Annotated in this window: 52 protein-coding genes and 1 tRNA gene (2 of these 53 running past the window's edge); 34 read left to right on the forward strand and 19 right to left on the reverse strand. The window is 63.3% G+C overall.

The annotated features are described in order from the left end of the window. Positions 1–378: the 3' end of an isocitrate lyase/PEP mutase family protein gene (locus ABIC75_RS14555; RefSeq protein WP_354014598.1), read on the forward strand. 501 nt of this gene lie to the left of the window's left edge; only the last 378 of its 879 coding nucleotides appear in the window; its start codon lies beyond the left edge, outside the window; it ends in the stop codon at positions 376–378. Between the two features lie 111 nt (positions 379–489). Here the strand turns inward: ABIC75_RS14555 and ABIC75_RS14560 are convergent, their stop codons facing one another. Continuing rightward, positions 490–777, reverse strand: coding sequence for a hypothetical protein (locus ABIC75_RS14560; RefSeq protein ID WP_354014599.1), 288 nt, complete (start codon positions 775–777; stop codon positions 490–492). Between the two features lie 230 nt (positions 778–1,007). Between ABIC75_RS14560 and ABIC75_RS14565 the strand changes: the two genes are divergently transcribed. After that, positions 1,008–2,282, forward strand: coding sequence for an MFS transporter (locus ABIC75_RS14565; RefSeq protein ID WP_354014600.1), 1,275 nt, complete (start codon positions 1,008–1,010; stop codon positions 2,280–2,282). A gap of 172 nt (positions 2,283–2,454) precedes the next feature. Here ABIC75_RS14565 and ABIC75_RS14570 read toward each other — a convergent pair whose 3' ends face one another. Then, positions 2,455–5,346: a TonB-dependent receptor plug domain-containing protein gene (locus ABIC75_RS14570; protein WP_354014601.1), complete on the reverse strand. Its 2,892-nt coding sequence runs from the start codon at positions 5,344–5,346 to the stop codon at positions 2,455–2,457. A 603-nt stretch (positions 5,347–5,949) separates the two neighbouring features. On the opposite strand from ABIC75_RS14570, the gene ABIC75_RS14575 reads away from it, so the two are divergent. From ABIC75_RS14575 to ABIC75_RS14585, 3 genes are all read left to right on the forward strand, one after another. Further along, on the forward strand, positions 5,950–7,908 hold the full coding sequence (locus ABIC75_RS14575) for a M61 family metallopeptidase (RefSeq protein ID WP_354014602.1): 1,959 nt from the start codon (positions 5,950–5,952) through the stop codon (positions 7,906–7,908). A 174-nt stretch (positions 7,909–8,082) separates the two neighbouring features. Next, positions 8,083–9,063: a fatty acid desaturase gene (locus tag ABIC75_RS14580; RefSeq protein ID WP_354014603.1), complete on the forward strand. Its 981-nt coding sequence runs from the start codon at positions 8,083–8,085 to the stop codon at positions 9,061–9,063. A gap of 616 nt (positions 9,064–9,679) precedes the next feature. Next, complete coding sequence (locus tag ABIC75_RS14585; protein ID WP_354014604.1) at positions 9,680–10,297, forward strand: TlpA family protein disulfide reductase; 618 nt, start codon at positions 9,680–9,682, stop codon at positions 10,295–10,297. Positions 10,298–10,407: 110 nt separating this feature from the next. On the opposite strand, the gene ABIC75_RS14590 is transcribed toward ABIC75_RS14585, so the two are convergent. Next, a complete protein-coding gene (locus tag ABIC75_RS14590) occupies positions 10,408–10,830 on the reverse strand; it encodes a cupin domain-containing protein (RefSeq protein WP_354014605.1) in 423 nt (140 codons plus the stop codon). A gap of 448 nt (positions 10,831–11,278) precedes the next feature. Between ABIC75_RS14590 and ABIC75_RS14595 the strand changes: the two genes are divergently transcribed. Further along, complete coding sequence (locus tag ABIC75_RS14595; protein ID WP_354014606.1) at positions 11,279–12,055, forward strand: SDR family oxidoreductase; 777 nt, start codon at positions 11,279–11,281, stop codon at positions 12,053–12,055. An 87-nt stretch (positions 12,056–12,142) separates the two neighbouring features. On the opposite strand, the gene ABIC75_RS14600 is transcribed toward ABIC75_RS14595, so the two are convergent. From ABIC75_RS14600 to ABIC75_RS14620, 5 genes are all read right to left on the reverse strand, one after another. Continuing rightward, entirely contained in the window at positions 12,143–13,369 is a 1,227-nt protein-coding gene (locus ABIC75_RS14600; protein ID WP_354014607.1) for an MFS transporter, read from the reverse strand. Between the two features lie 302 nt (positions 13,370–13,671). Continuing rightward, positions 13,672–14,442 (reverse strand): SDR family oxidoreductase, encoded by a 771-nt coding sequence (locus ABIC75_RS14605; protein ID WP_354014608.1) that lies wholly within the window; start codon positions 14,440–14,442, stop codon positions 13,672–13,674. Between the two features lie 34 nt (positions 14,443–14,476). Further along, positions 14,477–15,331: an alpha/beta fold hydrolase gene (locus ABIC75_RS14610; protein ID WP_354014609.1), complete on the reverse strand. Its 855-nt coding sequence runs from the start codon at positions 15,329–15,331 to the stop codon at positions 14,477–14,479. A 36-nt stretch (positions 15,332–15,367) separates the two neighbouring features. Beyond that, positions 15,368–15,982, reverse strand: a complete 615-nt coding sequence (locus ABIC75_RS14615; protein WP_354014610.1) for a TMEM175 family protein — start codon at positions 15,980–15,982, stop codon at positions 15,368–15,370. 41 nt (positions 15,983–16,023) lie between these two features. Continuing rightward, positions 16,024–16,713 (reverse strand): alpha/beta fold hydrolase, encoded by a 690-nt coding sequence (locus tag ABIC75_RS14620; protein WP_354014611.1) that lies wholly within the window; start codon positions 16,711–16,713, stop codon positions 16,024–16,026. A gap of 156 nt (positions 16,714–16,869) precedes the next feature. Between ABIC75_RS14620 and ABIC75_RS14625 the strand changes: the two genes are divergently transcribed. The 3 genes from ABIC75_RS14625 to ABIC75_RS14635 all read left to right on the forward strand — a co-directional run bounded on the left by ABIC75_RS14625 (position 16,870) and on the right by ABIC75_RS14635 (position 18,230). Further along, positions 16,870–17,502, forward strand: coding sequence for a CGNR zinc finger domain-containing protein (locus ABIC75_RS14625; protein WP_354014612.1), 633 nt, complete (start codon positions 16,870–16,872; stop codon positions 17,500–17,502). A 93-nt stretch (positions 17,503–17,595) separates the two neighbouring features. Beyond that, entirely contained in the window at positions 17,596–18,018 is a 423-nt protein-coding gene (locus ABIC75_RS14630; protein WP_354014613.1) for a VOC family protein, read from the forward strand. After that, complete coding sequence (locus ABIC75_RS14635; RefSeq protein WP_102303598.1) at positions 18,015–18,230, forward strand: DUF3820 family protein; 216 nt, start codon at positions 18,015–18,017, stop codon at positions 18,228–18,230. The genes ABIC75_RS14630 and ABIC75_RS14635 overlap by 4 nt, the downstream gene beginning before the upstream one ends. Before the next feature lie 8 nt (positions 18,231–18,238). Here the strand turns inward: ABIC75_RS14635 and ABIC75_RS14640 are convergent, their stop codons facing one another. Then, entirely contained in the window at positions 18,239–18,553 is a 315-nt protein-coding gene (locus ABIC75_RS14640; RefSeq protein WP_354014614.1) for an antibiotic biosynthesis monooxygenase family protein, read from the reverse strand. A gap of 111 nt (positions 18,554–18,664) precedes the next feature. Between ABIC75_RS14640 and ABIC75_RS14645 the strand changes: the two genes are divergently transcribed. From ABIC75_RS14645 to ABIC75_RS14655, 3 genes are all read left to right on the forward strand, one after another. Then, a complete protein-coding gene (locus ABIC75_RS14645; protein ID WP_354014615.1) occupies positions 18,665–18,916 on the forward strand; it encodes a hypothetical protein in 252 nt (83 codons plus the stop codon). Between the two features lie 377 nt (positions 18,917–19,293). Further along, on the forward strand, positions 19,294–20,136 hold the full coding sequence (locus ABIC75_RS14650; protein WP_354014616.1) for a class I SAM-dependent methyltransferase: 843 nt from the start codon (positions 19,294–19,296) through the stop codon (positions 20,134–20,136). 123 nt (positions 20,137–20,259) lie between these two features. Beyond that, positions 20,260–20,595 carry a GFA family protein gene (locus ABIC75_RS14655; protein WP_354014617.1) on the forward strand — a complete coding sequence of 112 codons (336 nt, stop codon included), beginning with the start codon at positions 20,260–20,262 and terminating at the stop codon, positions 20,593–20,595. A 25-nt stretch (positions 20,596–20,620) separates the two neighbouring features. Here the strand turns inward: ABIC75_RS14655 and ABIC75_RS14660 are convergent, their stop codons facing one another. Continuing rightward, positions 20,621–21,166: an ester cyclase gene (locus ABIC75_RS14660; protein WP_354014618.1), complete on the reverse strand. Its 546-nt coding sequence runs from the start codon at positions 21,164–21,166 to the stop codon at positions 20,621–20,623. 336 nt (positions 21,167–21,502) lie between these two features. On the opposite strand from ABIC75_RS14660, the gene ABIC75_RS14665 reads away from it, so the two are divergent. Both ABIC75_RS14665 and ABIC75_RS14670 read left to right on the forward strand, forming a co-directional pair. Continuing rightward, entirely contained in the window at positions 21,503–21,967 is a 465-nt protein-coding gene (locus ABIC75_RS14665; RefSeq protein ID WP_354014619.1) for an Hsp20 family protein, read from the forward strand. A 124-nt stretch (positions 21,968–22,091) separates the two neighbouring features. Continuing rightward, positions 22,092–22,634 (forward strand): lipocalin family protein, encoded by a 543-nt coding sequence (locus ABIC75_RS14670; RefSeq protein ID WP_354014620.1) that lies wholly within the window; start codon positions 22,092–22,094, stop codon positions 22,632–22,634. A gap of 16 nt (positions 22,635–22,650) precedes the next feature. Here the strand turns inward: ABIC75_RS14670 and ABIC75_RS14675 are convergent, their stop codons facing one another. After that, complete coding sequence (locus ABIC75_RS14675) at positions 22,651–23,103, reverse strand: MarR family winged helix-turn-helix transcriptional regulator (protein WP_354014621.1); 453 nt, start codon at positions 23,101–23,103, stop codon at positions 22,651–22,653. Between the two features lie 77 nt (positions 23,104–23,180). Here ABIC75_RS14675 and ABIC75_RS14680 point away from each other — a divergent pair, with 77 nt between their 5' ends. Together ABIC75_RS14680 and ABIC75_RS14685 are read left to right on the forward strand one after the other, a co-directional pair. Then, positions 23,181–23,978: a siderophore-interacting protein gene (locus ABIC75_RS14680; RefSeq protein WP_354014622.1), complete on the forward strand. Its 798-nt coding sequence runs from the start codon at positions 23,181–23,183 to the stop codon at positions 23,976–23,978. 126 nt (positions 23,979–24,104) lie between these two features. Next, positions 24,105–25,577, forward strand: a complete 1,473-nt coding sequence (locus ABIC75_RS14685) for a DUF2252 domain-containing protein (RefSeq protein ID WP_354014623.1) — start codon at positions 24,105–24,107, stop codon at positions 25,575–25,577. Here ABIC75_RS14685 and ABIC75_RS14690 read toward each other — a convergent pair. Together ABIC75_RS14690 and ABIC75_RS14695 are read right to left on the reverse strand one after the other, a co-directional pair. Further along, on the reverse strand, positions 25,574–26,617 hold the full coding sequence (locus ABIC75_RS14690; protein WP_354014624.1) for a PHB depolymerase family esterase: 1,044 nt from the start codon (positions 26,615–26,617) through the stop codon (positions 25,574–25,576). The genes ABIC75_RS14685 and ABIC75_RS14690 overlap by 4 nt on opposite strands. 35 nt (positions 26,618–26,652) lie before the next feature. After that, positions 26,653–27,972, reverse strand: a complete 1,320-nt coding sequence (locus ABIC75_RS14695) for an alpha/beta hydrolase family protein (RefSeq protein WP_354014625.1) — start codon at positions 27,970–27,972, stop codon at positions 26,653–26,655. Between the two features lie 242 nt (positions 27,973–28,214). Here ABIC75_RS14695 and ABIC75_RS14700 point away from each other — a divergent pair, with 242 nt between their 5' ends. From ABIC75_RS14700 to ABIC75_RS14715, 4 genes are all read left to right on the forward strand, one after another. Continuing rightward, positions 28,215–29,282 carry a glycerophosphodiester phosphodiesterase gene (locus ABIC75_RS14700; RefSeq protein WP_436407934.1) on the forward strand — a complete coding sequence of 356 codons (1,068 nt, stop codon included), beginning with the start codon at positions 28,215–28,217 and terminating at the stop codon, positions 29,280–29,282. Positions 29,283–29,665: 383 nt separating this feature from the next. After that, positions 29,666–31,969 (forward strand): TonB-dependent receptor, encoded by a 2,304-nt coding sequence (locus tag ABIC75_RS14705; RefSeq protein WP_354014626.1) that lies wholly within the window; start codon positions 29,666–29,668, stop codon positions 31,967–31,969. Between the two features lie 225 nt (positions 31,970–32,194). Further along, the gene (locus tag ABIC75_RS14710) at positions 32,195–32,905 is read left to right on the forward strand and encodes a lysoplasmalogenase (protein WP_354014627.1); all 711 of its coding nucleotides are present in this window, start codon (positions 32,195–32,197) and stop codon (positions 32,903–32,905) included. Between the two features lie 6 nt (positions 32,906–32,911). Further along, positions 32,912–34,171, forward strand: a complete 1,260-nt coding sequence (locus ABIC75_RS14715; RefSeq protein WP_354014628.1) for a sterol desaturase family protein — start codon at positions 32,912–32,914, stop codon at positions 34,169–34,171. A gap of 101 nt (positions 34,172–34,272) precedes the next feature. Here the strand turns inward: ABIC75_RS14715 and ABIC75_RS14720 are convergent, their stop codons facing one another. After that, complete coding sequence (locus ABIC75_RS14720) at positions 34,273–34,692, reverse strand: hypothetical protein (protein ID WP_354014629.1); 420 nt, start codon at positions 34,690–34,692, stop codon at positions 34,273–34,275. A gap of 343 nt (positions 34,693–35,035) precedes the next feature. On the opposite strand from ABIC75_RS14720, the gene ABIC75_RS14725 reads away from it, so the two are divergent. Then, complete coding sequence (locus tag ABIC75_RS14725) at positions 35,036–36,469, forward strand: amino acid permease (protein ID WP_354014630.1); 1,434 nt, start codon at positions 35,036–35,038, stop codon at positions 36,467–36,469. An 85-nt stretch (positions 36,470–36,554) separates the two neighbouring features. Here the strand turns inward: ABIC75_RS14725 and ABIC75_RS14730 are convergent, their stop codons facing one another. Next, positions 36,555–37,142 carry an outer membrane protein gene (locus tag ABIC75_RS14730; RefSeq protein WP_354014631.1) on the reverse strand — a complete coding sequence of 196 codons (588 nt, stop codon included), beginning with the start codon at positions 37,140–37,142 and terminating at the stop codon, positions 36,555–36,557. 263 nt (positions 37,143–37,405) lie between these two features. On the opposite strand from ABIC75_RS14730, the gene ABIC75_RS14735 reads away from it, so the two are divergent. The 3 genes from ABIC75_RS14735 (at position 37,406) to ABIC75_RS14745 (ending at position 41,686) form a co-directional block, all read left to right on the forward strand. Further along, positions 37,406–39,304 (forward strand): M61 family metallopeptidase, encoded by a 1,899-nt coding sequence (locus tag ABIC75_RS14735; protein WP_354014632.1) that lies wholly within the window; start codon positions 37,406–37,408, stop codon positions 39,302–39,304. 1,330 nt (positions 39,305–40,634) lie between these two features. Beyond that, positions 40,635–40,711 (forward strand) — tRNA-Arg (locus tag ABIC75_RS14740). 108 nt (positions 40,712–40,819) lie between these two features. Continuing rightward, positions 40,820–41,686 carry an MBL fold metallo-hydrolase gene (locus ABIC75_RS14745; protein WP_354014633.1) on the forward strand — a complete coding sequence of 289 codons (867 nt, stop codon included), beginning with the start codon at positions 40,820–40,822 and terminating at the stop codon, positions 41,684–41,686. Between the two features lie 57 nt (positions 41,687–41,743). Here the strand turns inward: ABIC75_RS14745 and ABIC75_RS14750 are convergent, their stop codons facing one another. Further along, a complete protein-coding gene (locus ABIC75_RS14750; protein ID WP_354014634.1) occupies positions 41,744–41,950 on the reverse strand; it encodes a CsbD family protein in 207 nt (68 codons plus the stop codon). 297 nt (positions 41,951–42,247) lie between these two features. On the opposite strand from ABIC75_RS14750, the gene ABIC75_RS14755 reads away from it, so the two are divergent. Next, positions 42,248–42,799: an HdeD family acid-resistance protein gene (locus ABIC75_RS14755; protein WP_354014635.1), complete on the forward strand. Its 552-nt coding sequence runs from the start codon at positions 42,248–42,250 to the stop codon at positions 42,797–42,799. A 69-nt stretch (positions 42,800–42,868) separates the two neighbouring features. Here ABIC75_RS14755 and ABIC75_RS14760 read toward each other — a convergent pair whose 3' ends face one another. Continuing rightward, positions 42,869–43,465 (reverse strand): hypothetical protein, encoded by a 597-nt coding sequence (locus ABIC75_RS14760; protein ID WP_354014636.1) that lies wholly within the window; start codon positions 43,463–43,465, stop codon positions 42,869–42,871. A 150-nt stretch (positions 43,466–43,615) separates the two neighbouring features. Then, positions 43,616–44,440 carry an NADPH-dependent 7-cyano-7-deazaguanine reductase QueF gene (gene queF / locus ABIC75_RS14765; RefSeq protein ID WP_354014637.1) on the reverse strand — a complete coding sequence of 275 codons (825 nt, stop codon included), beginning with the start codon at positions 44,438–44,440 and terminating at the stop codon, positions 43,616–43,618. 157 nt (positions 44,441–44,597) lie between these two features. On the opposite strand from queF, the gene ABIC75_RS14770 reads away from it, so the two are divergent. The 9 genes from ABIC75_RS14770 (at position 44,598) to ABIC75_RS14810 (ending at position 55,566) form a co-directional block, all read left to right on the forward strand. Then, the gene (locus ABIC75_RS14770; protein ID WP_354014638.1) at positions 44,598–46,568 is read left to right on the forward strand and encodes a M1 family metallopeptidase; all 1,971 of its coding nucleotides are present in this window, start codon (positions 44,598–44,600) and stop codon (positions 46,566–46,568) included. A 166-nt stretch (positions 46,569–46,734) separates the two neighbouring features. Next, on the forward strand, positions 46,735–48,921 hold the full coding sequence (locus tag ABIC75_RS14775; protein ID WP_354014639.1) for a penicillin acylase family protein: 2,187 nt from the start codon (positions 46,735–46,737) through the stop codon (positions 48,919–48,921). A gap of 1,007 nt (positions 48,922–49,928) precedes the next feature. Next, on the forward strand, positions 49,929–51,533 hold the full coding sequence (locus ABIC75_RS14780; protein ID WP_354014640.1) for a S8 family serine peptidase: 1,605 nt from the start codon (positions 49,929–49,931) through the stop codon (positions 51,531–51,533). A 191-nt stretch (positions 51,534–51,724) separates the two neighbouring features. Beyond that, positions 51,725–53,041 carry a Xaa-Pro dipeptidase gene (locus ABIC75_RS14785; RefSeq protein ID WP_354014641.1) on the forward strand — a complete coding sequence of 439 codons (1,317 nt, stop codon included), beginning with the start codon at positions 51,725–51,727 and terminating at the stop codon, positions 53,039–53,041. A gap of 99 nt (positions 53,042–53,140) precedes the next feature. Then, complete coding sequence (locus ABIC75_RS14790) at positions 53,141–53,608, forward strand: nuclear transport factor 2 family protein (RefSeq protein WP_354014642.1); 468 nt, start codon at positions 53,141–53,143, stop codon at positions 53,606–53,608. Between the two features lie 67 nt (positions 53,609–53,675). Continuing rightward, complete coding sequence (locus tag ABIC75_RS14795; protein ID WP_354014643.1) at positions 53,676–54,026, forward strand: UBP-type zinc finger domain-containing protein; 351 nt, start codon at positions 53,676–53,678, stop codon at positions 54,024–54,026. A 57-nt stretch (positions 54,027–54,083) separates the two neighbouring features. After that, complete coding sequence (locus ABIC75_RS14800; protein WP_354014644.1) at positions 54,084–54,500, forward strand: VOC family protein; 417 nt, start codon at positions 54,084–54,086, stop codon at positions 54,498–54,500. A 91-nt stretch (positions 54,501–54,591) separates the two neighbouring features. Next, positions 54,592–54,933 carry a ribonuclease E inhibitor RraB gene (locus ABIC75_RS14805; RefSeq protein ID WP_354014645.1) on the forward strand — a complete coding sequence of 114 codons (342 nt, stop codon included), beginning with the start codon at positions 54,592–54,594 and terminating at the stop codon, positions 54,931–54,933. Positions 54,934–54,975: 42 nt separating this feature from the next. Continuing rightward, on the forward strand, positions 54,976–55,566 hold the full coding sequence (locus ABIC75_RS14810; protein WP_354014646.1) for a hypothetical protein: 591 nt from the start codon (positions 54,976–54,978) through the stop codon (positions 55,564–55,566). A 13-nt stretch (positions 55,567–55,579) separates the two neighbouring features. Here ABIC75_RS14810 and ABIC75_RS14815 read toward each other — a convergent pair whose 3' ends face one another. After that, positions 55,580–56,965, reverse strand: partial view of a hypothetical protein gene (locus tag ABIC75_RS14815; protein WP_354014647.1) — the 3' portion only. The gene runs 297 nt beyond the window's last position; only the last 1,386 of its 1,683 coding nucleotides appear in the window; the start codon falls outside the window, past its right edge — the gene reads right to left on this strand; its stop codon occupies positions 55,580–55,582.

Consider the following 56,965-nt stretch of genomic DNA (forward strand, 5'->3'; position numbering starts at 1 on the left):
CCGCGTTTCGAGGAAACACGCAAGCGCGCCCTGGCCTATGTGGAAGCCGGTGCGAATGGCATCTTTGTTCCCGGCCTTGCGGACGCCGATGAAATCCGGCGTCTCGCTGCGTTGCTGCCGGTGCCGCTGAACATCTACGTGGGCTATCCGGGCGCACCGGATGCGGCGACCTTGCGTGACCTGGGCGTGCGTCGCATCAGCCTGGGCTGCGGCACCATGCAGGCGGTGCTCGCGCATCTCGCACGCATCGCCAACGAAGCACTGAACGAAGGCCGCTTCGACACCATGGGCGATCACATGCTGTCGGTGGGCGAGGCAAATGGATTGTTCGCGCCTTCCTCGCCGCGCGTGTTTCGCGAGGCGCGTCGCTCGGCGTGAACCCCGCTTCATCCCGGTGCATTGCTCGCTCGCGGCGCCCGCTTCAACACTCGTTCAAGGCAGACACCCGCTGTCGACCAGCGGGTGTCTTACTTTGCGCCGTCCATCGATTTACCAGCGGTTGCGATTGGCAGCATCGGCGGCCAGGCGAAGTTCCTCGTCGGCCTGGGTCAGCAGTGCCTTGGCGCGGGCGGCGTGGCCGCCGAGACGGTCATCGTTGTCGATCTGCGCGTCGCTCACCAGCTGCCAGGCCTGCACGATGTTCTGCTGTGCATTGCGCAGGTTGCCGTGGCGATAGCCGATGTCCACGACCGGTCCGCCGTCTTGCGCCATGGTGGCGAAGGGCAGGGCGACCGCGGCGGCCAGAACGATACCCGTGATGATGGCTTTGATGTTCATGACATGTCTCCGGAAAGCGTGGGTTGGTGTCGTCATGCAGAGAGGTTCAGTGCATGGGAGACATCGTCCTCCGATGGCGGCGCGGCTTCTTTCCGATATGCATGGCCTTTTCCAAATGCCACGACGGGTCGCGGCGGACGGCTTGCTGATATGGTTCCCGCCATGGGTCGGTGCGGGATGGGGCTGCGCGAGCACCGCAGGGGATGTGATGACGCGGGCGTGGAGGCTTGATGAAGGCGGTTGAACAACGCGTTGTACCGATGACCCGTGCCTCGATGGTGATTGCCGGTCTTTCCACGGTGGTGGAGTGGTACGACTTCACGCTCTATCTCTACTTCGCCACCGTACTGTCGCGCGTGTTCTTCGGCGGTGGCGGCAACTCGCTGCTCGCCACGCTTGCGGGCTTCGCCATCTCCTATGCGATGCGCCCGTTGGGTGCGCTGGTGTTTGGCATCATTGGCGACAAGCTGGGCCGACGCCACACTTTGCTGCTGTCCATGGCATTGATGACGGCGGCCATGCTGATCACTGCGTTGCTGCCCGACTATCAGCGCATCGGTACGGCAGCCGGCTACCTGTTGCTGGTGATGCGCTGCCTGATGGCGTTCTCCGTGGGCGGCGAATACACCGGCGTCGTTGCCTATCTGCTCGAAGGCGCCGCCAAGAACCATCGCGGCCTAGTGACGTCGCTGGCCTCCGCCGCGAGCGAAATCGGCGCACTGTTGGCGGTAGGCGTGTCGGCGCTCACGGTGGGATTGCTGAGTCATCAAAGCCTTGATGCCTGGGGCTGGCGCATTCCGTTCTTCGTCGGTGCCGCGCTCGCAGCAAGCATCTGGGTTGCGCGCTCGACCATGCAGGAGTCGCCCGATTTTCGACGACAGCAGGCGCGCGGCACGGTGCCCGCATCGCCGGTGCGCAACACCCTTGCGCATCATCGCGTGGCGATATGGCGTACTTTTGCGATCTCGGCGCTGGGTTCCATCACGTACTACGTGGGCATTACCTATGTGCCGGTGTTTCTCAGTTCCACCGGAACGATGGGCGAGGGTGAATCGCTCACGTTGTCCACCATCGCGGCCTTGGCCGTCATCCTCGTCACGCCGTGGGTGGGAACCTTGTCCGATCGTGTCGGACGCAAACCGGTGCTGGCGGTGCTCGCCGTGCTGTGCGCCGTGTTGCCATCGACCATGTTTGCGCTGATGGCGCACGGTTCGTTGGCACAGATCGTCGCCGGTGCCGTGGTGCTTGCCTGCGTGGCGGGCGGCGTGAGTGCCGTGGGTGCACCCGCAACGGCCGAACAGTTTCCTGGCGAGGGCAGGTTGAGCGGGTTGGCGTTGGGTGTGACGGTGGCCACGGCGATCTTCGGTGGTGTGAGTCCGTTTCTCGCCGAGCTCTTGATCAAGGTGACCGGTTGGGCCGCCGTGCCCGGCGTGATGATCGCGGTGATCGCGCTGGCGGTGCTGCCCGTGTTCCTGACGATGCCGGAGACGCGCCCGAAGGCGTGACGCGCGGTTCGTGTCTCATCATCGCGTCTCGTTGGCCTCTTGACGCACGCTCGCAGCATTTTCGGCATGACGGGATCGCTTCATCCCAATAAAAAAGCCGGAGCCCCTTGCGGAGCCCCGGCAACGTGTTGCGGGGAGGGTGTTGCCTCTTACGTGTTGCTGCTTGGAACGCTTAGAACTGCTGGTTGTACTGCAGGTAGATGTAACGACCCAGGTCCAGCGTCGGATCGACCGAGCCCGACGAGTTGTAGCCCAGCACGTAGGCGTTGACAGTGTTCGGCGGATGCTTGTCGAAGATGTCACGCATACCGAAGGCGATGGTGCCCTTCCACGGCAGGGTGTAACGGACCTGCGCGTCGTTGAACACGGTGGCGCCCATGCGGTTGGCACCGGTGCCGTAGCCCCAGTTCACGCTGGTGTAGTTGGGCATGTTGCAGTGGATGGTGTCGCTGAAGCACTGGTCCAGGAACGCGCCGTAGTAGCGGATGCCCCAGGTAGCGCCCCAGTTGCCGAGGCTCCAATCCAGGCCCAGGTTGGCGCGCCAGTGGTTGTAGCCGTACTGGCCGGCGTAGTTGATGACCGGCGCGTCGTTGGTGCTGGCCTGGTTCCAGTCGTCCAGGTAGTTCACGTTGGCGTTGAACACGAACTTGCCGAACGAGAAGGCAGGCAGACGGTAGTTCACGCCCAGGTTGTAGCCGGTGGTTTCGATCCAGCCCAGGTTGGCGTTACCGCGGTGCAGGTTGATCACCTGGCCGTTGGCATCACGCTGGAACGCCGAGCAGAACTCCTGCACCGAGTACTGATAGCACTGGTCCAGCACGTAGTTGGCATCGATCGCCGTGATGACGTTGGTGATCTTGATGTCGTAGTAGTCCAGCGTCATGTCCAGGCCGTCAACGTAGTGCGGGCTGTACACGAGGCCGAGCGTGCGGGTGGTGCTGTGTTCCGGCTGCAGGAACTGGTTGCCGGCGCCGGTGACGAACGGCGTGGTGCCCTGCTGGTTCGGGCCCTTGATGGGGGCGCCGGCGGTGTCGAGCTGGCGGAAGTTGGTGGGCGACAGGCCCGCAGCCGCACAGTTCTTCGCCACCGTCGGGTTGCTGAGGCTGCCGAACTGGACGTCGCAGGGGTCGGTGTACTGGTCGAAGGTCTGCGAACCGCCACCGAACAAGTCACCCAGCGTCGGCGCGCGGAAGCCCTTGGCGAACGTGCCGCGCACCATCATGTCGTCGAACGGCGACCAGGTGAAGCTGTACTTGTTGTTGGTGGTGCTGCCGAAGTTGCTGTAGTGCGAGTAGCGGCTGGCGACGTCCAGGGCCAGCGACTTGGCACCCGGCAGATCCTTCAACAGCGGCGCATTGAGCTCGAGGTACGCTTCGTTGGTCGTGTACGAGCCCGTGGTCGGACCGGCGGCAAGGTCGGTGGTGTAACCGGCACTGGCCATTTCATCCGGCTGGTCGTAACCGCTGACGTTGCGGTGTTCGATACCGGCTGCAATGCTGAAGGTACCGGCCGGCAGCTCGAACAAGCCGCCCGTGATGTTGGCGGTGAAGTCCTTGTTGATGCTCTGGTCGGTCGCGTGCTCGCGCGCCATGATGTAGTTCAGCGCTTCCTTGGTCGACGCGCTCGGGCCGCCAAGAATGTTGAACGGCACGCACTGGTTCAGCGCGATCGGGTTGGCGGCGGTACCGCACTGCACGATGCCCTGGCCGTTGAGGAACGACGGTCCCAGCGCCTGCTGCAGGTTCAGCAGGTTGATGTTGCCGGTGTTGGTGGTGTCGACGTCGTACTTGTTGTAGCCGAAGCCAGCATCCCAGTTCCACGGATGGCTAAGGAAGTCGAAGCTACCTTCAAAGCCGGCATCGAAATGCAGCGACTTGGCGCTCTCGCTGCTCACGCGCGGCAGCTCGGTGATGCGGCGAGCGAACGACAGGTCGTTACCCGGCAGCGGGTTGTAGTAGCTCTCGCCGCTCAGGTAGACCGGGAAGTTCGGCTGGCTGGTGCTGGTGAGCGGATAGCCGGCGACTTGGGTCGAGGAGTTGCGCTCGGCGTACATGCCGGTGGCCTTGAAGGTCACGTTGTCGCTGAGGTTGTAGCTGCCTTCAGTGAAGATGGACTTCAGCTCGGTCGGCAGCTGTTCCATCATCTGGTTGGTGGCGTTGAAGTAATCGTTGTCCTGAACGCCGACATGGTAGTTGTTGATGTCGCGCGAATCGGCGCCCACGCCAATGTTGTTCGGGTCGCCCGTGTGGTTGAGCACATAGGTCTTGCCGCCATTGGTGAAGCGGCCCCAGGGACCGGTACCGCTATAGCCGGCAGTGTTGTCGAAATCACCGTAGGTGTACTTGGTGAAGTCGCGATCCTTCGCCCAGATGGCGCTGGTCTTGTTGTAGGTCGCGGCAAACACCAGCGAGGCCTTGTCCGTGGTGGTGCCCACCGTGAACGAGTAGGCCTGCTGCGTGCCGTCGTTGTTTCCGCCTTCGTTCTGGCCGACCGAACCGCTCACGGCAGCGCCGTTGAAGCGATCCTTGAGGATGATGTTGACCACGCCCGCGATGGCGTCGGAGCCATAGATCGACGACGCACCGTCCTTGAGGATTTCGATACGGTCGATCAGCGCCACCGGAATGGTGGAAACGTCGGTGTAGCCATTGAGGCTGGTCATCCAGCGCTTGCCGTTCACCAGCACCAGCGTGCGGTTCTCGCCGAGGTTGTACAGGTTGACGTACTGGCCGCCTTCCTCGGTGTTGCTGGTCAGCACGGCCGCCTTGGAGAAGGTCGGCTGGCCGGTGATGGTGAGGTTCTGCAGGATGTCACCGACGTTGGTCAGGCCGGTCTTCTGGATATCGGCCTGCGACAGGGTGATGACGGGCTGTGCCGTTTCCACGTCCACGCTGCGGATGCGCGAACCGGTCACGGTGATGGTTTCGAGCTTCTTGGCCGAATCCGGATTGGCAGCGGTGCTGCTGTTGTCCTGGGCGAAAGCGGTACCTGCGGCGGCCAGTGCACCCACGGCCAGACCCAACCGGATAGCGGTCGCCAGTTTGCTGTTTCCAAAATACTTCACGTTTGACTCCCCTTACGACGTGTAGATGAAGTGGCAAGCCAGGCGTCGTCCTGGCTTTGCTTAGGCGCGCAGGTCCCCGCGGCGCTGTCCGTAGACAGTTCCGTAAGCCTCTGAAAGGAGCAGGAAATTGCGGGTCCCCCCTGCCGCCCGTCATCGAACTTAGACAACGACATCACAGAAAGTCAACATTTTTTGTAAGTCACGTGTAAGTTTCAGGAAAAACAAATGCTTGGGCATTTGCTGCCTTGACGGCTTACCCGGCAGGAGCCGTGGAAAGCGTCTTTCCAATCGTTCCGTGACCACTGATTGACAGCAAAAAAAGGTTGTTGGGGACGATCGAATCGAAAGAAGGCGCGATCGGCAGCCCTGCCAATGGCTCGAAGAGTCCATGCAACGGCTGCAGCAAGCCCGTGCCTCTAAAGGCCGTGATGTCGACGAACCGAGTGGACGAACGTCGCTCCCTTATCCCTTCGTGGCGGCGAGGGTCGGACGAGCATCCGGGGATCTCGTTGCGGGACGCCGAACCAACGCATGGCCCTGGTGGCGCGGTGCGTGGGTGGTGCTAAGTTGCGCCATCTTCCACTCGCTCAATCGGAGCCCTACATGTCCCGCGCCTTCCCCGTTGTGTCCGCGGTTGCTTCGCGTCTCGGTTTTTCGCGTCTTGCCCTGGCCGTCGCGATGGCGCTCGGTGCGGGTACGGCGCTGGCCGAGCAGACGCGCACCGACGATGTACCTGCACCGCAGGACACGAAGTACCCGGGCACCGTGACCATCCACGTCGATGCGAGCGACACGACGCAGGGCATTTTCCGCGTGCACGAAACAATGCCGGTCAAGGCAGGCGCGTTGACGCTGCTTTATCCGCAATGGATTCCCGGTGACCACTCGCCGACAGGCCCCATCAATATGCTCGCGGGTCTCAAGGTCACCGCCAACGGCAAGCCCATTGCGTGGAAGCGTGACAAATACAACGTGTTTGCCTTCCACCTCGACGTGCCCGAGGGCGTGTCGTCGGTCGACGTGGATTTCCAGTACCTCTCCGGCCGCACCGACAGCGAAGGTTTCGACATCACCGACCGCATGATGGACATGGAATGGAGCAAGGTGTCGCTCTATCCCGCCGGCTACTTCACGCGTGGCATCACCTATGCGGCCAGCGTGACGCTGCCGCGCGGCTGGGAATTGGGTACGGCACTGGAGACGGCATCGAAGTCGGGCGACACCGTCACCTTCAAGCCGGTGACGTTCAACAACCTGGTCGATTCGCCCATCTACGCCGGCCAGTACTTCAAGCGCGTCGACTTGACCCCGGCGGGTGGCGCGCCGGTGTATCTCGATGTATTCGCCGATGCCCCGAAGTACCTGGAGATGTCGCAGGAGCAGGTGAACGTGCATCGCGCGCTGGTGACGCAGGCGGTCAAATTGTTCGGCTCGCATCACTACGATCACTACGACTTCCTGTTCTCGTTGTCGGACACCATGGGCGGCAACGGCACCGAGCATCATCAGTCCAGCGAAGACGGACTCGATGCCGATTACTTCACCGGATGGAAAGACGCCGCGCCCGACCGCGATTTGCTGGCGCATGAGTACGCCCACTCGTGGAACGGCAAGTTCCGTCGCCCCGACGACCTGTGGACGCCCAACTTCAACGTGCCCATGGGCGATTCGCTGCTGTGGGTGTACGAAGGCCAGACCCAGTACTGGGGTTACGTGCTCACCGCGCGTGCCGGCATGTGGTCGGCGCAGCAATTCCGCGACGCGCTGGCCATGACTGCCGCCAACTACGAACGCAACCGCGTGGGCTTCCAGTGGCGCACGCTGGAAGACACTACCAACGACCCCACCATCGCAAGGCGCTCCAGCCTGCCGTATCGCAGCTGGCAGATGAGCGAGGAGTACTACAGCGGCGGCCAGATGATGTGGCTGGAAGTGGATGCCAAGCTGCGTGCCCTCACCGGTGATCGCAAATCGCTGGACGATTTCGCGCGCGCCTTCTTCGGCGTCGACAACGGCAGTTATGTCACCAAGACCTATACGTTCGACGACGTGGTCGCGGCGCTCAACGGTGTGGCCCCGTACGACTGGGCCGGCTTCCTGCACGCCCACGTGGATGTGCTCAATCCGCCCCTGCAGGACGGCCTGGCCGCCACCGGCTGGAAACTCGTCTATACCGACAAGGAAAGCGATTTCGAGGCGCAGTACAACAGCCGCGCGCAGCCCGCTCGCCACTTGTACAACTTCACCTGGTCCATTGGCTTGACCATGAACGACAAGGGCCAGGTCAACGACGTGCGCTGGAACGGCCCTGCCTTCAAGGCCGGCGTCACCACTGGCGCCACCCTCGTCGCCGTGAATGGCCAGGACTATTCCAAGGACGTGCTGAAGGATGCCATTGCTGCCGCGAAGACCAGCAAAGCACCGATCCAATTGCTGATGAAATACCAGGGCGCCTTCCGCAACGTCGCCGTGGACTATCACGACGGTCTGCAATACCCGCACCTCGTGCGCATCGATGGCAAGCCCGATTATCTCAGCGAGATCATTGCACCGCGGAAGTAATGTCTCCTGCGCGAGACGGTATCGCGGCGGCGCCGGAACGGGCCGTCGCGAGGAGAAAGTGACCGTTCAAGGGGATGGTCGATAAAGCGTGGCTGTATGCGCCGCAGGTCGACCACTGAATGTCAGAGGCATCTCCAGCATAGGTGGCAACCATGCCGCTCATAAGGGGAAAAGATGGACCTGCAGGCAGCAGTAGGGACGGATGACACTCAAACGGCAGCGGCGCGTGGAACGACCCGCCGTGTTCCCATCGCGCTTCGCGTCAACCTGGCGCTGCTTGGACTTGTCGCGACCGCCGTACTGATGCAGCTCGCCGTGTGGCCCTTTCTGCTGCGGCAATGGGGCGCGTCCGCATTGTGGATGGCGGTGCCTTTGGTGCTGCTGACCCCGATGCATTGGGGGCTGATCCATGAATCCATTCACGGACATCTGGTGCCCCAGCGTCGACTCAACGAATGGCTAGGGCGGGCTTTGGCCATCGCCTTCGTGTTGCCGTATGACGCCGTTCGTTTCGGTCACTTGATGCATCACCGTTTTACGCGCGAAGCCTACGATCGGCCCGACGTGCATGATGGCGTGACGCATCCGCTACTGGCTCGCCTCGGCTATTACATGCATTTGCTGGGTGGCTTCTATTTGTCGGAACTGGCACTGCCACTGCTCGCCTTCCTGCCCACCGACTGGGTGGGCAGGCTCATTGCCCGCAAACTGCACAGCGAAGAGCCGATCGCTCGCGATGTCCAGCGCTTGTTCGTGGGTTTCGCGCGGAACGCGGAACGGCGCTCGCGTACGCGGCGCGACTGGATGCTGTCGATCGCGATTCATGCCGGGGCGTTCTATCTCTACGGGGTGTGGTGGCCTGTGCTCGCGATCACGATGTTCCTGCGCGGCGTGTGGATCTCGCTGGCGGACAACCTGCCGCACTATGACGTCGCGCTCGACGAAGAGGGGCGGGCACGCAACTTTCGTGCGCCCGCCATCTGGCAGCCCGTATTGATGAATCATCATCTCCATCGCCTGCATCACCAGCATCCGACCATGCCGTGGACGGCACTTCCATCGCTGGCAAGCGTCGATGCCGAAGCGCCCGATGCACGTGCCGGTTATTTCAGCGCAGCGTTCCGGCAGTTTCGCGGGTTTGGCAAGCTGCATTGACGAAGGCATAGCTGATGCCACCATGCTTCGCGGGCAATCTCCATAACCCATCAGCGATTTTGCCGAGAAAATCAGGACCGATAATGTACTTGGCTCATGCTCGTGAAAGGCATGACGGTACGCTTTCGATCTGAATTGGATACTTAAGTAATTTCGCTCGGCCGTAATGCCCCGTAATTCCGTGGCTCGCCTCAAACACCACTTCTAATTGCGGCTTTAGTGTCGATTGAATCACGGTTTATGAGTTGGTGGCTTGTTCGCCATTATGTCGCGTGATAATCGTGCGAGACCTTCACGAGCAAGAGGGTTGTCCGATGGCGACTAACAAGCTCCGCAGCAAGGTTCTTCTGATTGTTCTTGGCACGCTCACGCTGTTCATGGTGGGAGGAACGGCCGTTGTCGCAGCAAGCACGTATCACCCCAGGCCTTTGTCCTGTTCGCATGGCTGCCTGAACGTGCAATCGTGTGATCGAGCAACATGTGGTCCGGTGGCGTGCCTCAACAACTGGTGCGTCCAGATGTAACCGTTGCCTGCCTTGGCACCGGAATAAGTCCATTGCAATGAGTGCCAGCCCCGCGGCTGTTCATAAGCCGCGGGGTTGCAGGTTATGGCCACATGGTTTTGCCGCACCATGAAGGTCAAACGGTGCTGGATTTTCCGATACGGATGCGAGGTGCAGAAATGAGTAGAGCCATCCTTTTCCTAGGCGTTCTTTGCACCGCTTTGCTTGGGTCGAATGCGTATTTGCTGTACATCAATCACGACCTGATTCAGCAGCACAAAATCGACCAGGCTATTCAGTTGCCTACATTGAATGCGCCGATTTCGCCTATCGCGGTTCACAGCGCGCAAGGCGCGAATCGTCCACTGGTATTCAGTCCTAACGCGGCGCACGACCGTCTTCTGCTGGTTCTGAGCCCCGATTGCCCGTACTGCAAGAAGAATTGGCCGATGTGGGATGCCTTGATCAAGGACCTGGGGCCAGCGGTCGATACGACCTACTTTGACGTGACGGGCAAGTTCGACAAGAACGTCTCTTCCGAACATCACATTCCCAGTGAGCAACTGGTCACCGCCTCACTCGATTCGGCGATCATGGCCCGCATTATCGGTACACCCACGACCATCCTGATTGCACGCGACGGCACGGTAAAACACGTGTGGCAGGGTGTTCTCGACACGGATGCACTTGGCCAGATTGTTGCCATGTCCAAGGCGGACGCGGTCGACTAGTCATTGGTCGGCTGTTCTTGTGGAGCTGGAAATAGGAAGGGCTTGCATGGCTGCAAGCCCTTCGTTCTTTGGTGTCGACTCCGCCCATGGCACGAATCCGTCAGTGCGACTCAGCTCTCCGGCGTCAGAATCGGCTTGTTCTGGTCCTTCAGCAGAAACACCACGAACTTGGCCGGCTGGGTAAGGCTGGCATTGCGGCCAACCGTGTGTTTGTCGTTGGGCCCTTCGTAGAAGGTCTGTCCCGGCCCCAGCGTCACTTCCTTGCCGCCGTTCAAGCTCATCACGATGGAGCCTTCGAGCACGTAGACGAACGTGTGGGCGAAGTGGCGATGAACGGGATCCACCGAACCCGGCGGATAGGTGACGAGGATCATCTTCCCTTCTTTGCCCGGATAGTCCGTGAGCGCTTTGGTCATCAGGTCGGTGACCTGCGCCTCGGGTGCGGAAGACGCCCCCATCGCGAAGGCGTACTGGGTGAGGACAGCGGGGCAGGCGAGCAGGCACAGCAGGCCCAGGGTCTTGAACATGCGCATGGAAGTTTCCTCTTGATTGGCCCGCACTACGGCGCGCAGCGCACGGAAGCCTAAGCTCGGCGCGCCATCATCAGTAGATTCGCCCGCGGCCTCACTGTGTTGCCCAGCAAGCACCAGTCTCTGGATGGTGTCACACGCGACGTCATTGAAACGTCTATCAGCAAGGGCCACCCGATGGCGGTATTGGGCGCGTCTCGTTTCGGATCGACGAGAAAGCGACGAGTGCGCGTGCCAACCGCGTATCGCTATCGGCCTATTGCCGGATCACTGCGGGAAGGACTCCAGTAGGGATCGGGTGAAAGGTCTTGGCCTGTCGACTGCCCTGGCACGCACGCTGGATCTGCCAGCTACGACGGCATGAATCAGCTGGCGGGTTACCGACGCGGGTAACCACGCCTGGCATCAACCCACATGGCGCCTTTGGCGCCAACGCAAAGCGGAGGATTCCATGAAAATCGTTGTCATCGGTGGTACGGGGCTCATCGGCACCAAGGTCGTCGAGCGCCTGCGCAAACACGGTCACGAAGTCGTTCCCGCAGCGCCATCCACAGGCATCAACGCCCTTACCGGTGAAGGCCTGAATGAAGCGATGGCGGGTACGGACATCGTGGTGGATCTGGCCAACTCGCCGTCGTTCGAAGAGAAGGCCGTGATGGACTTCTTCGTAACGTCGGGGCGCAATCTTGGCGCTGCGGAGAAGAAGGCGGGCGTGAAGCATCACGTGGCGCTGTCGGTGGTTGGCACGGGCCGACCGGTCTTTGCACAGAGCGCGTATATCCGCGCCAAGATGGCGCAGGAACAGCTGATACGCGATGGCGGCGTTCCGTACACCATCATCCACTCGACGCAGTTCTTCGAGTTCCTCAACGGTATTGCCGGTGACGGCAGTCAGGGGCAGGACATTCGCATCTCCACCGGGCTGATGCAGCCGATTGCATCGGACGACGTTGCCGACGCGGTTGCGGATGTCGCGCTCGCTGCGCCAGCCAACGGTATCGTGGAAATTGGCGGACCCGAAAAGGCGCCGATGGCGGAGTGGGTTCAGCGTTTCCTTGCTGCCATCGGAGACCCGCGCAAGGTCATCGCGGATCCGAAAGCGCCTTACTTCGGTGCCGTGCTCGAACCAGACACCTTGATACCGGGCAACGATGCGCGGTTAGGCAAGCAGGACTTCAAGACGTGGTTTGCACGTTCGGCGGCCGCCAAGCAGGGCGCGAAAGCCTGACGTGCTGCGACGAGCGCGGAAAGGTCGGTTGCCGCGCTCGTCAGGCTCGTTGATCCATGCATCGCATGGAGCTGATCACCGTTGCCGTCAGCAACACTCGGCGGCAGCGACGGTATCGCTGCGTCGTTCCATGGCCATCGACACAAGCCACAGCAACAAGCCACCCAGCGCGAGCCCGCTGCCCACCCAGCCCGGCGACGTCCAGCCGCAACCGTGCGCGATGGCCAGCCCGCCAAGGAACGGGCCGAGCGCGTTGGCCGTGTTGAAGGCCGAGTGATTCAGTGACGCGGCGAGGCCCTGGGCGTCGCCCGCGACATCCATCAGCCGCGTCTGCAACACGGTGCCCAGCGCGCCGCCGATGCCGATCAGGAATACGGTGCCGCTCAATGCCCACACGTTGCCCGCCATGAATGGGAAGATCGCCAGCATCAGCAGGCTCCACAACAGCAGGCCGCCCGCCGTGCGCATGAGCGCGCGATCAGCGAAGGCGGGAATGATCAGGTTGCCCAGCGTCAGGCCAATGCCGAACACGCCCATCACCCAAGGCACGCTGTCCAGCGACATGTGCGTCACGTGCAGAAGAATGTCCGCGAGATAGGTGTAGACGGCGAACATGCCGCCAAAGCCGATGGCGCCGATACCCAGTGTGAGCCACACCTGCGAGCGCTTGAGCGCGCCCAGTTCGCGTAGCGGGCTGGCCTTCGCGTCGGCTGGCGTGTTCGGCGCGAATACGAAGACAGCGCTCATCGTCGCAACGCCAAGCAGCGCGACCAGCGCAAAACTCCAGCGCCATCCCACGGCCTGGCCGAGCCAGCTCGCCAGGGGTACGCCTACCACCGTGGCGCAGGTCAGGCCGAGGAACATCTGACCGACCGCGCGCGTCCGCCGGTTGGCGGGCACCAGCGAACTGGCAACCAGCGCGGCGACGCCAAAGTACGCGCCGTGCGGCAGGCCGCTGAGAAAACGAAACAGCAGCATCCAGTGATAGCTCGGCGAGAGCCCGGTCAGTCCATTGAACACGGTGAACATGGCCATCAGCATCAGCAGCAGCCGACGGCGCGGCAACCGCGCACCCAGCACCGTGATCACCGGAGCACCCACCACCACACCCAGCGCGTAAGCACTGATGGCGTGGCCTGCGGTCGGCGCATCAATACCCAGTCCCTGGGCAAACAATGGAAGCATGCTCATCGACGCGAACTCGGTCGTGCCGATGGCGAAACCGCCGACGGCGAGCGCAAGGATGACCAGTCCCACGTGGGGAGCGCGAACAGGCGGCGTGCCCGGGTCGAGGGCAGGGGAGGAAGCGGACATGGGGACAACTCAGGCCGAGGGGCGACGCAGTGGTGCGCTGCAGCAAGAAAGGGTAACGGCTATTTGGCGACGTTGCCACCCCGATCGCGCGTTGGCGCGCTCGGCTTTTGGATGAGGGGCCGATATGGCGCAGTGCTGCGATCGCCGTGCATCTGCTTTCATGCAGAAGCCGAACATGCGGGAGCACCGTTCCGTCGCGCTATCGCAGGAAAGCACACCCGTTCCATGCAGGTCGTTCCGATGCGATCTGGCGACATGTCCGCCTCGTTCCGAAGCGGACATGATCCATCGCCAGCACGTCATCACACCGACTTGACCTCCCCGCCATCCATGCGCAGCGTGGAGCCGGTCATCCAGCGCGCGACCGGCGACACCAGGAACGCCATCAATTCAGCGATCTCTTCGGGCTGGCCGTAGCGAGCGATGCCGGCCTCCCGCGGAAAGCGTTCCATCGCTTCGGCCACGCTCATGTCGTGCAACGGTGCCCAGTGTTCCAGATACGAACGGCGACGGCCGGTCATCACGGGACCAGGCAGCACGCTATTCACTTGAACGCCGTCGGTAATGCCGCGATCGGAAAACGCCTTGGCCAATGCGGCGATGGCGGCATTGATGGTGCCCACGGCGGCATACGGCGCCTTGGGAAAAATGGCCGAGTTGCCGGAAGTGAACACCACCGATCCATTGGCCTGCCGCAGTGCTTCCCATGCTTCGATGGTGAGTCGCCGCGCACCGTGAAGCTTGAGCGCCATGCCGTCATCCCATTGCTCGTCGGTCATCTCGAACAGGTCGATCTGCGGCACCGCGCCGGCGATGTTGAGCAGGGCATCGATGCGGCCGAAAGTGGACAAGGTTTTCTCCACGACCATTTTCGCGGCCGCCTTTTCGGCAAGGTCGATATCGATGATCAACGCCTTCGCGCCCGCTGCTTCGACGGTAGCCGCGGTTTCCTGCAGGTGATCGCGACTTCTCGCCACCAGCACGACGGCCTGGAAATCCTTAGCCAGGCGAATGGCCGTGGATTGTCCGATGCCCTGGCTGGCACCGGTGACGATGGCTGTTCTGAGAGACATGAGGTGCTCCGGTCGTCAGTGCGCGGGTGATGAATCAGCGGGCGAAGAAAGCACGGATGGCATCGGCGATCTCGGATGCATGCGTTTCCAGCGCGAAGTGACCGGTGTCGAAAAAGCTCACCTGCGCCTTGGGGATGTCGCGCTTGAACGCTTCAGCCCCGGGCGGAAGGAAGAACGGATCATTCTTTCCCCACACAGCGAGGAAGCGCGGCTGATGCTCGCGGAAGTACGCCTGGAACGTGGGATAGAGCGCGACGTTGCTCTGGTAGTCGAGGAACAGATCCAGCTGCACGTCGTCCGCGCCTTCGCGGGCCAGATAGTGGTTGTCCAGCGCGATGCCATCCGGTGACACCAGCGATTCATCGCTCACGCCGTGCGTGTACTGCCAGCGCGTGGCCTCCGGCGCCAGGAACCCACGCAGTGCGTCGCGGTTGGCGACCGACGGTTTTTCCCAGTACGCACGGATGGGGTTCCAGCCTTCGCTCAGGCCTTCAACGTAGGCATTGCCGTTCTGCGAGATGATTCCCGTGATGCGCTCCGGGTGCTTCACCGCAAGACGGAAGCCGGTCGGCGCACCATAGTCGAACACATAGACGGTGTAGCGATCGAAGCCGATTACCTCGGTGAAGCGATTGATGACATCGGCGATGTGATCGAACGTGTACTTGAACTGCTCGCGCGACGGCATTGCCGACTGGCCGAAGCCGGGCAGGTCCGGCGCCACGATGTGGAAGTCGTCGCTGAGCAGCGGAATCAAGTCGCGAAACATGTGCCCGGCGCTCGGGAAGCCATGCAGCAGCAACAGCTTCGGCTTCCCGGGTGTGCCTGCTTCGCGGTAGAAGATGTTGAAGCCGTCGACGTCGGCGGTGCGGTAGCGAATCTGGGACATGGGAGTTCTCCTTCGGGATGAGGGGGAGCGGATGGTTCAGCGGTGCAGTGCGCGACCCGGGCGACGCAGTCGCCAGCGGGCGGGTGCGTCGGGCCGCAGATAGAGGAACAGCGCGGCGCAGATCATTCCGAAGCCGACCAACGGCGCGATGAGCGCGGTGAGCGACGCGGCGGCAAAAATGATCAGCGTGGACAGCGAGCGGCGCCTCATCATGCGACGCATGTGCTGGCACATCTGCGTAGAGCCGGCTTGTTCCAGCATTTCCGATTCGAAAACGCGATAGGCCGCATTCACCGCCACGAACACCGCGGCATATGCCGCCACGGGCGCTGCTGCGAGGTTCGTGCGCGCCACCCATGCGGTGGTGAACGGCACCAGCGATACGGCGAACAAGTGGGCGAAGTTCACCCAGATCAGGCGCGGTGTCGCCCGCCGCGCGTACTGCATGAGATGGCGGTGATTGATCCACACGATGGCAATGAATAGATAGCTCACCGCGTAACTCATCGCCGTTGGCCACAGCGGCCAAAGCGCGGAAAAAGAACTCTCCTGCGGCGCCTTCAGATCCAGCACCATGATGGTGATGACCACGGCGATCACGCCATCGGAGAAAGCAGCGATACGGCCATCTAGCGGTTTTTCGGGGCGCATGACACGTCACCAGGCGATGAGATGGATAGTCGCGGCGAGAATCAGGCGATCGCTCGCACGCTATCAACGATCACGTCCACAACCAGCGATGGCGCCGTGATAAGCGGCAGGTGGTCGACGGGGAAGGCGCGGGTGCGTGCATGCATGCGCTCGGCCATGAAGCGCTGTGTCTGCTCGGGAATCATGTGGTCGTGTTGCGCGACGAGATACCAGGCCGGCACCTTCTTCCAGAGTGGCGTGCCCACTGGCACCGTGATGCAGGCTGGTGAAATTGGTCGCTGAGAAGCCGCCAGCGCCTTCTGTTCTTCGCCTGTGGCATTGGGCGCGAAGGCCGTTTCAAAAGCTTTCGCGGGCAACCAGATGCGGCCGTCATCGCTCGGTGCAAGCGCCGGCGCCTTGTCGTCGTGGCCGTAGCGATTGAACACCTCGGCCACGGTTTCGCCTTCGTCAGGTGCCAGGCCGGCCACGTACACGAGCGCCTTCACTTTGTCGCTCCTGGTGGCTGCGATCACGGCGCCTGCATAGGCGTGTCCCACCAGCACCGCTGGCCCCTGGATGGCTGCGAGCGTTTCGTCCAGCGCTGCCACATCGTCTGCCAGCGAGGACATCGGCAGGCTAAAAGTAACCGTATTAATGCCAATAGAGTGGAGTGAATTGGCCACCTTGTTCCAGCTCGACTCGTCCGCCCAGGCACCATGGGCCAGTACCACCGTTGCAGCTTGCGTGTTCATAAGCCTTGACTCCTAGGGGTTTGTGTCGCGAAGCCTGGCGAGATGGCCGTCTTGAAACTTTCGTAACCGCCTCAATGTTGTTTTGGAGGTTACGAATGGCCGTGTAACTTGTCAAGCGTTTTTTAGCCGGTTACTTTTGTCCGCAAGGAGAACCCCATGACTCAGTCCATGCCAGCCCTTTTCCTGGCCGATTCCCTCGGCCTGGATTTCCTTAACTCCGTGGCCACGCCGGTGGACGCGCCGATCGACTGGCTGGAAGACGGCGAGGGCCTGCTCGGCTGGCTTCGGCAGGCGCATCTGGTGCCGGAAGAAGTGCTGCGCTCGGCGCGCGAGCGCGCCATCCCGGGTGAAATGGATCGTCTTGCCGGACAGGCCAGGGCCTTGCGCGAGTGGTTCCGCACGTTCGTTCGCGAGCACAAGGGACGCCCGTTGCAGCCGTCCGACTTGATGGCGCTCGATCCGCTGAATGCATTGCTCAAGCGCGACGAACGCTATGAGGAAGTAGTGGCCGAGCCATCGGGCGAATCGACCGTGTTTACGCTGGCGCAGAAACGTCGCTGGAACTCATCCGATGCCTTGTTGCTGCCGATTGCCGAAGCCATGGCGCGCCTGGTCTGCGACGAAGACTTCTCCCATGTAAAGGCCTGCGAAGGACCGACGTGCACGTTGCTCTTTGCGGACCACACGCGCGGCCACGCGCGCCGCTGGTGCAGCATGGCGTTGTGCGGCAATCGCGCGAAGCAGGCCGCGCACCGTCTGCGCCAGAAGACTTCGGCAGGCCAGGCGTAATCGACGAGATGCAATGTCGTCCAACGACGCTGTCGGTTTGCGAAGCCGCGACGTAGTGGTAATAAAGCGATGCCCTTGCCGCCGAGTCGCACCATGCACGCACTGCCACCGTTCCATCTCGCCTTTCCCGTCACCTCGCTCGCGAACGCGCGTGCCTTCTATGGCGAGCTTCTAGGTTGCCCCGAGGGTCGTTCAAGCGAGGGCTGGGTGGACTTCGATTTCTATGGACACCAGATCGTGGCGCACCTCGCGCCCGAAGAGACACGCACCGTGAGCGCGCACGACGTGGATGGCGACGACGTGCCGGTACGTCATTTCGGCGTGGTGCTGTCCATGGACGAATGGCAATCGCTGGCCGAACGACTGGAGACGAAGGGCACGCGCTTCGTCGTCGCACCGCACATCCGTTTCAAGGGACAGCCCGGCGAACAGGCCACCATGTTCCTGCTCGATCCCTGCGGCAATGCGCTGGAGTTCAAGGCCTTCGCCGATCGCTCGCGGCTGTTTGCCAAATGAAGCCCGAAGACCTGCAGCGCCTGGTCACCATGCCCATGCCCTATGGCAAGTACCAGGGCCGTCTCATCGCCGACCTGCCCGGTGCGTATCTGGCGTGGTACGCGCGCAAGGGCTTCCCGCCCGGTGACCTCGGCAACCTTCTCGCATTGGCGCTGGAACTCGATCACAACGGACTCAAGCCGCTGCTCGATCCGCTGAGAAAGCGTCGATAGCTGCGCCACTAGCCAGCGCTGGGAAGGTCATCAAACGCGCCTACGCGCAGTTCTGAGGAAGCCAGACCTTCCAGTTGCCGGTCAAGGGCCTGGTACTCCAGTGCGAACTGGCTCTTGAAGTTCTCGAACGCAGTATTCGATTCCCAACGATCGATAGTCAGATAGCGCTCCGCCGATTCCTGGCTGCGCAGCAGTTTTACTTCGAGAAAACCCGGAGCCTGTCGGAAGAGCAGCGCCCAAGGACCATCCGGGCCGTATGCTGCTTCAAACGCCACCCGTTGCGCCTCCGGCACTAGGAATTCCCAAACAATGGCGTGGCTCATGTCGTAATCCTCGGTATTTGGCTCTTAGTTAGGGCAAGATTGCTCGTGGTTGGATAAGGTCTGCTTTCGCCCCGGCGCGGACATCGCGCGGGGTAGCAAAAGGAAGTGGCCTTGGTTCTATTTGCACTCGCGAAATACGGATTATCCGAGGTGCTCGATCTCGCGCGGGGGAGTGGATCGGCGGTTTGGGTGAATCACGGTTTGTTGGATATTGTGAAGCTAGGCGAGTTACGTGCAGAAGGCCTTGACCTGACGAACTTCGTCCACTGGGTTGATCCGGCTGCCGCCGCTGCAGTCCGGGCCGCTGTAGAAGCCATTCGGGAGCACCACCCCAATCAAGTGCTGTACGTTGAACGGACTTAGACCCTGGGTCCGTTTTCGAGGAGCACGATGGTGAGCCATGGGAGATGGCGTTCTTCCATGCCGTAGCGGCCAACGTCGCTTCCGCGGAGGGCGATGAAGCGGCGCACGCCAAACACTATGCAGAGGCACAGGCCGCCGCCTCGCGCATGACCGACTCGGAGATGCGCGCGATGTTTGCAGCCACGTGGCGCGTCATACCCGTTCCCAGGCACTGAGCCAGGCGGTGGCGGCCATCATGCGGCGTGCGTCCTGCGATCGCGTTCGAGCCGTCGCGCTTCGCTGGCATCCCGCGCGAACGCGGCGGTGACGGCGCGTCGCATGTGACCACGCCGCGCATTGCTCCTACACTGCACATCCCCTCCAGGAGAATCACGCTCGTGCCGCACTATTCCGGACCCTTGCTCACGCGCCCCGTTGCCGAGGCGCTGCTTGCCGCGCATGCTGCCGGCAAAGTCGAGTGGATGGGTTCGATGGATCTGGACCGCTCGAACGACAGCGCGCAGCTGCACGCGGACGATTGGGAATGGAAAGGCCAGCGCTATCCCTATCCGGCCAAGCTGAAGGACCGCACGATCTACTACTGGGACGGGGACGATTTCTCCTCGGCATCGTGTTTCTCAGGCTCGCTGATCAAGCTGGTGCCCACCGAATGGGGCGCGCCCACGTTTGAGATCGACGGCATCAAGATGCTGCCCACGTCCAAGGAATCGCCGGTGGATGATGCGCGCCGCAAGGTGGCGCTGGTCGAGCCGCGCGGCAAGGTGGTGCTCGATACCTGTGGTGGCCTCGGGTATTTCGCGGCGTGTTGCCTGGACGCCGGTGTGGCGCGCATCCAGTCGTTCGAGAAGAATCCGGACGTGCTCTGGCTGCGCACCATCAATCCCTGGTCACCCGATCCGGAGGCACCGTCGAGCGGCGGTCGGTTTTCACTCACGCACGCTGACGTATCGCAGGCGATCACGCAGCTCGCCGATGCATCGGTGGATGCCTTGCTGCACGATCCACCGCGCTTCGGCATCGCGGGCGAACTGTATTCGCAGGCGTTCTACGACCAGCTGGCGCGCGTACTGCGTCGCGGCGGTCGCATGTTTCATTACACCGGCAGCCCCAACAAGCTCACCAGCGATCGCGACGTGCCGAACGAAGTGGCGAAGCGGTTGGAGAAGGCCGGCTTCAAGGCGCAGCTGGCGCTGGACGGCGTGCTGGCGATTCGGCGCTGAGCGCTTTCGCTGCAGATGGACGGCCAAACGATCGGCGAGCCCGCGGAGGTTTTCATGTCCAGCAAGACGGCATCGTGTTATTGCGGCCAACTTCGCATTGACGTGCAGGGCGAACCGTGAGGCGTGGGCGTTTGTCATTGCCTGGCCTGCCAGCAGCGCACGGGCGGCGTGTTCGCCGCCATCGCGGCCTATGACGCGCCGTACACGGTCACCGGCAACGCGACGGAGTTCGTGCGCACGGGCGACCATGGATCGCAATTCCGCTTCCGCTTCTGCCCCATCTGCGGCAGCAACGTGTTCCATACGGAAGAGGGCGTGGAAGGCCGGGTCTCGGTGGCCGTGGGCGCCTTTGCCGATCCGTCGTTTCCGCCGCCGCAGGATTCCGTCTACGACAGTCGGCGACATGCCTGGGTGCAGCTGCCGGAAAACATCACGCGCTACGACACCGATCCGCCGTAGCGCATGTCGCACGAACTGCGGGCGCTCACTCCTTGATGGCGCCCAGCTGCTTGAGCAGCGTCAGGTTGTCTTCCAGATGCCAGTTCTCGACGATCTTGCCGTCGGCGACGCGATAGATGTCCGTGGCGATGAAATCGATCGCCTGTCCCTTGCCCTGCATGCCGTTGAAGCTGCCGGTGAAATGGCCAGCGAAATGCAGATGCGCCACCACGCGGTCGCCCACCACCAGCATCTGCTCGACCTCGCAGGTGAGGTCGGGCACCGCCTGGCGGAAGGCCTTGGACGCCTGCAGCGGACCCTCGGGGCCCTGCGCGCGGCCCGGGGGTGGGGTGCGATCCACGAAATGGGGTGATAGCGCAGCCTTGGCCAAGGCCTCGTCGCCGGTGTTCCAGAAGGTGTCGTAACGGCGGGCTGCCAGTTCGTTGGCGCTGGCGGTGGCCTTGGCCAGGCTGCCGTCCACGATCAACTGCTTGGGTGTGACCAGCGCGGGCTCCGTGCTGGCGGCCTGGGCCAGGGGAGCGGCGGAAAGCGCGGCGGCCAGCAGGGGCGCGATTAATGGATGGCGGGACATGACGGTTCTCCAGAAAGGTGGCTCACGGTAACGCCGCGTCGGTGAGGAAAAAATCAGGGTGGCGGGCAAAGGATCTTTTCCGGAAACGAAAGGACGGCCCCGGGCCCCGGTCTGCGTGGGCGACCTTTCCAGGCATGACGTTGGTGTGGCGCCATTGGGTTGGTCCCGGTCATTTCAAGTGGCCATGCGTAGTATTTGGACGGCTAAACGAACGCTGAAATCCATGCCTTGAATCGACACCGGCCAGCCGCATCTCCCTGTCACCGGTCGCTTCGGGGCCGGTGCGCCGCTGCATGTTGCGCGGCGTGTACCTATTGCTCATTGGAGAATAAGGTTATGCGTACTGTTCTGGATTTTTCCCCGCTGCATCGTTCCAGCATCGGCTTTGATCGCGTGCTCGATCTGCTCGAGGCTGCGGCACGCACGCAGACGAACGACAACTGGCCGCCGTTCGACTCGGTGAAGCTGAGCGAAGACAAGTATCGGATTACGATGGCCGTGGCCGGCTTCAGCCGCGAGGACATCAACCTCACCGTGCAGGCCAACGTGCTGACCGTGAGCGGCGAGCGCAAGGGCGAGCAGGAAGGCGAAGTGTTGCATCGTGGCATCGCCAATCGCCCGTTCAACCGCCGTTTCGAGCTTGCCGAACACGTGCAGGTCACGGGTGCGCGCATGGAAAACGGTCTGCTGGTGATCGATCTCAAGCGCGAGATTCCCGAGGCTTACAAGCTGCGCCGCATCGAGATCGGCGAGACGTTGGCCGCGCCGTCGGTGGCGCATATCCAGAACCAGGCCGCGTAATCGCCACGGGTCGTTGCACGACCGCATCGAGAGGGTGACGAAACCGTCACCCTCTTTTTGCATGGCCGTGATGCTCGCTGGCCACACTGGGGTGCAGCAATCACGGGACGTGCAGGAGTGGCGCATGCGGCCTTGCCGATGGATGTGGACGGTGTGGTTGGCACTGGCGTTGCCGATGGCGTACGCGCAGCAACTCACCAATGAGCCGGTGAAACAGCTCGACCTCAAGCGCTACCTCGGCGAGTGGCACGAAATTGCGCATCTGCCGATGTTTTTCCAGCGCCAATGCGTGGACAACATCACTGCCACCTACAGCACCTTGCCCGATGGGCAGGTGCGCGTGCACAACGCCTGCCGCACGCGCGACGGCAAGATGGACGATGCCGACGGCGTGGCCCGCACCACGAACAAGGCCCCGGGTGCGCTCGAAGTGCGCTTTGCGCCGTCATGGCTGGCCTGGTTGCCGTGGGTATGGGCGGATTACTGGGTGCTCGACGTCGACCCCGATTATCGTTGGGCCGTGGTGGGCAGCCCCAGCCGCGATTACCTGTGGGTGCTCTCGCGCGATACGCACATGCAGCGCGCGCAGTTCGAGGCCTTGCGCCATCGTGCGGCGGAGCGCGGCTATCCCATCGAGAAACTGGTGATGTCAGCGCCGCTCGATTGAGGGCGACGGGGATGCTTCAGTCGCCCGCGCCTTCGCGCACGCGGTCCATCAGTTCGCGAAGCTTCTTCTGCGCATCCGCATCAAGCACGCCGAACAGTTGCTCCACCGCGCGCCGCTTGGGGCCCTGCACTTCATCGAGCTTGGCCTGGCCTGCTGACGTAATCACCACCAGTTGCGCGCGGCGGTCGGTGGGATGCGGCGAGCGCTCGATCCAGCCGCTTTCCTCCATCGCATCCAGCGCCGTCGTGACCGTGCGCGGCGCGTAGCCCATCTGGGTGGCGATATCGCTGGGCCGGCACGGGGCAAGCCGGGCCACCAGCGCTAGCAATTTCGCCTGCGAGAGCGACAGGCCGGCCGCAGTCATGGCGGCATCCACGCGCTTGCGGACCAGGTGATGCAGGGCCAAAAAAGCATCAGCCAGCTCGACGGTGGTGGACTTGCCCGGGGTTGACTTGCGCGGTGTGGTCATGGAAAAGTATTGAGCAAGCTCACTATGAGTTTTATCCATTATAGCGCCGCGGCCCGGTCGCGGCCAGCGAGGTTTCCATGTCCGCATCCATCGAAGTCCGGCGCGTCCGGCATCCCCTGAAAATGCGCGAGCTGAGCGTGAAGCGGCTGGTGCTGGCCTCCCCACGCCTGCTGCGTGTCACCTTCACCGGTGACCTGGGCGATTTCATCTCCGCCTCGTTCGACGACCACGTGAAGCTGTTTTTCCCGGCCGAGGGCGACGCCCGGTCCGTGTTGCCCACGGTGACGGAGCAGGGCATCGCGTTCGATCCATCGTGCCCGCGGCCCGCCAGCCGCGATTACACGCCGCGCCGCCATGACCGCGCCGCCAACGAACTGGATATCGAATTCGTGCTACATGGCGAAGGCCCGGCAGTGTCGTGGGCGCGCGCCACTAAAGTGGGCGACGTACTGGGGCTCGGAGGGCCGCGCGGTTCAACGCTCCTGCCCGAGGGCCTGGACTGGTACCTGCTGGTCGGCGACGAAACTGCCTTGCCCGCCATCGCGCGCCGCTTGGAAGAAGCCTCCGCTGACGAATGCATCATCGCGATGATCGAGATCGACAGCGCCGATGCGCGCATCGACATCCGCACGGTGGCGAACGCCAGCATCGCCTGGCTGTGCCGCGAGGCGGGCGACGCCGGACTGGCGGACGCCGTGGGCGAGCTGATCCTGCCCGAGGGCGAGGGCTTTGCCTGGGCGGCCGGCGAATACGCCGGCATTCGCCAAGTGCGGCAGCGGCTGATCGACGTCCACGGCCTGGACCGGCAGCGCATACGCGCCGCCAGCTACTGGAAGCAGGGCGAAGTGGCCAGCCACGAAACGCTGACCGATTGATCGGGCGCAAGGCGCACGGTTTGTCGTCTACGTAATTTTGCTATTCCACTTTGCGGGTCGCGGGGGTCAAATGTTCCTTCGTGCGATTCCCGGTTCATCGCGTGTCTCTTCATCGAGGTGCAAACCATGGCGAGGACGAAGGACGATCAGGCCCCCCGAGTGACCCGCAAGCGCCCCAAGGGCAGCGAGGAGGTTGAGGCACATGCCTACGCCCATCGCGCCGGCGGGCCGCTGTCGCAGGACAGCTTGCGCAAGGCACCCGCTGAGCGCCAGGCGATGGCGCGCGCGATTCGCGACAAGGTCTCGCGCAAGTCGCTGGGCGGCTGGACGCCGGCAAAGAGGCGCTTCGATCCAGTGGAGTTGCTGATCGAAACATCGAAGGGTCGCGTCGACTCGCTGGTGCCCATCCGCTACGGACGCATGATGGCCTCGCCGTTCGCATTCTATCGCGGCGCGGCGGCGATCATGGCGGCGGATCTGGCGACCACGCCGAGCACCGGCGTCCATCTGCAGATCTGCGGCGATTGCCATCTGGTGAATTTCGGCGGCTTCGCCACGCCCGAACGCAAGCTGGTGTTCGACATCAACGATTTCGACGAAACCACCGTCGGGCCGTGGGAGTGGGACGTCAAGCGCCTGTGCGCCAGTCTTGTGGTGGCCTCGCGCGCCAACGGCTTCGGCGACGATGACGCCAAGGACATTGCCTGGGAAGCGGCGGCCGCCTATCAGTCGCACCTGGCCGAATACGCGCAGATGCCCGTGCTTGAAGCGTGGTACGACCACATCGACCTGCAGGATGTGATCGACCGCATGCGCGACGAAGAGATGAAGCGGCTCGCGACCAAGAGCGTGCACAAGGCCGTGGAGTACACCGCGCATACCAAGGAGTTCATCAAGCTCACGGTGCAGGGCGGCTCGCCGCCGCGCATCCAGGACGAACCGCCGCTGATCTATCACGACGAGACACTGGAGAACCACGTGACGGTGGAAGAGCGCAGGAAAGCGTTCCTCGACTATCGCGATTCGCTGTTGCCCGAACGGCGCGTACTGCTCGATCGCTTCGAGACGGTGGACGCCGCGGTGAAAGTGGTGGGCGTGGGCAGCGTGGGCACGTATTGCGGCATCATGCTGCTGGTGTCGGGCAACGGCGATCCGCTGTTCCTCCAGTTCAAGGAGGCGCGCCAGTCGGTGATCGATCCCTTCGTGGACAACAAGCCGTACAAGCACCAGGGGCAGCGCATCGTTGCGGGCCAGCGCCTGATGCAATCGGCCAGCGACCTGTTCCTGGGATGGACGCAAGGACCGCGGCGCCACTTCTACGTGCGGCAGTTGCGCGACGCGAAGGTCTCGCCGCAGATCGAGGTGATGCGCGCGCCCAACCTGCGTCGCTATGGCCGCCTCTGTGCTCGCACCCTGGCACGAGCGCATGCGCGCTCCGGCGATGCGGTGCTGTTGTCGGCGTACCTGGGCAAGAGCGATGCCTTTGCCGATGCCATCACCTCGTTCTCCGTGGCCTACGCCGACCAGAACGACCGCGATCATGCCTCGCTGGTGAAGGCCGTGCGTGCGGGCCGCGTAGATGCGATGACCATTGCCTAAGGCGTGGGCGGCGCGGCTCGCTGGAGCTGCGTCGCCAATTGCACGCTGCGCGGTGCGGCCAATCCACCGTAGCGTTGGTCTGCGTTTTCCAATTGCTCCTTCGCGCTGTCGAGCTGGCCGTTCGCGATGGCCGTACCGATCTGGCCCAGCGCCTCATCGATATCATGGGCGACACGGGCGCGGCAGGCGTCGAGCTTCGCCGCATCGGGAGCGCGATGCGTCTCCAGTGAGGTCAACGCGCGATCCAGTGCCGCAGGTTCGGCCAGGTCGTGGCCCGTCCATGGCATGGGGCGCACATCCACGTCGTCGATGCACCAGTGGCGCAAGGAGGCGCGGCTTTGTTTGTCGGCATCCTGATGTGCCGTGTCCTGCAGGCCGGTGAAATAGACGATGCGGGTGGAGGACTGGAACCGTTCCAGCAATGTCCGCGGCGGCAGCGGCACGGTCTGCCCAAGCACGTCGCTGCCGGCCTCCAGCAGCACGCCATGAAACACGTCCGGGTAGCCAAGCGCCAGGCGCAGTGCCACGCGCGAGCCGCCGGAGAAACCGCCGACATACACGCGTTGGGGATTCACGCGATAGCGCGCCATCACGTTGCTCGCAGCGAGCAGGGATACGGGGTCGCGGCGGTCGAGCAGGCTGGCGTCGTTGCCGATGTTGGCGGCAGTGACGAGGATCATGCCGTGGCGTTCGAGGATGGACGTCCATGCCGCAGGTACGCTGGCTTCGTTCCATGGCGGAACGAATACGAGCAGGGCGTAGCCATCGGGCGGCATCTGCGTGGGTACATACAGGGCGAATCGTTCGCGCGCCAGGTCGATGGGCTGCTCGGCGATGGTCATGCCTTGCGACGCGGCATGTTGCTGCAGCCGCCAAGCATTCAGCGGCGTCACCAGACGTCGCGCGAGTTCCGCGCTGCTGCTCCAGTCCGTGTACTGCGAGAACACCACATCCTTGAGCGTGCCGGTGGACACCTCACTGGCCGACGCAGTGAGCGCCAGCCACGCGATGCATGCCAGCGAAAGGCCGCGACGGATCATGGCCGAAGCCTAGCACCGTGTGGCCTGACGCTCCCTTATTTCGCAGGCGCTGGCGATGGAAATGCGATCTTGCTCGCGCCATACGGAGGATGCAGCGCGCCGTTGGCGTAGTCGATGGTCATCTGCATGTAGCCCGCCGAGTAGCGCGTGCTGATGCGCTCGCCGGCTGGGGTGAGTTCGTATTCGGTCATGCCGTGCTCGGCATGCGGAAACAGCGCCGTGGTGATCGGCAAGCCCTTGGCCTGCAATGAAGCGAGGCGACGCAATGTCTCGCCACTCGGTGCGTCGATGTCGTCTTCGCCCAGCTCCCACAATTGCGGCGTCTGCAACTTTTCCAGCACGGCCATGGAGTCGTAGTGCCACGGCGTGTTCCACATGTACTCCTTGCCCTTTTCGCGGATCTCGGCGCTGCTCATGGGTAGCACGAGATAGCTGAAGTCGCCGCGCACATCCTTGTACCAGGGCTCCTTGGCGTACTTGGCCTTGGCCGCATCGAGCTGGTCGTAGCCCTCGGTGAGCTGGCTGGAGAGAATCAGGCCGACGGCATCGGAGAGCTGCCACGCCTTGTCGATCACGGATTGATCGTAGCCCTTGAGCTTGAGCTGGAAGGCGACGGCTTCGCGGTCTTCTTCCAGCGGCGAGATGGCCAGGCCGTAGCCTACGATCACGAAATCCACCTTGGTGCGCGTGGCTGCCAGCGGCGCCACCCAGCCGCCCTGGCTGCCGCCGCGAAAGCCCACGCGGCCCGCGCGTGTACCCGCGAGGCGCCGCGCCTCGGCGACGGCGGCCACCGCGTCGTTGGCGAGCACGCTGAAATCCTGCGTGTACTTGCCATCGGAGCTGCCGGTGCCGCGCTTGTCGTAGACGAAGGCGCCCACGCCTTCGGCGGGGAGTTCGCGTTGCATCGCGTCGAACGACAATGCGGAATCGTGCTCCGAGCCATGCACCAGCACGACCACCGGCACCTTGCCGTGGCCCGGCGGAAGAATCAGCCGTCCCACCAGGCGCGTGCCGCCTTCGCCGGCAAACGTGGTCTGTTGCACCTGGAAGGGAATGCGCTCGCCCTGCGTGCCGTCGAAAGTGATCCTGCCCTTGGCGCAGTCGATGAAACGCACGTCCTTGCCGTCAGGGCGATCGGTCCAGCCGAAGGTGCTCTTCCAGGTGTCGCCCTCGCCGCGGGTGAGCTTGCCGGAGCTGCCGTCGATGCGTCGCCATCGCAATGCATCGCCTTGCGATGGTGCAATGTCCAACGCGCTGCCATCGCTGAGGCGATAGGCGCCGATGTGGCAATCCGCTGCGGGTGCGGCGGCGAGCAGGGCGGCGAGCAGCGTGGTGAGCATGGGCGTTCCGGTCATCGATGAGTCACCGCGAGGCTAGCATCGCGGTCGTGGGCCACCACTGGCCGCAAGTCATGGCGGTGCCATGAGTCATGGCACGATGGGCGACGCTAGCCAGCGCCTTGCCTGCCTGTACAGCCATCGGCGTGTCAATGAATCGACATGCGGCAAGGTCACGATGGGCGGATCATTGCGCCCGCGTGGCGCGTCGCAACCATTGCAAAGGAGTCGCCGTGAGTCGTTTATGCTGGGCCATCGTGATGGCGGGTGCACTGCTGATGACTGCCGATATCCAGGCGAATGAAGTGCCGTTGGCGAAGAAGGTGCTGGTGATCGGCCATCGTGGCGCCAGTGCGCTGCGGCCGGAACACACGCTGGCGTCGTATGGCAAGGCCATTGCCGATGGCGCGGATTTCATCGAGCCCGACCTGGTGATGACGCGCGACGGCGTGCCGGTGGCGCGTCATGAGAACGAGATCAGCGGAACCACCGACGTGGCTCAGCATGCGGAATTCGCCTCGCGCAAGGCCACCAAGACGATCGACGGCGAAAAGGTGACTGGCTGGTTCACCGAGGACTTCACGCTGGATGAGTTGAAGACGCTGCGCGCCCGCGAGCGTTTGCCGGAGTTCCGCAGCACTGCGTACGACGGCCAGTTCCAGATTCCCACGCTGGACGAAATCATCGACTTCGTAGCTGCGGAATCGGCCACGCAAGGGCGCGTGATCGGCATCATTCCCGAGATCAAGCACGGCACGTATTTCCAGAAGGCAGGCTTGCCGATGGAAGACCGCGTGCTGGCCATCCTCGCCGCGCACGCCTATACGCGCACCGCGCCGGTGGAAATCCAGTCGTTCGAGATTGCCAACCTGCGCTACCTGCGCGGCAAGCTGGGCAAGAATCATCCCAACATCCGCCTCCTGCAGTTGCTGGGCGACGACAAGGAAGAGCCGTACGACACGGTCGCTGCCGGCAAGAAGCTCACCTACGCGCAGATGATGACGCCAGCTGGTTTGCGAGACATCGCCGGCTACGCCGACGCCATCGGTCCGAGCATCCGCTCGATCATTCCGCTGGCGGCCGATGGTTCGCTGGGCAAGCCCACTGCGCTCGTGCACGACGCGCATGCGGCGAAGCTGGAGCTGCATCCGTACACGTTCCGGCCGGAGAACCATTTCCAGGCGAAGAACTTCTGGAAGGGCAGCGATCCCAAGACGTTCAACGAGGCCGGGTCCATCGCCGAGATCCGCGCCTATCTCGATGCGGGCGTGGATGCCTTCTTCACCGATGATCCGGCCCTCGGCCGCAAGGCCGTCGACGGTCGCTGAGTCTCTTTGCACGGCTTTGCGGCCCGCAAGTGACAGTTCTGCGTCACGAGATGGACGTCCATCTGTGACGCAGTTCGCTTGATGTCGGATGTGTGACGCCGCGCCATTTGGATCGTGGCTGTTTTAAATATCCGTGTCATCGCGGCTACACACGCGGCCTTCACGATTTCCTAAGAAGGTGTTGAACGACTCGTCGCCCTGGCGACGAACGGAAATCAGCGGCATTCGGGGACGTCACACGCTGGATTGCGTTCGTCGGTAGTGAGGCGCGGCGGATCGTTCGTGCTTTCCCTCAGGCTGTCCATACGGTTTGGACGGCTATTTCCCCTACTTGTCCCAATGAACGTGCGGGTTCATGGCGAATCCGCGCGCGAGGATTCGTCATGCCCAAGCTTTCCCTTCGCAGGACCGCGATCGCGCTGGCAACACTGGCCGCCTTCCACAGCGGCCTGCTGCTCGCCGACGACGTGAACACCGCGGCCGCCGCGCCGGCAGCCGATGCGTCGGCCAACAATCCGCGCGACAAGGCCAAGAACATGGAGGCCGTGTCGGTGGTGGCCACCGGCGAGACGCGCCAGGTGCAAAAGGTCACCAGCGAGGATCTGCAGCAGCTGACGCCGGGCACCAGCCCGCTCAAGGCGCTGGACAAGCTGCCCGGCGTGAACTTCCAGGCGGCCGATCCGTGGGGCGACTACGAGTGGTCCACGCAGATCACGCTGCACGGCTTCGACCAGAGCCGCCTGGGTTTCACGCTCGACGGCATCCCGCTGGGCAACATGAGCTATGGCACCACCACGGGCCTGCAGGTGACACGTGCGATCAGCAGCGACAACCTGAGCACGGTGGAACTGGCGCAGGGCGCGGGTGCGCTGGGCACCGCGTCGAACACCAATCTCGGCGGCACCATCCAGTTCTATTCGGCTGACCCGGACAGCGTCGCGGGCGCGCGCATCAACCAGGTGATTGGTTCGGATTCCACTACGCGCACCTTCGTGCGCCTGGATACTGGCGACTACCACGGCTTCTCGATGTACGTGTCGTACGACCACTCATCGACGGACAAGTGGAAGGGCTACGGCGACCAGCGTTCGGACCAGGTGAACCTGAAGTCGGTGTACCAGTGGGACGGCGGCAGCGTCAGCCTGTTCTACGACAGCTCGCGCCGCAAGGAATACGACTACATGGACTTGTCCCTCGCCAGCCAGAAGGCGCTGGGCTGGAACTGGGATTACCTGCAGCCGGACTGGAACACGGCCGTGCAGATCGCCAACGCATACAACGGCAAGGGTGCGTACCCCGCGGTGCTGTCGTCGCTGCCAGCAGGCTATGACCTGGTGGACTCGACGTACTACGCGGGCGGCGGCATTCGTCGTGACAACCTCGCGGGCCTGAGCGGCACGTTCAACCTCAACGATCACACCACGCTGAACCTGGGCACGTACTATCACGACAACCGCGGCGAAGGTCAGTGGGCCACGCCGTACCAGGCATCGTCGCCGACGGTGCCGCTGTCGATGCGCACCACCGATTACGGCCTGGATCGCTACGGCGGCACCGGTTCGTTGCTGTTCCAGCTGGGCAACAACGATCTGGAAGTGGGCTTCTGGGCCGAGAACGCCAAGACCAACCAGGAACGCAACTACTTCTACCTCGATGGCGCGTACAACTACCTCAGCAACTTCTACGAGAGCGAAGAGCCGTTCCTGCGCGCGTTCCTGCAGCACTACATCACCAAGACGCAGATGGCGTATGCGTCGGACACGATCCACCTGATGGACGACCGCCTTACGCTCAACTTCGGCGCCAAGGCGCTGGGCGTGACCAACACGGCCGATTCGCTGGTCGCGAGCAGCGCGCTGGCCGCGGGCCGCATCCGCGCCAGCGATGGTTTCCTGCCGCAGGCGGGCGCCAACTACAAGATCGACGCGAGCCAGGAGGTGTATGCCTCCTACAGCAAGAACCTCTCGGCTTATGGCTTCCTGCCTTTCAGCCAGTCGCAGCAGGCGTTCGACGGCAGCAAGAGCTCGCTCAAGCCGGAGCAGTCGCAGACGTTCGAGCTGGGTTACCGCGTGCATGGCGACAGCATCGAAGCCTCCGCCGATGCGTACTACACGCGCTTCACCAACCGCCTGCTGGCGGTGTCGCCGTGCAGCGCCGTGCAGACCTGCTCGGCCATCCTCAACAACGTGGGCTCGGTGAAGAGCACGGGTGTGGACCTGGCGGTGATCTGGCGTCCGATGGAACACCTGCGCTGGCTCAACTCGTTGTCGTACGACAACTCCAAGTACCAGGACGACTACCTCAACAACGGCGTGGTCGCCACCGACGGCAAGTACGTGGTGGGCATTCCCACCTGGATGTTCTCCAGCAACGTGAGCTACACCTTCGCCGGCTTCACCGCCACGCTGGACGGCAAGTACACCGGTCGTCGCTTCATCACCTATATCAATGACTCGCAGGTGCCGTCGTACTGGCTGTTCAATGCAGGCCTGAACTACGACTTCGGCAAGGTCTCGCTGGCCAAGGACCTGAGCATGGGCCTCAACATCACCAACCTGCTCAACAAGCGCTACTTCGCGACCACGGGCACCAACGGCTACGTGGCCTCCGATCCGATGGGCTGGAACCAGACGCTGATGGCCGGCGCGCCGCGCCAGGTGTTCTTCAACATCAACGCGAAGTTCTAAGCGCGCCCGCATGTGGAGACCTTGCCCCGCCTTGGGGTAGGGTGGAGGAGGGGAGCTGTCCCGCCAGCCTGCCCGCCTCTTGCAGGCCCTCTCCCGGTGACGGGGGAGGGCTTTTTTTTCGGCTGCCCCGCGGGGCTTCCCGCCCGGCCATTATTGCGTTGCGACAGGGCATCGGAAGCCATTGGCTCTACCATCACCGGCATCGATGGGTTGGGGAATCCATGCATGTCTGTTTCAAACGCCACGATGAGGCCGTCCTCGTCGCTCTGGGTCGGCATCGCGGTGATCGTGCTGGCCACGGGCGCCATCGCAGGCGCAGCGTTCGCAGCCCACGATGAGATCGACGGCTGGCGCTGGCTGCACTGGCTCTGCAAGCCGTTGACGACGGCGCTGATCCTGTGGACGGCCTGGCGTGCCGAGCCAGCGGTGTCGACGCGTTACCGCCGCTGGATCGCCGCGGGCATGCTGTGTTCGCTCGTCGGCGACGTGTTCCTGATGTTGCCGCAGGATGCCTTCGTCGCGGGGCTGGTGTCGTTCCTGCTGGCGCACCTGTGCTTTATCGCGGCCTTGCTGGACGACAGCCGCTTTGCCGAACGCCCGTGGGGCATGCTGGCCTGCGTGGCCTACGGCGTATTCAACCTGTGGGCGCTGTGGCCGTCGCTGCCGGTGGCGCTGCATCTGCCGGTGGTGGTCTACGTGCTGGTGCTGGCGAGCATGGGTGGGCAGTCGGTGGTGCGCGAACGGCAGCACACGTCGGATGCGCTGGCCACGTCGGCGCATTGGTCGATGATGGGTGCGCTGATCTTCATGCTCAGCGATACACTGTTGGCCTGGGACCGTTTCCGCTTCGTGATTCCGTTGTCTGCGGTGTGGGTGCTGGTGACGTATTACACGGCGCTTTGGTGCCTGGCGCGATCAGTTCGCGGGAGTCGTTGAGCGGCGATGAATACGCAGGAAATCATCATTACGTGGGCCACGCCGGTGTTCTTTGCACTGATCGCGCTGGAACTGCTGGTGGCGAAGCTGCGCGGCCGGCGCGTGTATCACAGCAGCGATGCGATCAACAGCCTGGGGCTGGGCGTGATCTCGCAGATCGTCGCGGTGTTCAGCAAGCTGCTCACGCTGGGCATCTATGCATGGTGCGTGCAGCGCTTCGCCATCTTTGCGTTGCCTGCGAACAGCGTGTGGGTGTGGGTTTCCGCGCTGCTGTTCTACGACCTCTGCTATTACTGGCTGCATCGCGCCGGGCATGAGGTGAACATCCTCTGGGCCGCGCACGTGGTGCATCACCAGAGCGAGGACTACAACCTCTCCACCGCGCTGCGCCAGACCGGCAGTGGCGTACTGCTGGGCTGGTTGTTCTATCTACCGATGGCCATCGTGGGTTATCCGCTGGAAGTGTTCGTGGTGGTGGCGCTCATCGACCTGCTTTACCAGTTCTGGGTGCATACCGAACTGGTGGGACGGCTAGGCTGGTTCGACCGCGTGTTCTGTTCGCCATCGAATCATCGCGCCCACCATGCGGTGAACGATCGCTACCTCGACCGCAACTACGGCGGCATCCTGATCGTGTGGGATCGCCTGTTCGGCACCTTCGTCGAGGAAGACGACACCGACCCGCCGATCTACGGCACGCGCTCGCCGCTGCGCAGCTGGAATCCGCTGTGGGCCAATGCCGAGGTGTACTGGGCCACGGCCAAGGACGCGTGGCATGCGCGTCGCTGGCGCGACAAATTGCTGGTATGGCTGAAGCCGCCGGGCTGGCGTCCGGCGGATGTGGCCGAGCGGTTTCCCAAGCCGGCGTTCGACATCCAGCGCGAGCGCTTTCTTCCCCCGCTCTCGCGTGGCCTCACCATCTACGGCGTCGTGCAATTTGCCTTGCTGCTTGGCATGGCGGTGCAGTTCCTCGATCTGGCCAAGCAAGTGCCGGCTACCACCCTCGTGGGCTATGCCGTGTTCCTGGTGTTGAGCCTGTCCGTTCTTGGCGCACTCACCGAGGGAAGGCGTATCGGCGTGGGACTGGAATTCATGCGCCTGCTGGTGACGGCGGCCGTGCCGCTGTTGACCGGTGGCTGGTTCGGCGCGCCGTCACTCAACACGCATCTGATTGCCGCGCTGATCGCCATCCCGGTTGCCAGCGCCTTCGTGCTCGGCTGGCTAACCGTCTCCACCGCCAGCCACGAGGCCTCCGGCGCACGCTGAAGCCAAAGGCATGGAGTGGTGGCCTGGGAAAGCACCTCAATCGTATGCGCGTGCGTTGCCTACTGCCTGCGTTCGCGACGGTGTGCACGTCGTGACCCTCTCTAGTGAATGGCCAGGATGAGCTTGCAGTCGGTGTCCGGTAGCCCGGTCTGGCTGGTCAGTGATCCGTTGGCGCAATAGCCCTTCAGTTTCTCCACCGCCAGGGCGGCGTACTTGGCATCTTCCTGGGCCAGATGGGACGGAACACCGTCTGCCTTGCCCAGTTCGCGCATGAGATTGCGAAGACTGGCGCGGAGAAAAATGCTGTCGTTGATCTGAGGGTGCCGACTCACGTAGGCATTGAAATCGCCTGTCTCCTGCTCAGGAGGTATGGATGGGGCGGCTGGCGGTGCTGGTGTGGAGAGCGCGGTCGCTTGGTCTGCGGTGGAAGGCGGCGTTGCAGCAGAATCGGCGCCTCCTTCCTGACAGGCAGCGACCAGGGCACAGGAAAACAGGACGGCTATGAAGCGAGAGGAGATCACGGTGGAGGTCTCGGGCAGGGTGGGGCCGCAACGTGGCGCATTTGCCATCACTGGCTGCCCCTCGATGGGGCCGATGCACCAACGCCGTCTTGCGATAGGCCACCGAAGTGTCTTCTTTCGCCGTGGCCTTAATCTCTAGGAAAAAGATGAAAGGCGACCCGGCCGATTGCTCTGGTAATGGCGCCTGGTCTGCCTGGTTCCATCGCTGGAGAGGCGGTGGGCACGAGCTGGGACCGCTGGCGCATGAGATTTTCTAAGGGAAATCCAAAGGATCGCGCAGCTGCAGCGTGGCAGGCGCGAGGGCATTCGCTATGATCGCGGCTCGTTTCCTGGGGATGAGCCGATGGGTTTCCTTAGCAAGTTGGTGCGCCACAAGCCTGTGGAGCTGTTGCAGGCGGAGGCCGGCAAGCGCGGCGATTTCCGTCGCGTACTGGGTCTGTGGCAGCTCACCGCCATCGGCATCGGCGGCATTATCGGCGTGGGCGTGTTCGTGCTGGCGGGCAAGCAGGCGGCGATCAACGCCGGTCCTGCGGTCGCCATTTCCTTCCTCATCGCGGGCATCGCCAGTGCGGCGGCAGCGCTGTGCTACGCCGAATTCGCCGGCATGATCCCGGTCACCGGCAGCGCCTACACCTACGGTTATGCGGTGCTCGGCGAACTGGCCGCGTGGCTGATTGGCTGGGATCTGTTGCTGGAATACGCCTTGATCGTCGCGGTGGTGGCGATCGGATGGTCCGGCTACGTGCAATCGGCACTGACCAGCATGGGCATCACGCTACCGGTATGGGCGCAAGGCGCCATCGGCACGGGCGAGGGGCATGTGTTCAACGTGATCGCCGCGCTCGTCACGCTTGCCGTGGCGGCGCTGCTGATTTTCCGCACGGAATGGGGCGCACGCTTCAACACCGTCGTCGTCGCGATCAAGGTCGCGGCCGTCGCACTGGTGATCGGCATCGGCGTGTTCTACATCAACCCGGCCAACTGGGTGCCCTTCATTCCCGCACGCGTGATCGGCGCCGATGGCGTTGGCCATTTCGGTTTCCAGGGCGTGGGCGCGGCAGCAGCCGTGGTGTTCTTCGCGGTGTTCGGCTACGACACGCTGACCACGGCGGCGGAAGAGTCGAAGAATCCGCAGCGCGACCTGCCGCGTGCGGTGCTGTTGTCGCTGGGTATCTCGATGGTGATGTACCTGGCGGTGTCGATGGTGCTCACCGGCATCGCTCACTACAGCACGCTCAACACCGACGCGCCCGTGTCCGATGCGTTCAAGGGTCTGGGCCTGCACTGGGTGGCGTTGACGGTGTCGGTGTCGGCGGTGTTCGGCCTGATCAGCGTGCTGTTCGCCTTCATGCTCGGCGCCACGCGCATCTGGTATGCGCTGTCGCGCGACGGTCTGCTGCCGGGCTGGTTCGCCCATGTGCATCCGCGCTACGGCACGCCGCATCGCCCCACCGTCGTGCTCGGTGTGTTCACCGCGCTGGTGGCGGGCTTGCTGCCGATCGAGGAAGTGGCCAAGCTGGTGAACATCGGCGTGCTGTCGGCCTTCATCGTGATCTGCACCTCGGTGATGATCCTGCGCAAGCGCAAGCCCGACCTGCATCGTTCGTTCCGTACGCCGTGGGTGCCGTTGATCCCGCTGGTCGGCATCGCCTTCTCCATCTGGCTGCTGGCGGAACTGCCGGCCATCACCTGGAAGGTGTTCCTGATCTGGGTGAGCATCGGTTTGCTGGTGTATCTGGGCTACGGCATGCATCACAGCAAGCTGGAGAAGCAGTAAGGAACTCCGGCAAGAACACCACATGCTGCAAAGAAAAACGGCCGCTTTCGCGGCCGTTTTTTTGTTTCCGACATCCAGCGAAAGCTTAGAACTTCACTTCCACCGACGCGGAGTAGGTCGCCACGTTGGCGTTGGTCTGCGGCTGGTCGGATCCGCCGCGGCCGTACTTGATGTGGTAGTTGTCGTAGTTCACGCCAAGCGCGACGTTGCGGGTGATGTCGTAGCCCACGCCGGCGCCGGCGTACCAGCCGTTGTTCCAGCTGCGCTCGGAAGCGGAGACGTCGCCCACGGTGACGGCGCCGGTGGTGCGCGAACGCAGGTAGCCGCCGTGACCGGTGACGTACCAGTTGTTGTAGAAGTTGTACTTGCCGGTCACGCCGATCTGGCCCACGCGCGGCTTGACCGAGGTGCTGGCGAAATCGAAGTCGTTCTTGACCTTGCCGAGGTAGGCGTAGCCGATTTCAGCACCGACGATGCCGTTCCAGCGCCAGCCGAAGCGCACGTTCTGGAACACGTCGGTCTTGTCCGAGAAGCCGCCGAGGCGGTAGTTGCTCTGGCCCAGGTTGCCGGCAACGAAGAAATTGTCGAGCTGGTTGTTGTTTTCGTCGGCCTTGGCAGCAAAAGGCGCAGCGACGACCACGGCCAAGGCGGCCGCAAGAAGAGTCTTGTTCATGGAATGCTCCATCTTTTTTGTGATCCGTCGCGACAACAAGGGGGAATGTCGCTTCGGTCCGCGTGGGGATCGCGGTGAAAAAAGGATACGGGTTTTTAACGCGCAGAAAACCCGCGAACGGTTTTGCGGAAAGGCGATGTTCAGACACTTCCATGACCAATGGCAGGGGGAGCCACCTGTCAACGCGCACTAGCATCGGAGGTTCATGTTTCGTGCAGCAAGCCGCTGCGGCACGAATTCGTACGATTGGGGAGAATCTCTTGTTGAAAGCCTCGCGTCTCGCTTCCGCGATCTTTGCCTCGGCCTTGGGCCTGGGCAGTGTCGCGGCCCTCGCCGATGTTCCCGCACCGCAGGACATTCCGTTCAACGGCACGCTGAAGATCAACGTCGATGCCACCGACCTCGCGCATCGCGTGTTCCGCGTGCACGAAACGGTGCCGGCGCAGGCCGGTCCGCTCACGCTGCTGTATCCGCAGTGGCTGCCGGGCAATCACTCGCCGACGGGCCCCATCGACAAGCTCGCGGGCCTGGTGGTGAAGGCGAACGGCAAGGTCATTCCGTGGAAGCGCGATCCGCTCAACGTGTACGCGTTCCACGTGGACGTGCCGCAGGGCGCGAACGAAGTGCAGGTGGAATTCCAGTTCCTCTCCGCCCAGGACGTGCGCCAGGGCCGCGTGGTGATGACGCCGGAAATGCTCAACCTGCAGTGGAACACGGTGTCGCTGTATCCGGCCGGCCATGTCGCGAGCCAGATCAAGGCGGAAACCACGGTGACGTTCCCGGCCGGCTGGCAGTACGGCAGCGCGCTGGAAATGGCCTCGCGCAACGGCGATACGGTGACGTTCAAGCCCATCGACTATGACGACCTGGTCGACTCGCCGATCTTTGCAGGCAAGTACTTCAAGCGCGTGGATCTCGATCCGGGTGCGAAGACGCCGGTGTTCCTCAACATCGTGGCGGACGATCCGAAGTTCCTCGAGATCAAGCCCGATCAGCTGAAGATGCACCAGAACCTGGTGCAGCAGATGTACAAGCTGTACGGCGCGCACCATTACAACCACTACGACTTCCTGTTCTCGCTCAGCGACAAGATGTCGGGCATCGGCCTGGAGCATCACCGCTCCAGCGAGAACGGCGTGGGCACCAGTTATTTCACCGAGTGGGACAAGAACGCCTCGATGCGCGACCTGCTCTCGCACGAGTTCAACCATTCGTGGGATGGCAAGTACCGCCGCGGCGCTGATCTCAGCACGCCGAGCTTCAACGTGCCCATGCAGGACAGCCTGCTGTGGGTGTACGAAGGCCAGACGCAGTTCTGGGGCTATGTGATGGCCGCGCGTTCGGGCCTGTGGAAACAGGACCAGGCGATCGACATGCTCGCCAACGTCGCCGCCACCTACGACCGCGGCCGTCCGGGCCTGCAGCAGTGGCGCAACATCCAGGACACCACCAACGACCCGATCATCGCGATGCGTCGCCCGTTGCCGTATCGCAACTTCCAGATGAGCGAGGACTACTATTCGGGCGGCCAGATGATCTGGCTCGACGTGGACGGCAAGCTGCGTGACCTCACCGGCGACAAGCGTTCCATCGACGATTTCGCCAAGGCCTTCTTCGGCGTGAAGAACGGCGAGTGGGACGTCAACACCTACACCTTCGAAGATGTGGTGAAGACACTCAACGACATCGCGCCGTACGACTGGTCCAGCTACCTGCGCGAGCGTTTGGATGGCCACGGTCCGTTGATCGGCGGCTTCGAGGCGAACGGCTGGAAGCTGGTCTACAACGACAAGCCCACGGACGTGGCCAAGGCGATGGAAACCCGCGCGGGCGGCGCCAACCTCACCTATTCGCTGGGCGTGTCGATGGGCAAGGCCGGCGACGTCGTCGACGTGCTGTGGGACGGCCCCGCCTTCAAGGCCGGCCTGTCGCCGGGCATGAAGGTCATCGCCGTGAACGGCAAGGAATACTCCAGCGACGCCATCAAGGACGCCGTGACTGCCGCCGCGAAGGACAAGAACCAGCCGGTGGAATTGCTGGTGAAGAACTTCGATGAGTACAAGACACTGCGCATCGATTACCACGATGGGTTGAAGTATCCGCACCTGGAGCGCATCGAAGGGAAGGCGGATCGGTTGTCGGAGTTGCTCAAGGCGCGTTGAGGCGCGTGGTCTTATCTCCCTCTCCCTTTTGGGGGAGAGGGTTGAGGCATTGCCACCTTCATGGTGGTGAGGATAAGTCTGCGAAGCCGCTCCAAATGGGCGGCTTTTTCTTTGCGCTCGTCATCCCGGCGCAGGCCGGAGGCGCTTTTCAACAGCCGAAGGCTGGTCATCCAGCGACTTTGCGCTTGGTTGTCGCGTGGCAGTGATCTGGCTCGCCTGCGGCGGGCTTCCGTCCTCCTGCCGGAGGCCGGGTCACTTTTGTTTGCTTGCCCACGCACGCGCAGGAGCGCGTTCGAACGGCGAAGCCGGCCCGAAGGGCGGAGGGCAGGATGCCCGGAGTAAAGAAAAGTAACCACCGAGATGGTGGCAATGCCAAAAGAAACGGCCCCCCGGATGACGCGCCTTCCGTCCGTAGGACGGAAGGTACGCGGGCGGGTTACGGGGTTTTTCGACAGGACGTCCCTGTCCTGTCGAAAAACTGGCCGCATCCATGCGGCCACCCTACGGGCTTTCCTCCACCCGCCTGCCGCTGTCATACGGGGACCCCAAGAGCCAGAGCCAAAGCTCGCAGCAGTAGTGTTTTCGCGAGCACCCGCCCCCTCTCCCCGACCCTCTCCCACAAGGGGAGAGGGAGAAGTGGAGTGCGCGGAGAGGACGTAAGAGCGAAGCCAAAGCAAAGGCCGATGCGAAGCGAGGCTCCGCTTTAAGTCCTCTGCGATTCGGGCGCGTTGCGCAGCGCTTGGGAGTGCTCGCTATGTGGCCTCCCACGGGTGACCCGCCACAACCATCCTCAAGCGCTCGGGCTTATCCCAACACGATGCTGCGAGCCCTTCGCTCTAAAGGCCATTTTCTTTGGGTTACTTTTCTTTTGGGCCAGCAAAAGAAAAGTGACTCGAGCGGCGGCAGCCGATCGAAACGCCCGCTGCGTAAGCGGCCAGGTCGCCACAAAAGCGCGATCAGGCGTCATCGCGACAACCTACAACCGAGTCGCTGGATGACCAGCCTCCGGCTGTTGAAAAGCGCTTCCTGCCTTCGCAGGAATGACGAGCGAGGAAGTCTTCGGCCGCTGAAAGGCCTCTCCCCCTCTTGCCCTCATTGAAGGTTCGCAGGAATGACGAGCTGGGACGTCTTCGGCTGCCGAAAGACGCCGCCGGTTCATGCTCCCTTCGGGTTCACAGGAATGACAAACAAAAACGAGTCCCGGCCTGCGCCCCAAAAACACCACCCACAGCGAGCCGCGCCGCCCACATGGGCTCCCGCCCCCAACTCCGCTATACTGCGCCCTCGCCGTGCCCCGGACCCCCGGTCCCAGGCGCGAGCCGACGCTCATGCGCCCGTAGCTCAGCCGGATAGAGTAGTGGCTTCCGAAGCCATTGGTCGGGGGTTCGAATCCCTCCGGGCGCGCCATTTTCCCCTCATGTCTTGCCCGGTTCGGCGGCTACTTATGGCGTCTGGCGAGTGGCATCGCGGCGGTGCATGCGTTCCAATGAACGCTCCCGAGACGAGGCGTTTGCCGTGCAGCGACCTGACGTAAAGGCCTTCTTCGACGAGTCCACCAACACCTTCAGTTACGTGGTGTGGGATCCGGCCACGCGCAAGGCCGCGGTGATCGACAGCGTGCTCGACTACGACGCCGTGTCTGGGCGCACGCACCGCGATTCGGCGAATGCGCTGGTCGACTTCGTCAAGGCGCAGGCGCTGGAAGTGGAGTGGGTCATCGATACGCACGTGCATGCCGACCACCTTTCCGCCGCGCCGTATGTGCAGTCCGTGCTGGGCGGCAAGCTGGCGATCGGCGAGCACATCCGCGATGTGCAGGAGACGTTCGGCAAGATCTTCAACGCCGGTTCCGATTTTGCGCGCGACGGCAGCCAGTTCGATCACCTGTTCAAGGACGGCGAGCATTATCGTGTCGGCACCATCGAAGCGGTGGCCATGCACACGCCGGGACATACGCCGGCCTGCATGACGCACCTGATCGGCGATGCCGCGTTTGTCGGCGACACGCTCTTCATGCCGGACTATGGCACCGCGCGCTGCGATTTTCCGGGCGGCGATGCGCGGACCTTGTACCGCTCCATCCAGCGTATTTTTGCGCTGCCCGACGATACCCGCATATTCCTCTGCCACGACTACAAGACGTCCGACCGCGACACCTTCGTGCATGAAACCACGGTGGGCGACGAGCGACGTTCGAACATCCACGTGCGCGAAGGCACCGATGAGGAGGCCTTCGTGCGCATGCGCCGCACGCGCGATGCCACGCTCTCCATGCCGCGCCTGCTGTTGCCATCCGTGCAGGTGAATATGCGTGCGGGGCAGTTCCCGCCGGCCGAAGCGAACGGCACGAGTTATCTGAAGATTCCGCTCGACACGATGTAATGGTCGGCGCAAGGCACGCCCTCTCGCATGAGAAGGCGAGCCGGTCACGCGGTGCTATCAGTGGTGCCGAAGCTGCTTCTCGAAGGCTTTCACCTGCTTGTCCGCCTCGTCGCGGGCGATGCCGTAGCGCTCCTGCAATTTGCCCGACAGGTATTCGGCGTTGCCTTCGGCAATCTTCAGATCGTCATCGGTGAGCTTGCCCCAGTGTTGCTTGATCTGGCCGCTGAGCTGCTTCCAATTCCCCTGGATGGTGTCCTGGTTCATGACGTGACCTCTTAGTGTGGGTTGGGATGCCATGCGCATGACGGGACCGATTCGAGCAATCGCCGGGTGAAGCGGGCGTCCCTTCGTTGTTGCCGGGCGTGGCCGGGATTCACGCGCGTATGTGCCGCGGTGAGACGGTTTTCGCGTCGTCTCCACATCGAGGGTGCGTGGATGCTGTCTCGGCGCCTCAAGCGACGAAGGGGAAAACCTGCTGCTCGCGTCCAGGCCGTCGGTGTCTACTCGTGGTGAGTGCGGGCTATCCATGCTCGTCTTTCAACATCAAGGAGTGTCGCGACTATGAGTTCTATCCTGCATCGGGGTGTCAGCCGGACGGGCTGGTTGCTGGTGTTCTACGGTGTCATCTCCATCCTGTTCGGCATCAGCGCATTGCTGTGGCCGGGCAGCACGGTGATTGCGCTGGCGTGGGCGTTCGGCGTGATGGCGCTGGCCGAAGGCATCATCAGCCTGTTCGCCTTGTTCAATCGCCATGTGGCCGTATCGCGTGGCTGGCTGGTGCTGTATGCGCTGGCCTCGATCGTGTTCGGGCTGCTCGCCATCTGGCATCCGCTGGCGGTGGTCAACGTGCTGATCCTGTTCCTGGCAGCGTGGCTGATCGTGGCGGGCATTTATCGCATCGTCTTCGCCATTCGTGTGCGCAAGGAAATCGAAGGCGAATGGATGATCGCCTTGAGCGGCGTGCTGGCGGTGGTGCTCGGCGTGTTGTTTGCAGCCTATCCGGCGGCCGGCCTGCTCACCGTGGCCATCTGGATCGGCGCGGCCGCGCTGGTGTACGGCGTGTTGCAGGTGATCGCCGGCGTGCGCATGCATCGCTGGAAGCGGGCGCTGTAACGGCTCACCGCGACACAAAAGAAAAAGGCGCCGTAGGGCGCCTTTTTCGTGGAGGCGTGAAGCCGTGGATCAACCGCGCACTTCGAAATCTTCCGATGCCACCTGCCTGCCGTTGAGCGAGATGACCACCTTGTACTTGCCCTTGGGCCAGGCGTTCGGGTTCTGCACCTTGAACGTGGTGATGGCGGGGCCGTCGGTGGCGATGGATTCGCTAGTGCTGCTGAAGGGTTCGTCCTTGCCGTCCATGTAGCTCCACTTCGCATTCAAGGTGGCGTTGTCGGTGGTGCCGATGGTGGCCACGCTGGCGTAGATGGCCTTGTCTTCCGGCGCGAAGTAACGCTGTTCCTTGCTGATGGCGTGGGCCGCATCCACCTGGCTGCCGATGGTGACGGCGGCAATCTTGATCTCGCCACCGGTGGCCACGCTGGCCGACTTGGCCGTGGTCTGCACGGGCGCCGGCGCGGTGCTGGTGGGCGAGGGTGCGCTCTGCGGCGGGCTGATCGGCGCGGTGGACGCGGGCGCCGGCGCAGCCGGTGCGGGCGCGCTGGTGGCCGGCGACGTGGGTGTGGTGTTGGAGGCTTCCTCGTTCTTGCCGCACGCGCTCAGCACAAGCAGTCCGGCGAGGGTCGCGCAATACAGCGCCGTTTTACGTGGCTGGATATTCATGACTGACCCCGTGGCTGGTGGCGAACACGCACCCGGCCGGCCATGGAGGCGGCGCCGGGCGCCTGGTTCGAGCAAGGCTAGCCCGGCCGGTCTGAAGCTGCGATTAGCGTGTGGCTCAGCGTCGACGCGATCTTAACGACTGTTCGCGCGTTACTGGCGCGCGCCCCGCGGGTTGCCCGGCCGCTCGGTGCCGGTGCTGCGATAGGGGTTGATGTCCAGGCCGCCGCGGCGCGTGTAGCGCGCATACACGCTCAGATGCTCCGGCCGGCAACGCTCCATCACGTCCACGAAAATGCGTTCCACGCACTGCTCATGGAATTCGTTGTGGTTGCGGAAGGAAACGAGATAACGCAACAGCCCAGCCTGATCGATCGGCGCGCCGCGATAGCGGATCTGCACGCTGCCCCAATCCGGTTGTCCGGTCACGGGGCAATTGGAGCGCAGCAGGTTGGAGACCAGCGTTTCCTCGACCACGGGCTGTTCTGCGTTGGTAACAAGGTAATCCGCCTGCGGCGGGCCGTAGTCGTCGATGTCGATGGACTGCTCGTCCACCAGCGTGCCGTCGAGATCGATCACCGCATGGCCGCGCGCCTGGGCATCGGTCAGCGTCACTTCCACCGTGGCGCCGGCAGCGGCAGAGAGGTCGCGCGTCATGGTGGCGATCAGCGCGGCGGCATCGGCCACGCGTTCCTGCGAGAAGCCGTTGAGATAGAGCTTGAACGACTTCGACTCGATGATGTTGGGCGACGTGGCCGGCACGCGGAATTCCGCCAGCGCCACCACCGGCTTGCCGCGGGCATCGAGCCACGAGAGCTCATAGGCGTTCCACACGTCCTCACCGTGGAACGGCAGCGGCGCGGACACGCCGATCTCGTCGCGCTTGGCCTGGCGCGGGATCGGGAACAACAGGGAAGCGTCGTAACGGTCGGCGTAGACGGTGGTCTTGCCGAGCGGGGAATGTTCGGGGGTACTCATGTCCCCATTGTACCGCCTCGCCGGCGTCGCCCTGGCCCGGCCACGGGCCGATTCGCACGAAGATGCGCCGCTGCCCATGACCACTGGCCCGGTTCATCCGGCCGCCCGCTGCCTATATTGTCGGGTTGAGACCGGGGAGCCTTGAGGAAAACGCCTGATGAAGAAACTTGTCCTGGGCTGCGCCGTTGTGGCGGGCCTGCTTGCTGCTGGCGCCTTGTGCGCGCCTGCCTTCGCCGACGGCACGGAGGCCGGGTTCGATCCCCAGGCGTTGTTCGCGCCGCTCTCGCTGCCCGACGCAGCCAACGCCTTCCGCGATGGCGCCGGCAAGCCGGGGCCGCAGTTCTGGCAGAACCGCGTGGACTACGCGATCCAGGCGGACATCGACCCGGCCACGCACACGCTGCGCGGCGACGAAACCATCTCCTACACCAACCACAGCCCGGACGCGCTCGACGAGCTGTGGGTGCAGTTGGACCAGAACATCTACCGACGCGACTCGCGCGGTTCAATCACCTCGCCGCGTTCGCCGCGCAACGAAGCCACTGACGGCTACCAGATCGATGCCGTGGAAGTGGACGGCAAGCCCGTGCATTTCCTCATCGACGACACGCGCATGCGTGTGGACCTGGCGCAGGCGCTGGGCAGCAACGGCAAGCAGGCCAAGCTGCGCATTCGCTACCACTACACCGTGCCCGGCACCTGGGGCGGTCGCACCGCGGTGACGCCGACCAAGAACGGCGACATCTACGAGATCGCGCAGTGGTTCCCGCGCATGGCCGTATACGACGACCTGCGCGGATGGGATACGCAGCCCTACCTCGGCTCGGAGTTCTACCTGGAATACGGCGACATCGATTACGCCGTCACCGTGCCGTGGAATTACCTCGTGGCCGGTTCCGGCGCGCTCACCAATGCCAGCGAGGTGCTCACGCCCACGCAGCAGAAGCGCCTGGCGCAGGCGGCGCAGAGCGACAGCACGGTGATGATCCGCTCGCCGCAGGAAGTGAACGATCCGGCCAGCCGTCCGAAGCAAAGCGGCACGCAGACGTGGCGCTTCCACATGGACCACACGCGCGACATCGCCTTTGCCGCATCGCCCGCGTTCGTATGGGACGCCGCCCGCATCAACCTGCCCGACGGCAAGCACGCGCTCGCCATGTCGGTGTATCCGGTGGAAGGCGTGGGCAAGGATGCGTGGAACCGTTCCACCGAATACGTGAAGGGCGCGATCGAGCACTTCTCGTCGAAGTGGTATCCGTATCCGTGGCCGGTGGCGGTGAATCTCGGAGGGCATGGCGCGGGCATGGAATATCCGGGCATCGTGTTCGACGGTTTCGACGACAAGGGCCCGATGCTGTTCTGGATCACTGCGCACGAAATCGGCCACACCTGGTTCCCGATGGTGGTGGGCTCCAACGAACGCCGCAACGCGTTCATGGACGAAGGCTTCAACACCTTCATCGACGTATATGCGTCGGACGCGTTCAACAAGGGTGAATTCGCGCCCAAGCGCGACAGCGAATACGCGTCCAAGGGCGGCAATCCGGTCGACGAAATCCTGCCGTTGCTGGCCGATGCCAACGCGCCCACGCTGATGGCGCCGGCCGATTCGGTGGCGGAGAAATACCGCCACCCGGTGAGCTACTTCAAGGGCGCGCTGGGACTGGTGCTGCTGCGCGAGCAGATCCTTGGGCCGGACCGTTTCGACCCGGCGTTCCGCAAGTACATCGCCACCTGGGCGTACCACCATCCCACGCCGTCCGACTTCTTCCGCTTCATGAGCAGCGAAGCAGGCGAGGACCTGTCGTGGTGGTGGCGCGGCTGGTACCTCAACAACTGGCAGCTGGACATGGGCATCACGGGCGCGAGCTACGTGGATAACGATCCGGCCAAGGGCGTGCAGGTGACGTTCGCCAGCAAGCAGAAGCTGGTGATGCCGGCCACGCTGCGCATCGACTACGCCGACGGCAGCCATGAGGATGTGCGCGTGCCGGTGGAAGCATGGCGGCAGAGTGCGACGCCGAAACTTGCCCTGCATACGAGCAAGAAGATCGCCAGGCTCACGCTGGATCCGGAGCACAAGCTGCCGGATGCGGATCGTGGGAACAACAGTTACGCCATGCCATGACCGTCGCGTAGTGTTTCACTAGCTCGTCATCCCGGCGAAGGCCGGAATCCAGTGCCTTTACGTGTAGGCAAGCCAAGGCGCTGGATTCCGGCCTTCGCCGGAATGACGGAGTAGGCGGAACTGAGGCGAGCAGTTGAACTGCGATCACCAAAAGGCACCGAAGACCATGACCATCGGCAAGCGTCTGCTTTCAATCGCCGTACTTCTCGCACTCGGTTGTCTCGGCAGTGCGCACTCAACGCCTGCCGATGCCTCCCGCTGGAAGACCGAAGCCGCCGCCGTCACCATCACCCGCGACGATTGGGGCATCGCCCACGTGCACGGCAAGACCGATGCCGATGCGGTGTTCGGCATGGCCTATACGCAAGCCGAAGATGACTTCAATCGCGTCGAGACGAATTACCTCAATTCGCTGGGCTGGCTGGCGCAGGCGGAAGGCGAGCAGGCGATCTGGTCCGATCTTCGCCAGCAGTTGTGGATCGACCCGGTCGAGCTGAGGCAGCAATACGCGAAGAGTCCTGCGTGGCTGCGCGAGCTGATGAATGCCTGGGCCGATGGTTTGAATTACTACCTCGCCACACATGCCGCCGTGCGTCCGCGCGTGATTACGCATTTCGAACCGTGGATGGCGCTGAGCTTCAGCGAGGGCAGCATCGGTGGCGACATCGAGCGCGTCTCGCTGAAGGAACTGCAGGCGTTCTATGGCAAATCCACCGATGCCGTGGCGTTCGTCGATACGCCATCGAGCTGGGCGGAACCGACCGGCTCCAACGGTATCGCCATCGCGCCCAAGCTCACCGCCGATGGCCATGCGCTGTTGCTGATCAATCCGCACACCTCGTTCTTCTTCCGCTCCGAGCTGCAGATGAGCAGCGATGCAGGGCTGGACGTGTATGGTGCGGTGACCTGGGGCCAGTTCTTCATCTACCAGGGTTTCAACAAGCACATCGGTTTCATGCACACCTCGACCACCGCCGACGTGGTGGACGAGTTTGCCGAAACCATCGTGCACGACGGCAACACGCTCGGCTATCGCTACGGCAAGGACGTTCGTGCGGTCACTACCAAACCGATCACCGTGCGCTACCGCAAAACCGATGGCTCGATGGCCGAGCGCACATTCACCACCTACGCCACGCATCACGGTCCCATCGTGCGCGAAGAAAGTGGCAAGTGGATCGCCACCGCGCTGATGAACAAACCCATGGAAGCGCTGGAGCAGAGCTGGCTGCGCACCAAGGCGAACGACTTCGCGAGCTTCATGAAGATCGCCGAGCTCAAGGCCAACTCGTCCAACAACACCATCTTTGCGGACGACAAGGGCGATATCGCGTACCTGCATCCGCAATTCATCCCCAAGCGCGACAACCGCTTCGATTACACCAAGCCGGTGGACGGCAGCGATCCGGCCACCGACTGGCAAGGGCTGTTGCCGCTGGATGCCGCGCCGCATCTGCTCAATCCCGCCAACGGCTGGATCATGAACACCAACAACTGGCCGTATTCGGCGGCCGGCGCGGACAGCCCCAAGCGCGAGAACTATCCGCGCTACATGGACAGCGTGGGCGAGAATCCGCGTGGCATCCACGCCACCATGGTGCTGAGCGACAAGCGCGACTTCACACTGCCCTCGCTCATCAGCGCCGCATTCGATTCGTACCTGCCCGCGTTCGCACGCCAGATCCCGATACTGCTGAAGGACTACGACGCAATGCCCACGAATGATCCGCTCAAGAAGAAACTCGCCGGCCAGATCGCCTTGCTGCGCCATTGGGACTACCGCTGGGGCATCGCCTCCATGCCGACCTCGCTGGCGGTGTTCTGGGGCGACACGCTGTGGGACAAGCTCGACAAGTCTGACGTGTCCGAAGGGCTTTCCGTGTACGACATCATGGCCGAACGCGCTGGCCCGAAAGCGCGGTTGGAAGCGTTGGTCGATGCGTCCGATCGCCTGCAGAAGGACTTCGGCAGTTGGGGCGTGCCGTGGGGCGAGGTGAATCGTTACCAGCGCATCAATGGCGACATCCAGCAACCGTTCGACGACAGCAAGCCGAGCATGCCGGTGCCGTTCACGTCGTCGCGCTGGGGTTCGCTCGCTTCGTTCGGTGCGCATCGCTGGCCCGGCACGCGCCGCTACTACGGCACCAGCGGCAACAGCTTCGTCGCCGCGGTGGAATTCGGCGACAAGGTACGCGCCCGCGCCATCACCGCCGGCGGCGAGAGTGGACACCCGGAATCGCCGCACTTCAACGACGAGGCCGAGCGCTACACCACCGGCAACCTGCGCGCAGTGTATTTCTGGCCGGAGGATTTGAAGGGGCATGTCGAACGCAGCTATCACCCGGGCGAGTGAAAAGCTCCCTTTGACACCTGCTGCGGTGGAACCGACGGCATCGGACATGAATGCCCGTCTCGGACGATAGTGTTATTCGGACATTATCGACAACGTGCAAAGCATAGGCTCTTTGAGCAGATGGCTAGTCACGATGGGGAAGGGATGCTTACCAAGGAAGACGCGAACGTCGTAGCCGAAGCGTTGATGTCGGAGGGCAGAGCACGGCAGGATGCTTGTCGACAGCAACGCGAAATGGCTGCTCGGCGAGGGCTGCTCGCTCGGCGATGGTTGACCGTGACATTGATGGTGTTGGTGGCGGTGGACTTCATCGCAGTGTTATCAGGGAGCCGAGTTGCTGCACAGGTGCTGGCGGGAGGTATTCCAGGGCTAGCAGGGGGTCTGGTTGCCAACGTGATGCGTTTGAGACAGGCCGGACGGCAATGACTGCAGGGCTGCCAACGGCTGGGCGCATCGCGTGGGTGATGCAGCGCGGTTCTTCGAGCTCGCGCGGGGCGCGACGGCGCAGCGGCGCTCTTTTCGGCGCGCAGCGGAGGCTACGCCACGGCACCTCGCTGTGTTTTCCTGCGCGCTCGCCGGGGCTTCGCGGCCACGCTTATGTGAGTTGGATCACATGCTCATGTAGGTGCGTCAGTCTTTTGCGGTTCCTTCACCGTGCGCATGGATCAATGCATCGCGTCGCGATTTCATGCGACGTGGCTGCGCGAGGGGATGAGGACGTGCGCGCCATACCGTAAGTGACAACGTTGCCGGCGCGCTTGCATCCGCCGGTGCGCTGAGTGTTTGCATCTGCGTAGTGGGGATTTTCCGGCTTCGTCGAATCGCTGCGTGCTGCGCGGCGTGGGCCGGTGCGTGTTCGTGGCCGTCACGGACGACTGCCGCGATCTTGAAGAGGACATCCACGTCGAAGGCTCGACGCATCGAGGCGCCGCCGCATGTGCGCGCGGCCAGGTCCCGACCGGACGTCACGGGACCACTTCGACCCAACCTGTACATGGAGAACTCGCATGGAACGACACACGTACAAGCGCTTTCTGGCTGCTTCGCTGCTGCTGGCCCTTTCCGCCTCGGTTTCGGCGGCCGACTTCGGCACCTCGCCGCAGCCGTCGAACAATTTCGACGTGAGTCCGCTGCAGAGCGACCAGACCTATAGCGGCTTCATCATCACGTACAAGGACGGCAGTTCCGAACGCGGCAATGCCGCGATTGCCGTGCAGAACGTCGGCGTGGCGGTATCGCGCGCGAAGTTGACAGCGGGAACGGCCGCCGCGCCGCGCGCGTTGAACGTGCGCTATGCCCGCAAGCTCGCCACCGGCGCCGACCTGGTGCATACCGATCGCGCGTTGTCGGCCGGCGAAGCGGCGACGCTGATCAAGCAGATCGCGGCCGATCCCTCGGTGGCGTACGTGGAGCCGGAATACCTGCTCAAGCGCGTGGACGGCATCCGTCCGGAAGGCGCCGCCACTTTCACCGTGCCCAACGATCAGTACTACGCCGCGTACCAGTGGGATTATCTCGCGCCCAGCGGTGCCAGCTTCTTCGACAACACGCTCAATGCGAACGTGGCCAACTGGGGCGCCGACAATACGCAGCAGGCGTGGACGCTGGCCGATGGCACGGGCGTCACCATCGCAAGCCTGGATACCGGCGTCACCAATCATCCGGATCTCAATCTCGCACTGGCCAGTGCGGGCTATGACTTCATCACCAGCGCCGCCGTCTCGGGCCGGTCCACCAACGGTCGCGTGGCGGGTGGCTGGGATACCGGCGACTGGACCACGCGCAACCAATGTGGCTCGGGCCAGGCGGCGGAGAACAGCAGCTGGCACGGCACGCACGTGTTCGGCACCGCGGGCGGCGAGAACACCAACAACAGCACCGGCATGGTCGGCACGGCCTTCGGTGCGCAGGTGTTGCCGGTGCGCGTGCTCGGCCATTGCGGCGGATCGAACGCCGACATCGCCGATGCCATCACCTGGGCGTCCGGCGGCAGCGTGTCGGGCGTACCGACGAATACGCATCCGGCGAAGGTGCTCAGCCTGAGCCTGGGCGGATCGGGCACGTGCCCCGCGAGCAGTGCGCTGGGCAGCGCGATCACCGGCGCGATCGGGCGCGGCGCGTCCGTCGTCGTGGCCGCAGGCAACAGCAATGCCAACGCGGCCAACTTCTCGCCAGCCAGTTGCGCGGGCGCGGTAGTGGTGGCGGCCACCGGCGTCACCAGCACGCGTGCCTACTATTCCAACTACGGCAGCATCGTCACGCTGGCCGCGCCGGGCGGCGGCGTCTACAAGAACGATGCGTCCAGCGGTACGCAGACCACCACGGGCTTCATCTGGTCGACCATCAACGCCGGCACCACCACGCCAACCACCGCCACCTACGGCGGCATGGCGGGCACCTCGCAGGCCACGCCGCACGTGGCCGGCGTGGTGGCGTTGATGCAGAGCTATCGCCTCTCGCTGGGCAAATCCTTGTTGACGCCTGCGCAGGTGACCTCGCTGCTGAAGTCATCGGCCACCGTGCCGCACGTGACGCCCAGTGGCAGCAAGCCGATCGGCACCGGCATCGTCAACGCTTATGCCGCCGTGCAGGCAGCGGGCAGCCAGCCCTGATCGATCAGGGACCGATGCCGCGCGCATCGGTCCCTTTCACCTACCGCCGTATCCGTCATCCGTCACGGATGACGGACCGGCGTTTTACGGTATGGTGAGGGAAGGGGGATACCGCAAGACCGTGGCGCAAGGCGCCGTGTCGGGCCGTTCGCCCGATCCGAATCGCCGCTTCCTGCCCACGGAGATGTTCCATGCGTTTGCTGCCCCTCGTTGCCGCCGTTGCCCTGAGCCTTGGCGCTGCCGCCCACGTCCATGCCGATGATGCGCCGCCCCACAAGCGCGTGGCCGTGCGCGCGGCCCATCTGGTTGACGTGAAAGCCGGCACGGTGCGCGACAACCCGCTGGTAATCATCGAGGACGAGCGCATCACCGAGGTGCGCTACGACGGCCAGGTGCCGACGGGCGTGGAGGTGATCGACCTGGGCAGCGCCACCTTGCTGCCAGGACTGATCGACTGCCACGTGCATCTCACCGGCGATCCGACCGAAGTGAAGGGCGACTACTACGAAGCCGTGCTCAAGCGCAGCTCCATCGACTCGGCGATCCTGTCGCCCATCTATGCCAAGCGCACGCTGGACGCCGGCTTCACCACGGTGCGCAATCTCGGCGCGAGCGACTACGTCGACGTGGCGTTGCGCGACGCCATCAACCGCGGCGACATTCCCGGCCCGCGCATGCTGGTCTCCGGCCCGCCGCTCGGCGCCACCGGCGGCCATGCCGACGACACCACCGGCTTCTCGCCGTGGATCGAATTCCACGGCATCGATGGCGTGGCCGACGGCGTCGATGCCATTCGCCATCGCGTGCGCGAGAACGTGAAGCATGGCGCCGACGTCATCAAGTTCATGGCCAGCGCCGGCGTGCTCAGCGCGGAAGCCTCGGTGGGCGCACCGCAGTATTCGCAGGAAGAAATGAACGCCGTGGTGGACGAGGCGCACCGCTGGGGCAAGAAGGTGGCCTCGCATGCGCACGGCGCCGAGGCGATCAAGATGGCCATACGCGCGGGCGTGGATTCGGTCGAGCACAGCAGCATGATCGACGACGAAGGCCTCAAGCTCGCCAAGCAGCACGGCACCTATCTGGATTTCGACGTCTACAACGACGACTACATCCTGGCCGAATATGCCAAGAAGGGCTTCCCGGCCAGCACCGTCGAGAAGGAAAAGCTGGTGGGCCGCCTGCAGCGCGAGAATTTCCAGAAGGCGGTGAAGGCCGGCGAGAAGATGGCCTTCGGCACCGATGCCGGCGTGTATCCGCACGGCTGGAATGCCAAGCAGTTCGCCGTGATGACCAAGTGGGGCATGACGCCCATGCAAGCCCTGCAGGCAGCCACCGTGAACGCGGCGGACCTGCTCGGCATGACGGGCAAGGTCGGCGCGGTGGCGCCGGGGTATTACGCCGACCTGGTGGCGGTGAATGGCGATCCCATGAAAGATGTTGCACAGCTGGAACACGTCACCTTCGTGATGAAGGGTGGCGCGGTGGACAAGAACGAGATCAAGCGCTGATCGCACGATCCCGGCCGCCCGTCCCGCTACCTTCGCGGGACGTGGATGTTGCCCACGCTAAGCTTGCTTTCTACCCAACCCCCGTCCCCGAGGTGTGTCATGGAAGTTCGCCAGCCCGTTCCCCCGTTCACCGCCGAAACGGCCGCGCAGAAAGTGCGCCTGGCCGAAGACGGCTGGAATACCCGCGACCCCGCCCGCGTGGTGCTGGCGTATGCGCCGGATACCTACTGGCGCAATCGCGCGGAGTTCGTGCATGGCCGTGCGGAGGCCCAGGCCTTCCTCACGCGCAAGTGGAACCGCGAGCTCGACTATCGATTGATCAAGGAACTGTGGGCGTTCGAAGGCAACCGCATCGCCGTGCGTTTCGCCTACGAATGGCACGACGACTCGGGCCAGTGGTATCGCAGCTACGGCAACGAGAACTGGGAGTTCGACCAGAACGGCCTGATGACGCATCGCCACGCGTCCATCAACGACCAGCGCATCGACGAATCGGAGCGCAAATACCATTGGCCGATCGGGCGCCGTCCGGACGATCATCCGAGCCTGAGCGATCTTGGCTTCTGAACCTCATGCGCGGCCCTCACCGGGCCGCTGCTACGATGCATCGATCACGTGAGCGAGGAGCCGACGCATGCACGACATCGAGTCACACATCAATCTCGACGCCGAGCCAAGCGGCGAAGGCTGCGTGGAATGCCTCAAGGCCGGCGGCTGGTGGCTGCACCTTCGCCGCTGCGCGCAGTGCGGCCACATCGGCTGCTGCGACAGTTCGCCGAGCCAGCACGCCAGCAAGCATTACCACGAGACCGGCCATTCGGTGATCGCCAACTTCGAGCCGGACGATCCGTGGTTCTACGACTTCCGCAGCAAGCGCGCCTTCGATGGCCCGCGCCTGAAGCCGCCGCTGTTCCATCCGCTGGAACAGCCCACGCCGGGCCCGCACGGCAAGGTGCCACGCAACTGGGAAGACCTGCTGCATTGAGCACGCAAGGGCGCCCTCCCACGCGTGCCACCCATCTCCTGCCGAAGAAGCCACACCATGCCTGATACCAGTGCGCTGACCACGGGCGTCGACCACGTGGGATTGACCGTGAGCGACATCGAACTTTCGCGCGCCTTCTTCGTCGACTGCCTCGGCTGGAAAGTCGTGGGCGGCAATCCCGGTTACCCCGCCGTCTTCGTTTCCGACGGCACGTCGGTGCTGACGCTGTGGCAGGTCGATCACACCGATGGCTATGTGCCGTTCGATCGTCGAAAGAACATCGGCCTCCACCATCTCGCGCTGCGCGTGCCCAGCGAGGACGCGCTCCATGCGTTGTTCACGCACGTGGCGTCGTGGCCTGGCGTCGAGGTGGAGTTTGCACCCGAACCCGTCGGCCAGGCCGGCAACAAGCATTGCTTCGTGCGTGAGCCGGGCGGGGCGCGTGTGGAATTCAGGTTCAACGCTTCAGCATGACGCTGCGTTCAACCAACGAGGTTGAACGGCGGCGCCAGCTGGCCCTCACACTTTCATACAGGCGCCCTTTGCAGCGCGCGGGAGATCGACCATGAACGATTCCACGGATTTTCCGGACGACGATAACGGCGATGTGCTGCGGCAAATGGCCGAGCAGGGCGATGATCTTTCCGTGCCGCGCGAGATCGACTTCTCGGTGATCTTTCCCACCGAAGACGCGGCGCTGAAGTTCGCCATACTCCTGCTCAGGAACGGGCAGAAGGTGTCCTTCTCCGAATACGACGAGAACGAGGAACTTCCCTGGGAAGTGCAGGCCCATCCCTTCATGGTTCCCTCGCACGACAACATCTCCGGCTATGAAAGCCTGCTCGCGACCGAGGCCGAGCCGCTAGGCGGCCAGAATGACGGCTGGGGTTGCGAGGTGCAGGAGTAAAGGGGCAAGCCAGAGCCTATGGTCGCTGGATGAGGATACGGCATGGATACGCTCGATACCTTTGAAAGCGAGCTCGTTCGCCAGATTGGCAGGCCGACCGAACTTCGCCCCTTCGTCTGCGACGGTTCGCCGCTCGAATGCAAGGCGTTCATCGTCGGGTTCAACCCGGCCACGAACATGGGCACCGACTTCTGGCATTTCTGGCGACCGAACCAGGGCTTCGACAAATCCGCCTGGCTTGAGGCGTATGTGGCAGATCGAAGGCGTCGTCCCTTGAGCCATGGCAAGACGCGCCGGCCCGAGCTCAGTCCAAGTCGACGTGTCATGGGCTGGATCCTTGAGGAGGCATCTCCTATCTCCGTTCTGGAGACAAACATCTACGCAACGCCGACTAGACGAAAGGAGGATCTGGCGTCTCAAGATCGCAATGCGGAACCATTCGATTTCTTGCTGCGTACGATCAAGCCGACCGTGATTTTGGTGCATGGAAAATATGCGGCTGCGCGTCTCCGGACACGGGGCATGGGAGCGGCTGTAGTGATTGAGAAGCCACACTTCTCGCGCGGATGGTCGCAGGCTTCTGCGCGTGAACTGGGTCGGGAGATCAAGAAGATCTGCAGCAATAGACCTTGACCGCTAAGGCGGACTAGAACTTGCTGTGCTCCACCTGCCGCTCGCGCCGCATCAAGGTCCACTCCGCATGTTCGGTCAGTGCCGCGTCGCCGAGTGAGCGAAGAATGCCGCGCTTTTCGGCCGGATCGTTGGTGCGGTCGAGCGCGGCACGTGCGCCGCTGAAGATGCGCTGCATGAAGCGGTACTGGCGGATCAGTTCCTTGTCGGCTTTCCGATACGCGTAGGCTTCGCGCACGGCGGCGACAATGGAAAGAAACGCCATGATCATCACCAGCGTGGTCTTGGTAGTTTCCGGCAGCTTGAGTGCGAAGATCGCCAGGAACACGCTGATGGCGATGCCGGCCCATAGGCTGATGGAGCCCACGGTTTCCGTGAGGTGATGCAGGCCCGCGCTTTCCACTGTCCTGCATTCGAAATAGTGAAGCTGGCCCGAGCGGCCTGGTTCGCCCACCCACTCGCTGATCACCCTGTCCAGCGCATCGGGTTCGGGTTTGGCGGGGGGGCGCAGGCCCACGGCGCGCATCACGTTACGAATCCAACCCAGCTCGATGTTCTGCTTCTGCAGGAAATTGTCGTGGGCGAATTCGTGATCGGTATCCTTGGAGATGCCTGCGCGGCGCCAATACATCTGGATGCGCAGCCCTTCGGCGAGTGCGCGATAGTCCAGGTACTTTCGATGCCATTCGCGCCGATGCGCCAGCGCGGCGACGCCGCCGCCGGCAGCGAACAACAGCAGGAAGAAGTAGATCAGCCGGTCCTGCTGCGTGAGATGAGCATAGAAGGTGAAGGCGATGCCCATGAGCGCGGCGATGGTGTACGTCATGCGCAGCGCGAGCAACACGCGCTTTCGAAAATGCACGGCGAGCCAGTCGGCGGAACGGAACAGCGAAGCGACGGCTTCTTCCGGATCAGTCTCGGTGGCGCGCGCGTCGCTGTTCGCAGCGTCGATGTCCGACGCATGGCGGGCACAGTCTTCGTTGAACTCGATCATGTGCCGCATCATCAGGTCGAAGCCTTCCGGTGGGCCGCCCTCGATGGGTATGTCGTCGCCGGTGCGCCACAGCGTTTGCAACGCGGTCAAGCCGTCGGCCACCGAGCCAGGCGTTCCCTCGCGCGAACACACGATGTGATAGAGCACGTGTTCGTCGCCGCCACTGAGGATGTGGCGGGCCTGGCGCTGGTGTTCGATGATCCCGGGCAGCGAGCCGTGCAGGTAGTACTTCACGATCTGCGCCGTGCCGCCCAGTCGTCCCGAGTCCTTGCCATCCCAGATGGATACCAGGATGTGCGCATGACTGGCGATGAAAACGCCGGCCTTCGCGTATTGCCGATCGCGCGCTTCGCCATACGTTTGTAGCGCTTCGCGCGATTGGCTTTTCAGCAGTGGCAGGCGGATCAC

The organism is Dyella japonica (assembly GCF_040545895.1).
GTDB lineage: Bacteria > Pseudomonadota > Gammaproteobacteria > Xanthomonadales > Rhodanobacteraceae > Dyella > Dyella japonica_D.

Excerpts from the sequence above, each read along its gene's own strand:
- ABIC75_RS14560 (WP_354014599.1), bottom strand. The coding sequence starts at position 777 with ATGAACATCAAAGCCATCATCACGGGTATCGTTCTGGCCGCCGCGGTC.
- ABIC75_RS14565 (WP_354014600.1), top strand. The coding sequence starts at position 1,008 with ATGAAGGCGGTTGAACAACGCGTTGTACCGATGACCCGTGCCTCGATG.
- ABIC75_RS14575 (WP_354014602.1), top strand. The coding sequence starts at position 5,950 with ATGTCCCGCGCCTTCCCCGTTGTGTCCGCGGTTGCTTCGCGTCTCGGT.
- ABIC75_RS14580 (WP_354014603.1), top strand. The coding sequence starts at position 8,083 with ATGGACCTGCAGGCAGCAGTAGGGACGGATGACACTCAAACGGCAGCG.
- ABIC75_RS14585 (WP_354014604.1), top strand. The coding sequence starts at position 9,680 with ATGGTTTTGCCGCACCATGAAGGTCAAACGGTGCTGGATTTTCCGATA.
- ABIC75_RS14590 (WP_354014605.1), bottom strand. The coding sequence starts at position 10,830 with ATGCGCATGTTCAAGACCCTGGGCCTGCTGTGCCTGCTCGCCTGCCCC.
- ABIC75_RS14595 (WP_354014606.1), top strand. The coding sequence starts at position 11,279 with ATGAAAATCGTTGTCATCGGTGGTACGGGGCTCATCGGCACCAAGGTC.
- ABIC75_RS14600 (WP_354014607.1), bottom strand. The coding sequence starts at position 13,369 with ATGTCCGCTTCCTCCCCTGCCCTCGACCCGGGCACGCCGCCTGTTCGC.
- ABIC75_RS14605 (WP_354014608.1), bottom strand. The coding sequence starts at position 14,442 with ATGTCTCTCAGAACAGCCATCGTCACCGGTGCCAGCCAGGGCATCGGA.
- ABIC75_RS14610 (WP_354014609.1), bottom strand. The coding sequence starts at position 15,331 with ATGTCCCAGATTCGCTACCGCACCGCCGACGTCGACGGCTTCAACATC.
- ABIC75_RS14615 (WP_354014610.1), bottom strand. The coding sequence starts at position 15,982 with ATGCGCCCCGAAAAACCGCTAGATGGCCGTATCGCTGCTTTCTCCGAT.
- ABIC75_RS14620 (WP_354014611.1), bottom strand. The coding sequence starts at position 16,713 with ATGAACACGCAAGCTGCAACGGTGGTACTGGCCCATGGTGCCTGGGCG.
- ABIC75_RS14625 (WP_354014612.1), top strand. The coding sequence starts at position 16,870 with ATGACTCAGTCCATGCCAGCCCTTTTCCTGGCCGATTCCCTCGGCCTG.
- ABIC75_RS14630 (WP_354014613.1), top strand. The coding sequence starts at position 17,596 with ATGCACGCACTGCCACCGTTCCATCTCGCCTTTCCCGTCACCTCGCTC.
- ABIC75_RS14635 (WP_102303598.1), top strand. The coding sequence starts at position 18,015 with ATGAAGCCCGAAGACCTGCAGCGCCTGGTCACCATGCCCATGCCCTAT.
- ABIC75_RS14640 (WP_354014614.1), bottom strand. The coding sequence starts at position 18,553 with ATGAGCCACGCCATTGTTTGGGAATTCCTAGTGCCGGAGGCGCAACGG.
- ABIC75_RS14660 (WP_354014618.1), bottom strand. The coding sequence starts at position 21,166 with ATGTCCCGCCATCCATTAATCGCGCCCCTGCTGGCCGCCGCGCTTTCC.
- ABIC75_RS14665 (WP_354014619.1), top strand. The coding sequence starts at position 21,503 with ATGCGTACTGTTCTGGATTTTTCCCCGCTGCATCGTTCCAGCATCGGC.
- ABIC75_RS14670 (WP_354014620.1), top strand. The coding sequence starts at position 22,092 with ATGCGGCCTTGCCGATGGATGTGGACGGTGTGGTTGGCACTGGCGTTG.
- ABIC75_RS14675 (WP_354014621.1), bottom strand. The coding sequence starts at position 23,103 with ATGACCACACCGCGCAAGTCAACCCCGGGCAAGTCCACCACCGTCGAG.
- ABIC75_RS14680 (WP_354014622.1), top strand. The coding sequence starts at position 23,181 with ATGTCCGCATCCATCGAAGTCCGGCGCGTCCGGCATCCCCTGAAAATG.
- ABIC75_RS14685 (WP_354014623.1), top strand. The coding sequence starts at position 24,105 with ATGGCGAGGACGAAGGACGATCAGGCCCCCCGAGTGACCCGCAAGCGC.
- ABIC75_RS14690 (WP_354014624.1), bottom strand. The coding sequence starts at position 26,617 with ATGATCCGTCGCGGCCTTTCGCTGGCATGCATCGCGTGGCTGGCGCTC.
- ABIC75_RS14695 (WP_354014625.1), bottom strand. The coding sequence starts at position 27,972 with ATGACCGGAACGCCCATGCTCACCACGCTGCTCGCCGCCCTGCTCGCC.
- ABIC75_RS14700 (WP_436407934.1), top strand. The coding sequence starts at position 28,215 with ATGGCGGGTGCACTGCTGATGACTGCCGATATCCAGGCGAATGAAGTG.
- ABIC75_RS14705 (WP_354014626.1), top strand. The coding sequence starts at position 29,666 with ATGCCCAAGCTTTCCCTTCGCAGGACCGCGATCGCGCTGGCAACACTG.
- ABIC75_RS14710 (WP_354014627.1), top strand. The coding sequence starts at position 32,195 with ATGTCTGTTTCAAACGCCACGATGAGGCCGTCCTCGTCGCTCTGGGTC.
- ABIC75_RS14715 (WP_354014628.1), top strand. The coding sequence starts at position 32,912 with ATGAATACGCAGGAAATCATCATTACGTGGGCCACGCCGGTGTTCTTT.
- ABIC75_RS14725 (WP_354014630.1), top strand. The coding sequence starts at position 35,036 with ATGGGTTTCCTTAGCAAGTTGGTGCGCCACAAGCCTGTGGAGCTGTTG.
- ABIC75_RS14730 (WP_354014631.1), bottom strand. The coding sequence starts at position 37,142 with ATGAACAAGACTCTTCTTGCGGCCGCCTTGGCCGTGGTCGTCGCTGCG.
- ABIC75_RS14750 (WP_354014634.1), bottom strand. The coding sequence starts at position 41,950 with ATGAACCAGGACACCATCCAGGGGAATTGGAAGCAGCTCAGCGGCCAG.
- ABIC75_RS14755 (WP_354014635.1), top strand. The coding sequence starts at position 42,248 with ATGAGTTCTATCCTGCATCGGGGTGTCAGCCGGACGGGCTGGTTGCTG.
- ABIC75_RS14760 (WP_354014636.1), bottom strand. The coding sequence starts at position 43,465 with ATGAATATCCAGCCACGTAAAACGGCGCTGTATTGCGCGACCCTCGCC.
- queF (WP_354014637.1), bottom strand. The coding sequence starts at position 44,440 with ATGAGTACCCCCGAACATTCCCCGCTCGGCAAGACCACCGTCTACGCC.
- ABIC75_RS14770 (WP_354014638.1), top strand. The coding sequence starts at position 44,598 with ATGAAGAAACTTGTCCTGGGCTGCGCCGTTGTGGCGGGCCTGCTTGCT.
- ABIC75_RS14775 (WP_354014639.1), top strand. The coding sequence starts at position 46,735 with ATGACCATCGGCAAGCGTCTGCTTTCAATCGCCGTACTTCTCGCACTC.
- ABIC75_RS14780 (WP_354014640.1), top strand. The coding sequence starts at position 49,929 with ATGGAACGACACACGTACAAGCGCTTTCTGGCTGCTTCGCTGCTGCTG.
- ABIC75_RS14785 (WP_354014641.1), top strand. The coding sequence starts at position 51,725 with ATGCGTTTGCTGCCCCTCGTTGCCGCCGTTGCCCTGAGCCTTGGCGCT.
- ABIC75_RS14790 (WP_354014642.1), top strand. The coding sequence starts at position 53,141 with ATGGAAGTTCGCCAGCCCGTTCCCCCGTTCACCGCCGAAACGGCCGCG.
- ABIC75_RS14795 (WP_354014643.1), top strand. The coding sequence starts at position 53,676 with ATGCACGACATCGAGTCACACATCAATCTCGACGCCGAGCCAAGCGGC.
- ABIC75_RS14800 (WP_354014644.1), top strand. The coding sequence starts at position 54,084 with ATGCCTGATACCAGTGCGCTGACCACGGGCGTCGACCACGTGGGATTG.
- ABIC75_RS14805 (WP_354014645.1), top strand. The coding sequence starts at position 54,592 with ATGAACGATTCCACGGATTTTCCGGACGACGATAACGGCGATGTGCTG.
- ABIC75_RS14810 (WP_354014646.1), top strand. The coding sequence starts at position 54,976 with ATGGATACGCTCGATACCTTTGAAAGCGAGCTCGTTCGCCAGATTGGC.